At 51.5% G+C, this 44,921-nt stretch carries 36 protein-coding genes (1 of these 36 only partly in view); 14 read left to right on the top strand and 22 right to left on the bottom strand.

Going from position 1 to position 44,921, the window contains the following annotated elements; genetic code table 11:
- From IX84_RS32430 to IX84_RS11075, 7 genes are all read right to left on the bottom strand, one after another.
- A protein-coding gene (locus IX84_RS32430) for an NTP transferase domain-containing protein (protein WP_081968709.1) crosses the window boundary here: on the bottom strand, positions 1-632 show its 5' portion. The gene continues 532 nt to the left of window position 1, outside the view; 632 of the gene's 1,164 nt are visible here — the first part of the coding sequence; its start codon is at positions 630-632; the stop codon falls past the left edge of the window.
- 73 nt (positions 633-705) lie between these two features.
- Positions 706-1,185 carry a cyclic pyranopterin monophosphate synthase MoaC gene (gene moaC, locus IX84_RS11050; RefSeq protein ID WP_044220179.1) on the bottom strand — a complete coding sequence of 160 codons (480 nt, stop codon included), beginning with the start codon at positions 1,183-1,185 and terminating at the stop codon, positions 706-708.
- A gap of 12 nt (positions 1,186-1,197) precedes the next feature.
- A complete protein-coding gene (locus IX84_RS11055; RefSeq protein WP_044220183.1) occupies positions 1,198-2,400 on the bottom strand; it encodes a molybdopterin molybdotransferase MoeA in 1,203 nt (400 codons plus the stop codon).
- Between the two features lie 253 nt (positions 2,401-2,653).
- Positions 2,654-4,057: a dihydrolipoyl dehydrogenase gene (lpdA, locus tag IX84_RS11060; RefSeq protein WP_044220186.1), complete on the bottom strand. Its 1,404-nt coding sequence runs from the start codon at positions 4,055-4,057 to the stop codon at positions 2,654-2,656.
- A 123-nt stretch (positions 4,058-4,180) separates the two neighbouring features.
- Positions 4,181-5,557: a PSP1 domain-containing protein gene (locus IX84_RS11065; protein WP_044220189.1), complete on the bottom strand. Its 1,377-nt coding sequence runs from the start codon at positions 5,555-5,557 to the stop codon at positions 4,181-4,183.
- Between the two features lie 40 nt (positions 5,558-5,597).
- The gene (locus tag IX84_RS11070) at positions 5,598-6,746 is read right to left on the bottom strand and encodes a DNA polymerase III subunit (RefSeq protein ID WP_044220192.1); all 1,149 of its coding nucleotides are present in this window, start codon (positions 6,744-6,746) and stop codon (positions 5,598-5,600) included.
- A gap of 39 nt (positions 6,747-6,785) precedes the next feature.
- Positions 6,786-7,259, bottom strand: coding sequence for a glutathione peroxidase (locus IX84_RS11075; protein WP_044220194.1), 474 nt, complete (start codon positions 7,257-7,259; stop codon positions 6,786-6,788).
- Between the two features lie 168 nt (positions 7,260-7,427).
- On the opposite strand from IX84_RS11075, the gene IX84_RS11085 reads away from it, so the two are divergent.
- Complete coding sequence (locus tag IX84_RS11085; protein WP_044220199.1) at positions 7,428-7,835, top strand: 6-pyruvoyl trahydropterin synthase family protein; 408 nt, start codon at positions 7,428-7,430, stop codon at positions 7,833-7,835.
- Positions 7,836-8,037: 202 nt separating this feature from the next.
- Here the strand turns inward: IX84_RS11085 and IX84_RS11090 are convergent, their stop codons facing one another.
- The 6 genes from IX84_RS11090 to IX84_RS11110 form a co-directional block, all read right to left on the bottom strand.
- Positions 8,038-8,379, bottom strand: a complete 342-nt coding sequence (locus IX84_RS11090) for a DUF5615 family PIN-like protein (protein ID WP_044220201.1) — start codon at positions 8,377-8,379, stop codon at positions 8,038-8,040.
- Between the two features lie 8 nt (positions 8,380-8,387).
- Positions 8,388-8,624 (bottom strand): DUF433 domain-containing protein, encoded by a 237-nt coding sequence (locus tag IX84_RS11095; protein ID WP_044220204.1) that lies wholly within the window; start codon positions 8,622-8,624, stop codon positions 8,388-8,390.
- A 229-nt stretch (positions 8,625-8,853) separates the two neighbouring features.
- Entirely contained in the window at positions 8,854-9,582 is a 729-nt protein-coding gene (locus IX84_RS11100) for a T9SS type A sorting domain-containing protein (protein WP_044220206.1), read from the bottom strand.
- 191 nt (positions 9,583-9,773) lie between these two features.
- The gene (locus IX84_RS11105; protein ID WP_044220209.1) at positions 9,774-11,714 is read right to left on the bottom strand and encodes a T9SS type A sorting domain-containing protein; all 1,941 of its coding nucleotides are present in this window, start codon (positions 11,712-11,714) and stop codon (positions 9,774-9,776) included.
- A gap of 326 nt (positions 11,715-12,040) precedes the next feature.
- Entirely contained in the window at positions 12,041-12,193 is a 153-nt protein-coding gene (locus IX84_RS32875) for an AAA family ATPase (RefSeq protein ID WP_152605001.1), read from the bottom strand.
- 330 nt (positions 12,194-12,523) lie between these two features.
- Complete coding sequence (locus tag IX84_RS11110) at positions 12,524-13,654, bottom strand: glycoside hydrolase family 10 protein (RefSeq protein ID WP_044220281.1); 1,131 nt, start codon at positions 13,652-13,654, stop codon at positions 12,524-12,526.
- Between the two features lie 159 nt (positions 13,655-13,813).
- On the opposite strand from IX84_RS11110, the gene IX84_RS11115 reads away from it, so the two are divergent.
- The 4 genes from IX84_RS11115 (at position 13,814) to IX84_RS11130 (ending at position 18,041) form a co-directional block, all read left to right on the top strand.
- The gene (locus IX84_RS11115; RefSeq protein WP_044220212.1) at positions 13,814-15,157 is read left to right on the top strand and encodes an NAD(P)/FAD-dependent oxidoreductase; all 1,344 of its coding nucleotides are present in this window, start codon (positions 13,814-13,816) and stop codon (positions 15,155-15,157) included.
- 33 nt (positions 15,158-15,190) lie between these two features.
- Complete coding sequence (locus tag IX84_RS33910) at positions 15,191-17,176, top strand: 4Fe-4S binding protein (RefSeq protein WP_052515951.1); 1,986 nt, start codon at positions 15,191-15,193, stop codon at positions 17,174-17,176.
- 164 nt (positions 17,177-17,340) lie between these two features.
- Positions 17,341-17,574, top strand: coding sequence for a hypothetical protein (locus IX84_RS11125; RefSeq protein ID WP_044220215.1), 234 nt, complete (start codon positions 17,341-17,343; stop codon positions 17,572-17,574).
- 14 nt (positions 17,575-17,588) lie between these two features.
- A complete protein-coding gene (locus tag IX84_RS11130) occupies positions 17,589-18,041 on the top strand; it encodes a PIN domain-containing protein (RefSeq protein ID WP_044220218.1) in 453 nt (150 codons plus the stop codon).
- 23 nt (positions 18,042-18,064) lie between these two features.
- Here the strand turns inward: IX84_RS11130 and IX84_RS11135 are convergent, their stop codons facing one another.
- The 4 genes from IX84_RS11135 to IX84_RS11150 all read right to left on the bottom strand — a co-directional run bounded on the left by IX84_RS11135 (position 18,065) and on the right by IX84_RS11150 (position 21,687).
- Entirely contained in the window at positions 18,065-18,346 is a 282-nt protein-coding gene (locus IX84_RS11135; protein WP_044220219.1) for a hypothetical protein, read from the bottom strand.
- A 185-nt stretch (positions 18,347-18,531) separates the two neighbouring features.
- Entirely contained in the window at positions 18,532-19,962 is a 1,431-nt protein-coding gene (locus tag IX84_RS11140) for a tetratricopeptide repeat protein (protein WP_152605002.1), read from the bottom strand.
- Between the two features lie 113 nt (positions 19,963-20,075).
- On the bottom strand, positions 20,076-21,314 hold the full coding sequence (locus tag IX84_RS11145) for a LamG-like jellyroll fold domain-containing protein (protein WP_160213730.1): 1,239 nt from the start codon (positions 21,312-21,314) through the stop codon (positions 20,076-20,078).
- A 55-nt stretch (positions 21,315-21,369) separates the two neighbouring features.
- Positions 21,370-21,687, bottom strand: a complete 318-nt coding sequence (locus tag IX84_RS11150) for a YbaB/EbfC family nucleoid-associated protein (RefSeq protein WP_044220228.1) — start codon at positions 21,685-21,687, stop codon at positions 21,370-21,372.
- 194 nt (positions 21,688-21,881) lie between these two features.
- Here IX84_RS11150 and IX84_RS11155 point away from each other — a divergent pair, with 194 nt between their 5' ends.
- The 8 genes from IX84_RS11155 (at position 21,882) to IX84_RS11190 (ending at position 29,305) form a co-directional block, all read left to right on the top strand.
- Positions 21,882-22,802 (top strand): hypothetical protein, encoded by a 921-nt coding sequence (locus IX84_RS11155; RefSeq protein ID WP_044220232.1) that lies wholly within the window; start codon positions 21,882-21,884, stop codon positions 22,800-22,802.
- A gap of 42 nt (positions 22,803-22,844) precedes the next feature.
- Positions 22,845-24,464 (top strand): VWA domain-containing protein, encoded by a 1,620-nt coding sequence (locus tag IX84_RS11160; protein WP_160213732.1) that lies wholly within the window; start codon positions 22,845-22,847, stop codon positions 24,462-24,464.
- 62 nt (positions 24,465-24,526) lie between these two features.
- Positions 24,527-25,084, top strand: a complete 558-nt coding sequence (locus IX84_RS11165; RefSeq protein ID WP_238578261.1) for an RNA polymerase sigma factor — start codon at positions 24,527-24,529, stop codon at positions 25,082-25,084.
- Entirely contained in the window at positions 25,081-25,569 is a 489-nt protein-coding gene (locus tag IX84_RS11170; RefSeq protein ID WP_044220236.1) for a hypothetical protein, read from the top strand. The genes IX84_RS11165 and IX84_RS11170 overlap by 4 nt, the downstream gene beginning before the upstream one ends.
- A 19-nt stretch (positions 25,570-25,588) precedes the next feature.
- Entirely contained in the window at positions 25,589-26,056 is a 468-nt protein-coding gene (locus IX84_RS11175) for a hypothetical protein (protein WP_152605003.1), read from the top strand.
- 420 nt (positions 26,057-26,476) lie between these two features.
- On the top strand, positions 26,477-27,352 hold the full coding sequence (locus tag IX84_RS11180; RefSeq protein ID WP_160213733.1) for a tetratricopeptide repeat protein: 876 nt from the start codon (positions 26,477-26,479) through the stop codon (positions 27,350-27,352).
- A 24-nt stretch (positions 27,353-27,376) separates the two neighbouring features.
- A complete protein-coding gene (tnpC, locus tag IX84_RS11185; RefSeq protein ID WP_052515688.1) occupies positions 27,377-28,798 on the top strand; it encodes an IS66 family transposase in 1,422 nt (473 codons plus the stop codon).
- A 27-nt stretch (positions 28,799-28,825) separates the two neighbouring features.
- The gene (locus IX84_RS11190) at positions 28,826-29,305 is read left to right on the top strand and encodes a tetratricopeptide repeat protein (protein ID WP_394333431.1); all 480 of its coding nucleotides are present in this window, start codon (positions 28,826-28,828) and stop codon (positions 29,303-29,305) included.
- A 17-nt stretch (positions 29,306-29,322) separates the two neighbouring features.
- Here the strand turns inward: IX84_RS11190 and ppgK are convergent, their stop codons facing one another.
- The 5 genes from ppgK to xerD all read right to left on the bottom strand — a co-directional run bounded on the left by ppgK (position 29,323) and on the right by xerD (position 33,145).
- Positions 29,323-30,078: a polyphosphate--glucose phosphotransferase gene (ppgK, locus tag IX84_RS11195; protein WP_044220245.1), complete on the bottom strand. Its 756-nt coding sequence runs from the start codon at positions 30,076-30,078 to the stop codon at positions 29,323-29,325.
- A gap of 117 nt (positions 30,079-30,195) precedes the next feature.
- The gene (locus IX84_RS11200) at positions 30,196-31,083 is read right to left on the bottom strand and encodes a peptidylprolyl isomerase (protein ID WP_044220248.1); all 888 of its coding nucleotides are present in this window, start codon (positions 31,081-31,083) and stop codon (positions 30,196-30,198) included.
- The gene (locus IX84_RS11205; protein ID WP_044220251.1) at positions 31,083-31,745 is read right to left on the bottom strand and encodes a peptidylprolyl isomerase; all 663 of its coding nucleotides are present in this window, start codon (positions 31,743-31,745) and stop codon (positions 31,083-31,085) included. The genes IX84_RS11200 and IX84_RS11205 overlap by 1 nt, the downstream gene beginning before the upstream one ends.
- Positions 31,746-31,755: 10 nt before the next feature.
- The gene (locus tag IX84_RS11210; protein WP_044220253.1) at positions 31,756-32,127 is read right to left on the bottom strand and encodes a hypothetical protein; all 372 of its coding nucleotides are present in this window, start codon (positions 32,125-32,127) and stop codon (positions 31,756-31,758) included.
- A 91-nt stretch (positions 32,128-32,218) separates the two neighbouring features.
- Positions 32,219-33,145, bottom strand: coding sequence for a site-specific tyrosine recombinase XerD (gene xerD, locus IX84_RS11215; RefSeq protein WP_052515952.1), 927 nt, complete (start codon positions 33,143-33,145; stop codon positions 32,219-32,221).
- A 1,005-nt stretch (positions 33,146-34,150) separates the two neighbouring features.
- Here xerD and IX84_RS11220 point away from each other — a divergent pair.
- Positions 34,151-44,921 (top strand): SdrD B-like domain-containing protein (locus IX84_RS11220; RefSeq protein ID WP_160213735.1); only part of this gene is annotated, 10,771 nt, incomplete at its 3' end.

Consider the following 44,921-nt stretch of genomic DNA (forward strand, 5'->3'; position numbering starts at 1 on the left):
ATGCGCTCGCTTTTACCGCCTGCCAGCACCAGCCCGTACAGGGGCGGGGCAGAGGCATTGAGCTCTTTTTCTACAAAAAGCGGGATACCGGCATGGTCCTCCAGCTTCATTTGAGGGATGTTGCTGAAGCCTTCCAGCGCTTCCCGTAGCCAGGGATAGGGCTCCTTGACGCCCTCTGCCAGCAGCACGAGCCTTACATCAGTCAGCCGGTCGAGCTTGCGCCGGAGCGAATCTTCTTTTCGGGGGTCAATAACCACAATCTGCCGTTTGGCTTTGAAGTGGTTGCCATTGACGATGACCGCATCCTGATCGTTGAAGCGCCACCGGAACTGATGGGTGCCCAGCTCCGCTTTCTGATCAAAGCGGTGATAGTGGATTTTGTCTGTATAATTCAGGCAGGCACCGTGCGCCATCGCCCCGTTGTAGGAGGGCTCATCGTCGCCGTGGGCATGGTCGGCGTCGACATACCCTACGTTGTAAACTTCGCTCAACCGGTCGATAATGGCATAGGCCAGCTGCTGAATGTTGCCACAGGGCGTACCCAGTATAGCCCACTCATTGCGATGGAATTCCCCGATTGCCGGGCGGGCAAGCTTGGTGTGTTTTTGGTGCTTCTTCTCTGAATTGGCCATGACATAGAGGTTTGTAAACTGCCGGTTTCAAAATTCGCAATGCTCAATGTAGTAAAAGCGTGGCAAACCCCAATTACCCGGGGCGCTTAAAATCCCGCTTTCCGCCGGTCTTTTCCATGAGCTTGGTCTCTTTGATGACGATATCATGGGAGAAAGCCTTGCACATGTCATATACCGTGAGGGCGGCTACGGTAGCGCCAGTCAGGGCTTCCATCTCCACGCCTGTCTTGGCCGTGATACGGGCCGTGCAGTCGATGACCACTTCGCGCTGCTCATTCACCTGTATATGGACCTCGCAGTTGTCCAGTCCCAGCGGATGGCAGAGGGGGATAAGCTCGCCGGTTTTTTTGGAGGCCATGATGCCAGCCAGGACAGCGGTCTGGAACACAGGCCCTTTCTTCGTATGCAGTTCCTGTCCCTCCAGCTGATCCATGATCTCATCGCCCAGCACGACTATGGAACGGGCGCGGGCGGTGCGGCGACTGACTTTTTTTGTGCCAACGTCTACCATATTGGGATTGCCTTCGGCATCAAGGTGCGTAAATGTGCTCATTGTGATCTTGGTTTAACGGTAAAAAATCAGTGGAAAGACTTCCCCGGCGGCGTAGTCGTTGCGCCCACGGGGCAATTCCAGGAATGCATTAGCGTCCGCGAGGTTAGCCAGGTCGCCGGAGCCGTGGCCTTCCACGGGCTGAGCCATGAGGCGGCCGGTAGCGGCATCGTAGTGCGTTTTGACCTGCAGGAAATACGTCAGGTCGGGCTTGAAGTGGAAATCCTCGGCCAGCACGGCATGAGCATAACCCATAGGCTCCAGCCCCAGATTGACGCGCAGCCAGGGGCGTACGTAGCGCTGTGTGCACATGAAAGAGGAAACGGGGTTGCCCGGCAGTGCAAAAATGGTGCATTGCCCTTCCACTTCTCCGAACCAGAACGGCTTGCCTGGGCGCTGTTTCACCTTATGGAAATGCTTCTTTGCGCCAAGCGCTTCCAGTGCGGCCGGCACATAATCGTACTTGCCTTTGGAAACGCCACCGCTCAGCAGAATGATGTCGTAATTTTGGATGCAGTTTCCCAGTGCTGTCTTTGTGGCTTCCAGCTCGTCGTCAATGTGGAGACGGTCTGCGGGGACACCCCAGCGGGACAGGGCCATCTGTATGGTGTGGGAGTTGGAGGTCCGGATCTGGTGGGGCTCGGGCCTGCTTGCCACCGGCACGAGCTCATCTCCGGTGGACACAATCACGGCTTTGGGCATGCAGGCGACTTCGAGCTCGGGCAGCCCTACCGTAGCCGCAACGCCAATCTCGGCCGGAGACAGCACGGCACCGGAGGCTACAATAAGATCGCCTGCCTGACGGTCGGTACCCTGCCCGTGCGCATTTTGGTATGCTTTGACTTTGGCCTCCGGTATGATTTGCGCCTGCCCTTCTTCAATTTGAAGGTCTTCATAGCGGATGACTGTGTCTGTGTTTTCTGGTAAGACCGCGCCAGTCATCACTTCCAGGCAACTACCTGCATCCATTAGCCTCAGCTGTGGGCTACCGGCAGCCTGTATGCCCTCCACAGGAAAGCGGCGTTGCCCTTTCTCATACGCTGCCCATTGAATGGCAATACCGTCCATCGTAACCCGGGTGAAGGGAGGGAAGTCGCGGTCGGCACGAATATCCTGTCGAAGCACGCGCCCACTGCATTGCTCGAGGGGCCGCTTTTCTGTCCCAAAATCCCGTTTTCGGCTGAGGACCAGCTGCGTGGCCTCCTGTATATCGATCATGGTCTTATTGATTAGATGACTGTCTAACAGATTAAGTGAGGGTGGGGTTTAGGCATGGGCTAAAGACTGTGCCTGCTGGGGTAGAACTTCCCGCTCTGCTCCAGCTTATCCAAGAGGCAAACAGCAAATACTGCCAGGCTATTCAAAAAGTGCAATTTGTTATGGACGCTCCAGACTTTCAGGCCCTGCCAAAAGAAAAGCGGGAACAGGCACCTTATGCCTGCTCCCGCTCATTGTATCTGACAGGAAGGATTTATACATGCAAGGCCCGGTCAGCCGTAGCTGCCAGTGCCGCTTCCTTAGTCGCTTCGGTGTAAGTGGGGTGGGCGTGGCTCATCCGTGCGATGTCCTCAGCGGAAGCCCGGAATTCCATAGCCGTCACCGCTTCGGCAATCATATCGGCGGTACGTGGGCCGACCATATGCACGCCAAGAACCTCATCGGTCTCCTTGTGGGCCAGGATTTTCACCATGCCCTCGGTGTCGGTGCTTGCCCGTGCCCGTCCCAGTGCCTTGAATGGGAATTTGCCGGACTTGTAGGGGATGCCTGCTTCCTTGAGCTGTTCTTCAGTCTGCCCAACGCTTGCTACCTCCGGCCAGGTATAGACCACACCCGGGATGAGGTTGTAGTCGATGTGCGGCTTTTCACCGGCAATGACTTCGGCGACGAATACGCCTTCCTCTTCAGCTTTGTGGGCAAGCATGGCCCCGCGGATGACATCACCAATGGCGTAGATGTTGTCTATGTTGGTCTTCAGGTGGTCGTCTACCTCGATACGGCCGCGGTCGTCGGTTTGGATACCTGCGTTTTCGAGCCCCAGCTTGTCGGTGTAGGCGTGGCGGCCAATAGCGACCAGGCAGTAGTCTGCGTTGATGGTGAAGGTTTCTTCAGCGTCCCGCTTCTCCACCGTTACGGTTACGCTCTTTTTGTTGACTTTGACATCGCTCACCTTATGCTTGAGGTGGAATTTTACGCCGATTTTCTTCAGCGCGCGCATCAGCTCCTTGCCGCAGTCCTTGTCCATAGTGGGCAGGATGCGGTCCATGAACTCCACGACTTCCACTTCAGTGCCCAGGCGGGCAAAAACAGAGCCCAGCTCCAGCCCGATGACGCCACCGCCTACGAGTACCATGCGCTTAGGCACTTCATCGATATTGAGGGCTTCGGTAGAGGTAATGACCCGCTCTTTGTCATAGTTGAAAGCGGCTGGTACGATGGGCTTGGAGCCCGTTGCGATGATGATCTTGTCCGAGGTGATTTCCTCACTGGAGCCATCTTCTTTCGCAATGCTTACGGTATGCTTATCCACAAAAGAGCCATGCCCGTGGTAAACGTCGATTTTGTTCTTTTTCATCAGAAACTCCACGCCTTTGACCGTTTGGGCAACCACTTCATTTTTGCGGTTGATCATTTGCGGCATATTGACCTTGAGGCTCTTGAGCTCAATGCCGTGCTGCTCAAATTTTTCCCTGGCATTGTGGTAGTGCTCAGAGGAGTCGAGCAGGGCCTTGGAAGGGATACACCCTACATTGAGGCAGGTGCCACCGAGGCTGTTGTAGCGCTCGATGATAGCTGTCTTTTTCCCTAACTGTGCAGCCCGGATGGCTGCCACATAACCGCCCGGCCCGGAGCCGATTACGGTAACATCGTATTTCATGGCGTCGTTTTTTATCAATGAATACCAAAGGTAACCCTGATGGGTTGATCAAAAAAGCGTCAACCCCATCAATGGTTTGTAAAATTTGTAAATGTACGGGCACAAGTTAAGCCTATACCAGCCTTAGGACTTATCACCATCCCCCTTTTTCCCGTTATTGTTGTTATTGCCACGGCCTCGTCCGCCTTTGCGGCGGCGGTTGCGTGAACGGCTCTTGCCATCGCCTTTTTTATTATCCTGGCTGCCTTTATCATCGCCCTTCTTGCCGGAGCTGTTGCTGCCTTTGTCCTGGCTGCTCTTGTTTTGTGCCTGGCTGTTGTTGCTTCCCCTGGAGGTGCTGTTGCCGCCTTTGCCCCGGTTGCCCGGCTTTTTCTTATTCTTTCGGCGCTTTTTGGAACGCTTTTCCTCTGGTAATTCTATTACGCCAGTTACGTCTTCAAAGCCCATATCGACCTCTTCCTCACTATCGGCCTCGAAGATGACCTGCAGGCTGACCAGGTCAGCGGGTTTTTCGCCTTTCCGGTTCATGGCTTTGATGTCCTTCACGCGGCTGGCCTCAAGGGTGTAGAGCTTTCCCCGGCCGGAATCTTTCTGATAGGCATAGTACATGAGCCCTTTGAAGATATCCGTCTTAACGAGTATAGCTGTACCTGCTTCCGTCTGCAGTTTATCAGCGTTTTTGGGGAACTGCTGCAGGGCATCGAGATAGGTATCCAGTTCATAATTGAGGCAGCACTTCAGGCGGCCGCACATGCCGGATAGCTTGGACTGATTGATCGCCAGGTTTTGGTAGCGGGCAGCAGCGGTGGTGACAGATTTAAAATCCGTCAACCAGGTGGAGCAGCATAGTTCCCGCCCGCAGGACCCCAGTCCGCCAATACGGGCAGATTCCTGTCGGGCACCAATCTGCCGCATTTCAATCTTCACCCGGAACTCCTTGGCATAGTGCCGGATGAGCTCCCGGAAATCGACCCGCCCGTCGGCCGTGTAGTAAAAGGTGGCCTTGCGCTTGTCACCCTGATACTCCACATCGCCTATTTTCATATCGAGCTTGAGGTTGCGGGCAATGGCGCGGGCGCGGACCATGGTCGTCATTTCGAGGCTACGGGCTTCTGCCAGGCGCTCCAGGTCCCGCTCATTGGCTTTGCGGATGATCTTGTGGAGGACATCCTTTTCGGAGGTCTTCTTTTTCTTCATCTGTAGGCGCACCAGCTCTCCCGACAGGGTAATCCTGCCGACGTCGAGCCCGGTGCCGGTCTCCACCACCACATCATCGCCGGTAATAGAGCGGGTGTGGTCCTGGTTGCGGTAAAACCCTTTGTGCGCACCGTTTTTGAAGCTGACTTCCACGATATCGAAAGGGTCGGTATCCACGACGTCCATGCTCGAAAGCCAGTCGTAGGTATTGAGTCGGTTACAGCCCCCGGTAGCGCAGCCGCCATTGCTTTTGCAGCCGTTTGGGGTGCCTGTGCCGCATGTCGTACATCCTGTACATCCCATAATGTCAATTGTCAATTTATATGAACGGACGCCTCACAGGCTAATACAGCCGTTGGGCGCTCAGGCCCTTGTAGGTGTCCGGTTGCTTTCGTTTTAGGATATGGTTCATTTGTATAGACGCATCGAGGAAGAGCACTTTGGGATTGGCATTGCGCTCTACCGCAAAGATGCAGTCGCTGAAGAGTTGCATCAGCTGTTCTGCCTGATCGAGGTCCATCACGCCGGCCATCTTTTTGGCCGACTCTAACTCCTGGTTTTGCAGCCGTACCTTCACCCCGGGGCCTGCTGCGATGAGCAGGGTGATTTCCCGGAGGAAGTGCAGGGCGTACTGCAGGAAATGCTTTTGGTTTTCTCTGCCTTGCCCGGCAAAGTCTTCCGACCATTTGACCATTTTAACGGGGTTGCCCTGATAGCCATTGCGCATCCACTGCAAAAATAGCCGGGCGTGGTCGTTTTCGTTATGTTGAGCCAGTTTCAGGGCTTCGTTGTAGTTGCCATTGGCCAGGTAGGCGATACCGGCAGCTTGTGCTTCCGCCACCCCGCTTTGCACCAGCCCCTGCTGAATGGCTTCATCGCTCAGGGCGCGCACATTCACAATCTGGCAGCGGGAGAGGATGGTGTTCAAAATGAGTTCCTGCCGCTCGGCCACCAGTATAAACAGGGTGCGCTCGGGCGGCTCTTCGATGAGCTTGAGCAGGCGGTTGCCTTCCTTGCCCAGGTATTCCGGCAGCCAGAGGATGAGCACTTTGTGGGTGCTTTCAAAGGTCTTCAGGCTGAGCTTGCGGATGATGTTTACGCACTCCTCTTTGGTGATATTGCCCTGTTTGTTCTCCGCACCGATGTGCTGCAACCATTCATTGGCATTGAGGTAGGGGTTTTCGGCTACAGCCGATCGCCACTGCGGCAGAAAGGCTTCACTTGTCATCTTGCTGCCTACCGTAGGGTAGGAAAAGTGGAGGTCAGGGTGGACGAGTTTGCTGGCTTTGATGCAGCTGGGGCATTTCCCGCACGCATCGGATCCGTCGGGATTAGCACAAAGCACATACTGCGCAAAGGCCATCGCCATCGCCAATTTACCCGAACCCTCGGGGCCGAGCAATAGCAGCGCATGGGGCATACGGCCGCCACTGGCCATAAGCCGGAGCCGGTCTTTTACTGCGGGCTGCCCTATGATGTCGCTAAAGCGCATGCCTTATGCTGATTTAGCGCTGAGCAGAAAAGGTGAGGATCAGGAGGTTATCCAGGAAAGTATACGGTCATCAAACGGGCTGACTGAAGAAGGGTAGGCGGCTTGGAGCTGCCCGGTTTCATCAATCAGGAATTTATGAAAGTTCCATTGTACGGCGTGGTCGAGCACGCCATTTTCGGCTTTGTGCTGCAGCCATTGGTAAATGGGGTGGGGCGACTTTTTGATGCCGATTTTGGCGGTCATCGGGAAGGTCACCCCGTAGTTGCGGTCGCAGAAAGCCTGTATGTCGGCTTCGCTGCCCGGCTCCTGCCCTCCAAAATCGTTGCAGGGGAAGCCGATAACGACCAGTTTATCGTTGAATTCGTCGTATAATTCCTGAAGTTGCTGGTACTGCGGGGTGTAGCCGCATTCCGAAGCAACATTAACTACTATGATTTTCTTTCCCGAAAATTCGGAAAAGTCGATCTGTTGTCCACTGATGCTATCCACCTTAAAGGTGTGAAAATGCCTCACGGTATTTGCTGTTCAGCGTATTAATAATGTGGGCTAAATTACGCTTTTTGGGGAGGATTGAAAAGGTTTGCGTGTCTTTTCGCTTGGCATAGCGGAGAACTTCCCGGTCTTTTTCCAACCAAGCCTGCCCTTTTTTGTTGTGGTAGGCGAATCTAATCCAAATCAAGCATGAGAGTAGCTGTTTTCCGTCGCGCCCACTTCAATGCCGCCCACCGGCTGTACAATCCCAACTGGAGCGATGAGAAGAATCAGGAGGTCTTCGGGCTGTGCAATAACCCCAATTACCACGGCCATAATTATGAACTGGAGGTCAAGGTAAGCGGAGAAGTAGACCCCGTGACGGGCTACCTGATCGATCTGAAGGTGCTCAAGGACATCATCAAAGAGCAAATCGAGCGGCGCTTCGACCATAAAAACCTGAATCTGGATACGGAGGAGTTCAAAAACCTCAATCCTACTGCCGAAAATATCTGTTATGTGATCTGGCAAATCCTGCGTGAGCACCTGGATGAGCAATATGATATCGGCGTGCGCCTGTATGAGACGCCGCGGAATTATGTGGAGTATCCGGCGTAATGCTGGTTAGGGTGGTCTTTTACTACGTCCGCCGTAGCCTTGCGAAGGCGGGCAGAACGCCCTAACTTATAAACGTTAAAAATTAGGTGGTTGTGGAAAACACCCACCTAATGGGAGCTAGACAGTTAGGGCAGTCTTTTACTCCGTACGCCATAGCTGTGCGAAGGCGGGCCAAAGCGCTATGGCATACACCTAAAGGGTTTTACCTGATCCCTTCTATCTTGTCTTTATATACATTGACTAATTTGTAATCCTTGTTCATTTCAAGAACTCCACTCCAAACTTCCTTCATTGTTTTGTGGAATTCTTTCATACTCATATTCCCAAATCTGATATGGATCACTTTTGGTGGAGGTTCATTAAACATTATTCGATTTGAGAAATCGCTATCTTTTGTAATGATGGTTAAGTCATGTTTTTTTGCATAACTCCAAACATGCTTATCCTTCATCCCTGCATCAATATCAATTTGATGTATATATTCATGTGTATTCCACAACCCAAAATAATAAGGCAAGTTTACGTCAATTAAATATTTAGTCATATCAAATATCAGGCTGCCACATCTTTTATCCGGTAATTTTTATTCATCATTTCAAGTGCAAATTTCTTGCAGGCCTCAATGTCGGCTTTTTCTAAAATCGGATATTGTTCTAAAATTTCCTCTTCGGTTGTTCCATTAAACAAATACTCCAGTATAGTTTGAGCTGTAATTCTTAATCCCCTTATTGTAGGTTTACCATCACACAGCTCAGCATCTAATGTAATTCTCTCGAATATATATTCCATCTTCTTTTTTTTAGCTATACAATTCTTCAGGGTTGTTAGTTCCCTTAATTAAGCCTGGCAAGATTAAGGCTGTGTTGGGACTTTAGTAATCTAACTCACTTATAATGCTTAGTTTGATTAATTGTCAGGATGAAAATACCAATCATTCATAATAGTTGTGCTATTCATAGAACAAAAAAAGCCCCTGCGGCAATCCACAGAGGCTTTTTAGCTGGTAAGTCTGTAAAATTTACGGACGTACGGAGCTTTTCTTCAGGCGCAAAGTCTTCACGATGCCCTTGTTGTCATCCACCATGCTAGCCAGGTAGAGGCCATTTGGCAGGTCGCCAATGTAGTATCGCTGCCCGGGCGCTACGTTGAAGCTGCGCATCTCTCGGCCCAACACATTGTACAGTACCACCCGGTCTACGCCATTGCCACCGCGGATGTTGAAGTAATCAGCGGTTGGGTTGGGGAAGACGGTGAGTGGGGTTGTGTTGAGGTCGTTGGTGCTGGTGACTACGAGTGCTTCGAAATCATAAGTGCCGGTGGTAATTACCTCGTCCGGGTTATCAGTAGATGTTATTTCTATGGTGACTCTTCCAGTACCAGCTACACCACGTGGCTTAAGATGGACATCCATGTTAGTGGATGCACCTGGCTCTAGTAGTACAGGTACTTCTACTTCGCCAGGGACAAAGTTTGAAAAGACATCTGGCTCATAGCAAAAGTTAACATCACATATTTGCACATCCCATTGGGCTGGCGCATTTTCCGTAACTCTGTTCCATCGAAGTGAAAAAGCTTCATCACTTGTGTTAGTAACTGTAGCGTAGCCTACTAGTTCATACTCATTGTCATTTAGATCAATATAGTCTGATACACTGATCGTATCTGGCTGAAAAGTAAGGGTGATTTGTGCCTCAATACTTAGCGTGAAGATGAGTAGAAAAGAAAAGAGAAGTAAATTTTTTTTCATCAGCTTATGTTGATTTGGCTTAGTTTCGGTAGAAATATACTTTCACACTACAAAAGTACCGAATAAACGGGCATACTCCAAACGCTTAAATCTTAAACATATCTAAAAGTCCTCTGCGCTACAAAATAAAACAGGAGCTGCGGATCATTGTCCACAGCTCCTGAGTGTGCTGTTTCAGATAAGCAAAGGGCTTACTTCACCACAGTAACACGCTTGGTGAGCGCACTATCCGGTGTAGATACGCGAATCAGGTACAAACCAGCCTCCTGAGGAGCCCAGCGCAACTGGTGCGCACCGGAGCCAAGTGCTACGTTTGCAGCAAGCGTGGTGATGGCTTTACCGGAAATGTCAAATACTTCTACAGTAACATCGCTTTTTTCCATGAGGGTGAAGTCGACATAAACCAGATCAGTTGCCGGATTAGGGTAAGTAAAGACTTTGCCTTCCAGTTTGTTGGCTTCATCAGCACTGACAATCGTACCGCTCTCAATAGTAATGTTATCCAGGAAGAGGTTGTTGCCCCAATCTGTTTGAGCAGAAAAGCGAACATTCAGCTCAGCTGTGCCATCATAAGCACTCAGGTCGATAGTGTCCGCTGCCCAGTCACCACTGCCGGCAATGAAGAACGGCTCGGAAGCCGGAGCAGTTGCAAAGCTTGCGCCCCCTTCATTGTAAACGGTAGTCCATGTCGCACCGCAATCCTCGGATACGGAAACAATGAGACGGTCATTGGTCGCAAAGCCTGCATACTGAGCAAATGCATAGTCAAATGTGATGATCGCATCTGTCATTTCCGTCAAGTTAAGCTTGTCAAAAATCAGGTGCGACTGCTCTCCGGCGTTATTCCACTGGTAGAAATTAGCAAAGATTGCCTTACTGGATTCGCCGTAGGCGCCAATCTGACCACCTTGCTGGAAGTAAGTCGCGTTAACAACGCCCATACGGTCAGGTGCACTTGCTTCAATAAGAGTATTGGCCGGTGTCCCGAAGTTAGGTGTCGTCTCAAAGCCTTCTGCATGCTCAGTGGCAAATGGCGTATCAGATAGGGTGAAGACCTCGACACTATTCACAAGCTGGTTCATTTGGTTGTAGTCAGGTAAGCCATTAACAGCCGTTACTTCAAAAGCGACTTCAGTGGCACCCGGATCAACGTTGATCGCTGCAAAGTCAATGGTGGTAGATTCTCCCTGAGCGAGAACACCTTCCCAGGTTTCCGTAGCCATAGGCGTACCATTCACGATCATTTGGACTTCAAGCGTAGTCACCTCATTCTCAGAGGCGTTCTCGATATCTACAGAAGCAGAGACTTCATATTCGCAATAGCTGCTTGGAGTCTGTATGCTCAGGTCCAGCGCTACATCACCATAGCCTGCAGGTACACCAAGGGTTTCACTGATTTCAGACTGGTACACCTCCTGAGAAGAGTTGTTTTGTACGAAACCAATTGCGCCAAGCTGGCTGTAGTCATAAATATAGTCTGGAAGTGCTACTGCAAACTCCAAAACAGTTGAGTCGCCTGCAGCAATAGCGCCAAGAGAAGTGCCGTTTGCATTGGGGAGCATCTTGCGCATCACATTGTAGAAGTCTGCTTCATCAGTAGAACCAGGAGGCTCAGGAAAGATCAGCTCCTGCTCAATAATAGAGATATGGGCAACAGTATTGCCGGGGTTAAACTCTTCGGCAGAAACGTTTTTGATTACAGCAGTGATGAACATAGAGTCCAGGTCAGCAGAAATGCTGTGGCTCATATCCATTGCGATAGGCGTCATCTCAGCGTGGATGTTGTCAATCTGACCAACGGTTGCCTGACCGGCAGTTCCGGCATCAAGCGTACCGCCCATGATGACATTAGGTACACCCGTAACACCATAGTAGTCTACACGGGACTGTACTTCATCGGGGTTTTGCTCATTCATAGGGTCAAAGCCTGGCCAGGAAGTCTGATACTTAATAGTTACCAGCTTTTCCCAGTTGTCAAACAACATGTTGTTGAAAGCTGGGTTTTGTGCCGCACAAGGAGGGCAGGAGGCCTGAGTGAAGTGTTCTACAAGTACACGCTTTTGTACCTGCGCAGTCGTTTCAGTCGCCTGCAGCATAAATAATGCGAGAATAAAGAGTATAGCTGCTCTCATACCTAAAAAAGGATTTAGTTAATATTCTAAAATAAAATCATGGCAACGGGCTTTCCCGCCACCAATTACTAGCGCAGCAAAGCTAAAGTAAAAATTGGATTTTGGGTCAGGGTGGTAGTTACTGTTTTTAAGAATGTACAGTTTGTTTGCCGCTTTTCTATGATTTGTAACCTTTCTGACATTTAAGAACGGGCATAGTCGGGCCCGGAGCACCCCTGCTTTATGGAGATGAGATGGGCATTCAGAAGCCGAAATTATAGCAATGACTCCTGTTGGAATACATACCAAAACCGCTCTGGTAAGGAGAAGGCAAGTGAGATCCTCTCTTAGTACAGCAGCCCAAACATCCAAAGCGGGATGCGCTGTGGTTGAGCGGTGGCAGCAGAATCGACAACTACGTAATGATGAGGGGCAGTGCCGATTTGTTTGGCCTCTTTGTTGGGGCCGCCGATTTCAAACCCGTATTCCTGCCCGGGCAAAGCGAACAGGAAGTCCCCCTTTTTGGGCAGTAACAGCTGAGCCGGTGCAGCGCCCTGATGCGTGAGGGCATGGAGTTGATTGTAGAAAAAGGTTTCCCGCAGTGTTCCGATTGCGGCATCTGATTTTGTTTAGCCGATTAAACAGAAATGCTAAAAAGTGTTCAGTGGATTAAACAAAATTAGCTTCTTTTGCTGGGGTAGAGCTTCCCGCTCTGCTCCAGCTTATCCAGGAGAGGCAAACAGCAAATGCTGCCAGGCTATTCAAAAAGTGCAATTTGTTATGCGCACAATGATAACCTCACTTGCCTAGTCTCCAACGTTACAGTTTCCTTACCGGTAAATCGCCCGCCGCAGCGCCCGCCAGTGCTTTTTCGTCATACGCCCGGGAGTAAACAGGCAGATGCCCGCTGCGCCGTTATCCATAGAGACCTGCACTGCCGCCCCCAACTCCTCCGGGATCAGCCCGTGGTTTTCCGGGTCCGGCTGCCGGGCCTTGCTCTTCGGGTCCGGGCAGATGAACAAACCGCTGATAAGCGAAGCCCGGCCGTCAAGTGCTTCCACACCCTCTGCTGTCATCTCGCCGATCCATTCCACATCTTCCAGGTAAAAATCATTGTAGAGCATGGGGAAGACCTGATCAAGGTCCCATTGGTCCCATTCCTGCCGCACGATGCGCTTGGCTACGGAGTGCGGGCCCGGGAAAACGGCAGCGTTGATGCGCTTGTCTTGAGCGTGTACCTGCTCGGCCAGCCGGTTGACGATACTCGTAATCAGATCGTAACGGTACTGCTTCCAGGCTTGTACCTGTGTGGGGTCTTCCACGGATTTAATATCAATGCCGCTTTGCTCCTCGAAGCCTGAAGTACAGCGGTCGCAGTAGCAGTAATCATACTTGGGGTACTCTTTGTCCATCACCAGGCCGTACTTGTCCCACAGCCCGCGCGCCAGGATGACGTCCGGGAAGCGGATGTAGTCGAGGTGTACCGCAGCTACCTGCTCCACTTCAGCGACGCTCGTATACAACTCCTCCAGAAATTGGTATACACCAGGTTCATTCGGGCACAGAAAAGTATAGTAAGGCACATAAGCAGGCTTGTCATAGGCCGATTCCCCGGCCCGGTTGACAGCGTACCATTCCGGCTTCAGTTCGGGGCGGGGCTTTTGCACCATGGTAGGGATCCAGGCATGCAGCCCTAGGCCGGCGGCTTCCGCCAGTTTCCCAATGCGCGCATAGTCAGCGGGGTCCTGTCCGCCGTTGTACATGAGGGTGTCCACCCCTTTGGCTTTCCAGTCGCTCAGGGTTTGCAGCACTTCATCGTCGGTTTTGTCATTCAGCCCGCCATCCCAGGCGTAGACCGGGATTTTGTTGGCGCTGGAAGTCGGGGAGAGGGAAGAACAGCTTTGCAATAAGCCGATGCTGAGCAACAACAAGCCCAGGAAAAGGGTAGAGGGTAACCGCATGATTTGTTTTTTGCCTGCCAATATAGGGAAAGAAAATTTTCATCGCCGACAATGGAGCTGTGATCTGTCCCCGTAAAGACATCAATCCTGTACAGTCTGCCTTTTTCCCTTCGGTCTGCTTATATTTGAATCCAATGTGTTTTAAATACTGTACCACTTATGCATATCGCCATCCTCGGCAACGGCATTAGCGGCATTACCGCTGCCCGTTTTTTACGGAAGCTGACCGACCATCAGATCACGGTGATCTCAGCAGAAACCGATCACTTTTTTTCCCGAACGGCACTGATGTATGTCTACATGGGGCATATGCGGTACGAAGACATCAAACCCTACGAAGACTGGTTTTGGGAGAAAAACCGCATCGACCTGAAGCGGGGATACGTGGAGCAAATTGATTTTGAGCAAAAGCAGCTGCATTTCCGTAAGGGCGATCAGCTGGGCTACGACAAACTCATCCTTGCCCTGGGCTCTACGCCTAACAAGTTTGGCTGGCCGGGGCAGGACCTGCAGGGCGTGCGGGGGCTGTACAGCTATCAGGATTTGGAATACATGGAAGCGCATAGCGAGGGCTTGGAACGCGCCGTCATCGTGGGCGGCGGGCTAATTGGCATCGAAATGGCAGAGATGTTCCACTCCCGCCACATTCCGGTCACGTTTTTGGTAAGAGAATCGGTCTACTGGAATGCCGTGCTGCCAAAGGAGGAGTCGGAAATGGTGACCCGCCACATCCGGGAGCATGGCATTGACCTCCGCTTGTCCACCGAGCTGAAAGAGATTGTAGACGATGGGCAGGGCAGGGCTTGTGCAGTGGTTACCGGTGCTGGCGAACGGATTGATTGTGGCTACGTGGGCCTTACTGCGGGTGTACATCCCAATATCGGCTGGCTGAAAGACACTGCTTTGGAAACCGATAAAGGCATTTTAGTCGACGAGTACCTGCAGACCAATCTGCCCGATGTCTATGCAATCGGCGACTGCGCACAGATACGCCACCCCAAGCCTGGCCGGCGGCCGATCGAAGCCGTTTGGTACACCGGGCGCATGATGGGCGAGACGGTGGCGCATGCCATCGGTGGGCAGCCGGTGGAATATGATCCGGGGGTCTGGTTCAACTCCGCCAAGTTTATGGATATCGAATACCAGGTATATGGGGATGTCAGCGGCCGAATGCCAGACCACTATGCCTCTGTTTACTGGGAACATGCCGATGGGCGCAAGAGCATCCGCATCGTGTACGACCAAAACACACAGGAGGTAGCCGGCTTCAACCTGATGGGCGTGCGGTACCGCCACGAAGTCTGTGAGCGCTGGCTGGCGCAGAAAGCATCCGTGGAGGCGGTCCTCCAAAACCTGGGGCTGGCCAATTTCGACCCCGAGTATTACCAGCAGTTTGAGCGCGAAGTGGTGGCGCAGTACAATAAGCAGACGGGCAGGCACCTGAAGCTGCGGCAAAAGCGGGGGCTGTCCCGAGCTCTGGCTTTCCTTCGGGGGCGGGCTTAGTACTTTTTATTTCAAACCGATCAATAATCATCCATGCATACTTTACAAAAAATCGGACTGGCACTCTTTGCGGCGGCATTACTTTTGTTTATTGCAACCCTGGGGTTGGAAAAATACGAGCTGTCGGAGGCGCGGCTGACCAATGCTATTGACAATACATATCACGTAGATGCCATCGTTGCGGCCGCTAAAGAGGAAGGCATTCTGGGCAACACCTATGCATCAAGTTTCAGCTTTGTGCCGGTGGTGGAAGATTTATTCCGGGAAGCAGGGGCCAACCTAAAGACTACGCCCCCGGCCAACTTCCCGGAAGATGGCAACCGTGCTGACTACGAGCTGCCTTCCTGGAAAGCCGAAAACTACCTACTGCCGGTGGTGAAAAAAGCCAGTACAGGACCCGTTTCCGATCAGCCGGTACTGTTTTGGTGGCTGACCGTAGGACTGGGGATACTGGGCGGGCTGCTGTACATACTGCCTAAGTTCAATCTCATTCCCGGCATCAAGCACGATCATCTTTACCACCGCAGCCTCACCCGGGGCTTGCGCCTGAGTGTGCGTGGCTTTTTCCTTGGCGCTACTATTTTGGGTGTGCTGGTGTACGGCATTTACTACATGGGCAAAGATTATTTCTGGCCGGGCATCACGTTACTGATCGGGCTGTTGATCACCGGGCTGGTATTTTGGGTGCAGCGTTCTGCCTGGCGCACCCCGGCTAAGTCTGCGGCACCGGACCTTACGGGCTGGCTTGGCGTAGGGGCTGGCTTGTACCTCATCGCTTTTTATGTGCTGCTGTACTGGTCGCCTCGGCACATCACGAGCTGGATGCTTCTGGCAGACCCGCTGAGCTACACTTTGAATGGGGGAGAAGCCAGTCAGTGGTTTCTCTACGGTATGTTGTACACTTTGGTCATCCTGGTCATGGGCGTGCGTATGTTTGCCAAGTACATGCACAACAAATATCAGCAAATCCGTACGGCATCGGTGATGTTTTTTCAGACGGCCTTTGCGTTTCTGATTCCGGAAATATTAGTGCGCCTCAACTATCCGTATTACGACTTTAAGAACATCTGGCCGCTCAACTACACCTTCTTTTTCGACTGGAACCTGGACAACCTCATCAACAGCGGGGGGCTGGGCATTTTTATGCTGGGTTGGGGCATTGCGCTGATTTTACTGGGCGTGCCCATCATCACCTATTTTTACGGTAAGCGCTGGTACTGTTCCTGGGTGTGCGGTTGTGGAGGGCTGGCGGAAACGATGGGCGACCCCTACCGGCAGTTGTCCGACAAAAGCCTGCGCGCCTGGCAATACGAGCGTTGGATTATCCACGCGGTTCTGGTCTTTGCGGTAATCATGACCATGGGTGTCCTGTATTCCTACCTGCCCAAAAACGAGGTATGGTTCAGCCGGGGCAACTTCCTGCTGCTTATGATATTCACTTTAGCCGGTGCTATGGGCTACGCCTGGTACCGCTGGCGGAAAGGAGGCGTGGACATCGGTGCTACGGGCATGTATGTGGGGCTGGGCGTTACCGTCCTGCTCATCGGTATCTCAGGCTACCACTGGGCAACGGAAAGCGAGCAGTTTTTCTTTCTCAGCAGCGGAGAGACCCGTCAGTGGTATGGCTTCCTGATTGGGTCAGCATTTGCAGGCGTGGTGGGCACCGGTTTTTACCCCCTTATGGGCAACCGGGTATGGTGCCGGTTTGGCTGCCCGTTGGCCGCTTATCTGGGGCTGGTGCAGCGGTTCAAATCTCGCTTCCGCATCACCACCAACGGCGGGCAGTGCATCTCCTGCGGCAATTGCTCTACCTACTGTGAAATGGGTATCGATGTGCGCTGGTATGCGCAGCGGGGGCAGGATATTGTACGGTCATCCTGTGTAGGCTGCGGCGTCTGCTCGGCGGTCTGCCCGCGCGGTGTACTCCGGCTGGAGAACAGCAGCGTGGATATTGATGAGCGGGCTACGGAAGTGCGGGCGCTGCACATTTCGGAGGAGCGTGGGGTGGAGTTGTATTAAAGGTTCATGCAGGTTATTATGGTACAGTACTCCCAGTCAGGAGTCTTGTTGGTGCCTACTGCTGATCTCTAAGACAACGATGGCTTATTGGGGTAAGCAATGTTTTGAAAGTAAGAACTAATCCCTCGGGATAAATGTTAAAATGTGGATTAAAACGCTTACTAATGGCAGTAACAATAGAGAGTAATTCAAAGGAGATAACGATCAAATTACCTATAGATTCCAGCTTGGAAGATATCCAACAGATTCTAAAGTACTTTACTTACATTGACTTAGTAGGCAAAAGCAAGGCTAAACAGGAACAAATTGATGAACTGGCAAAGGAGGTGAACAAAGGTTGGTGGGAGCGGAACAAGGATCGCTTTAAAGGCAAGCCAGGATTTGAGGATATCGTATGAATCCCTAGAGAGAAATGAGAAGATCCTTTGTTCTGGATAGCAATATCATATTCTCAGCTCTTCTTAATAGCAAGAGCCCGTTAGGGAAGTTTATTATTACATCAAATATTGACAAGGTTAAGTTTTACGCGCCTGAGTATTTGTCCATTGAGATAGAAAGGCATTTTCCTAAGATCATCCAGATATCAGGTATGGAGGAAGCCGAAATCAGGAGACTGTTACTGGTTCTTTTTGATAAGATTGAGTTTGTATCTGACCAAATAATCCCCTTTGAGTTTTATGCAAAATCCGTGCCTCTGGTAAGAGGGGTCGATATGGATGACTTAGTTTTTGTAGCGCTGAACGAGTATTTGGATTCAACCTTATTGTGGACAGGAGACAAAGAGTTATACTATGCTTTAGAGAACAGAGGGTACAGTAAAGTGGTCAACTTCGAAAAGATAAAAGAGCTGTTTGATATTGATTGAAGTGGGACCTTGTCATTTTTGTTTTATGCTTTAACAGAGGGTACAAACGATCTCCCTAGCCATTGCCTGTACTTCTGAATTACAACATCATGGATGATATGGTTAGCAGGGTCTGCACTTTCGGTAATGGCTTGCTCCAGTTCCGCTTGTTCTGTTTCGCTGAGTTCATCCCAGAAGTCCGTATCTGATTTGACCCGGTTGCCAATGAATTCAGTAACCAGTTTCTTGAGCTCCTCCAGGGATTCGACATCATCAATATTGGCTATCATTTCTAATATTCCACCTTTGATTTCTAAACTGCTCATATATGGACCATTTAAGTGTTTTTTGCTGTACTTAACCTTACAACTTTAAGGAACAAGTTTTCGGATAAATCAGTTTCGAAATACCTTCTTTAAGCAGAAAAGCCAGGCTGCTTTCAAAAATAGACCTTAACCTGAGCACTAAGCCACCAGGAAACGCCATTCCAAAAGCAACCTGCCTTCACCTTTTAATCCGCCGTGCGAATCACCGTAGACCGCTGAATCCAGCAAGGCACAAAAAAGGATTCACCCGCTTTGAGGTTGCGGATGAAGACATCTTCCCGGTTCGGCATATACTGCCGGTAGCGGCCAATGAATTTGTTGGCTTCTTCGCTTACAGAGGGATCTACCTGTTTGGCTTTCTGCCAGGCATCAATAGCCGGCCAGGTGACGATTTGACTGTCCCAGCCCCGTCCAGGGCCACAAAGCGGGCCACTTGAGGCGTACAACCGGCCGATGAGGATATAGGGCTCGCCCCAGTCCCCGCGGATTTCTGCGGCGCGCTCCGCCCACTGCCGGGCCTTGGGGAAGTTGCGCAGATGGACTTCGTAGATTTTGGCATTGTTGAGGGCGTACTTGGCCTGCTTTTCGACGGACTCCTCCTCTTCAATCGCTTTCTCAAAGGCGACGATGGCTTTGGCATACTCCGCTTCCCGCAGATAGATGTAGGCCGAATCGGCCTTGCCAGCTTCCGGTCGGCAGTTTTCATTGCCGATGCGGATCAGTTGTTTCATGCGTTCATCATCGGTGGAGCATTCGGCAAACTTCAGGCGGCTGTATACGGTACGCACCACATCGCAATCGGTGGGGTTGGCCTCAAAGTCGGGATAGTACTTGTCCATGTAGTAGTCGCAGGGGTAAAAGCCTTTGACCGTCTCAAAGTACTCCAGCCGTACCGGTGTATACTCTTCGATGATCTGCCAGCGCTCGCAGGCTGTGCCTTTGCAGTCTTCCAACCCTTTCTCAATCATGGCCCGGAGTATGCCCTGATAGTGATAGGCTTCCTCCTGCTCTATTTGGCCGGCATCGTACAAGTCGACCAGCAAGGATGCCATTGGGTTGACTACAAAGTCCGGCGCGTCCAGGCTATCCTGATCAATAGCCGACTTGAACATGCTGTATATTTCTTCTTTGGAGGCCCGGTCGCGGTATTTGTAAAACAGGTCAAAGGCTTTACGCCCCTGAATATAGCCGCCCTCCGGATAGCAGCGGTCGATCTCATCGTAAATGCTGAAGATCGTGTCCACATAAGCACTTTGTAGCGCCTCATCCTGGGTTTGGCTGATGAAGTATTCGTAGAAACGGATGCCATCGGCATAAACCGTATTGCGCTGCCCATCGGCTGCGGGAGCTACCGCATAGACCTTTTTCCACAATGCAAATGCCTGATCCCAGTCGCCGGCCCGCAAAAAGTCACGGTAAAGCACGTAGTTGGTCTCCGCATCGTCCGGGCTTGGCGCGTCGCGGAATTTAGGGCAGGGGCTGAGGTCCTCCTCCGGTTCCGGCGTGGGTGCAGGAACTTCAGTTGTTGTTTCCGTTACAGGCTCTGTCGTTTTGGGCGTACAGGCAGCAATAAGGAGCAGTGCCGCGAATGCCCACCAGCGTTGATTCATTATCATTATCCCTTTGATTTTTGCTGAAACATACGCAAAAATAAAGAGTTTATCGGGACGGTCTGATGGATGTTGGGGATAGATTTCCCACCTAAGCCATTTTGAATGCTGCCTGCCTTTTACCTTAGAATGGCAATTTCCCCGGTTTGCACCTGCTCTTCTCCCTGACAAACCCATTGCAGCGCATACTGCACCACACCCGCATTCACAACTTCGCCGCGGTAGAAGCCATCCCAGCGTTCAAAAGGGTCCTGCGTAGCAAAAATGCGGTTGCCCCAGCGGTCATAGATTTCAAAGGTTAGCAGCTCCGGTATAGCGTAAGGGTTACTGATGCCGTAGGTGTCGTTCAGCCCATCGTTGTTGGGGGTGAAGGCTGTTGGCAAAAAGATGGTATTGCAATCCAGGTCGTCCGGGTCAATTACATTGAAGACGATGCGGTCGCGGGCGATACAGGAAGTTACCGTATCAGAAATGGTCACTTCATAGCTGAGCTCACCGGCTTCGGTTGGCGTGATGACGGGCTCTGCTGCGAACGGATCAGAAATGCCATCCGTGGGCGACCAGCTGAAGACCGTGCCGCAGGTTTTGCTCAATTCCACATTGAAGTCATCTCCCAGAAAGAGGTTGACGATATTGGCGTCCCGCTCGATACGGTCCGGGGCATCGTACAGTTCGCGGACCTCCAGTTCATTCAGGGCACGGTTGTACACCCGTAGTTCGTCGATCAGGCCATTGAAGGGGAATTCCGTAGCATTTTTGCAATCGCTGTCGCCAATGATGAGGTCCCCATCGTTGTTCACATTGATGCGCTCCAGGGTGCTGAATACATTGATGAGCTCCCCGTTGAGGTGTAAGCGTACCCGCCCGCCCTGCCGTACGATCGTCAGGTGTTGCCAGCAGCCCGTATTGGTGATTTGGTGGGTGGCAATGGTCCTCCGGTCATTGGTTTCGAAGAAAAATGCGCTGATAGTCCGGCTGGAAGGCGTGTAGATGATGTAAAATTCATTGCCGCCGAAGCAGCTGGGGCTGCGCTTGGACAAAAGGTACTGCGTGCCGGCCCCGCCCCGTGGCTTGAAATAAAAGCTGACCGAGACATCCTCATTGTCAAACTCATCGTTGACCGGTCCGCCCAGAATGACGATCTCATCATCCTGCCCGTCGAAGGAAATGGCGTCGTTTTCCGCTCCGCAGGTGTAGTAAGGATTGCCGGTAATGGCCCCGGTGTTGGCTGTATTGCCGGTGGCATCGTTGGTGCTGCCATCAAAGCGGTAGTGCGCTACAAGGCCAGCCGTGGTTTGGGCGGCAAGCTGGGCAGCCAGCACAAAAATAAAGGTAACAGTGATTGGGATCGTCTTCATGTACAGATTACTTTTCATCCAGTATCTAACGGAAATGCCGGTTTGATATTTTGGGCTACCCAAACAGATTGCCCAAATTGCCCATGCCGGGAGGCAGCATGTTCTTCACCATTTCCTGAGTAGCTTCGGCCTCTTTTGCAGCAGCAGCGGACAATGCTTTGTTGGTGGCGTCGAGGACCAGGTCCTGTACCATTTCCACATCCTCCCAGTCCAGCTTTTCGCGGTCAATCTGAATATCTGTAATTTCCCGGTTGGCATTAGCGACCACCTTTACCGCGCCGCCCTGAGCGGTGCCTTCCACCATGATTTCTGCCAGTTTTTGGCGCATCTCTTTTTGGCGTTCTTCCATATCGCCGAGCATGTTTCCAAACATCGTTCTGATCATTTTTAATCCGTGCACAAAGGTAGGTAAATCTGCTGAGGATTAGGTTAGCCTGCCTGCGAATGCTGGTCCCCCCGGCTTTGAGCATATTTGGCTGGCTTTAAGATAAAGGAGCATGAGCATGCTGCAAATGAACATTCTGCAAAGTAATTTCTTTCCTTAGCGTATCAAATTACCGTTGCATCATGAACCCGAGCGCCCGGAAAGCTGCTGAAAAGCTGTTTCGCTTTTTCTTCAACCCCTCCTTCCGGCACCGGTTTGAGCGGGTTATTCTGGGGCTGTCCATTGGCAGTTTTCTCTTACACTTGCTGCTAATCTTTCTGCATGACCTGCAGTGGGTGGACTTCGGACAGTCAGCTGATGAGCTGTTCATTAGCCCGATTACAGCGATTTACACGCCGTTTTCCTTCATTCTCGTATTTGAGGTGTATATGCTGGTGTACCACCTGCCTGATTCCTTTACCATTTCCATCGGCAAGCAGTATGAAATTATTTCCCTGATCGTCGTGCGCCGTATCTTCAAGGATATTTCCAAGCTGGATATTTCAGAAAGCTGGGGCATAAGTTATCGCAACCAACTGCTGGCAGCGGACATGCTCTGTATTTTGGTACTCTTTGGCCTGATTTTCTGGTTTTACAAACTGCGGCAGCAGCGGCCCCGGCTCAAACAGCCTTCTAAAATTGATGAGTTTGTAGTGAAGAAAAAGGGCATCAGTGGCATACTGGCCCCAACGCTCTTCGTACTGGCCATTTACAGCTTCGGCACCTGGATACTTGACTTGCAGCAATTCAATATCGGGCAATTGGAGGAGCTGCCTGATATAAATAAGGTGTTCTACAACGAGTTTTTCACTCTGATGATCCTCTTTGACGTGCTCATCCTGATGATTTCTCTGCAGTATACCGATAATTACAGTCAGCTCATCCGCAACGCCGGCTTTGTGATTTCAACGGTCCTCATCCGCCTGTCTTTTACGGCCGAGGGGCTGTTCAATCCGGTGCTGATCACGATCGGGGTGCTGTTTGGTACGCTCATGCTGGCCCTGTACAACAAAATGGGGCGGCTGGAGGCTGATCGCGCCAATGAATCCCGGGAGCTCACTTAATCAACACAACGCCTTTTTGAGTGTTACGCATAGCGTATGGCAATGACAGAGATACAAGAACAACTGGAGCAGGAGTATCAGCGCTTCGTGGAGTTTGGCAATCTGCTAGACCGCAAAATGCGCCGCTACCTCGTGCACTACCTTCAGAATAAGCTGGAGCCGGGTCGGCATGTTGTCCCGGAACTCAACGATCAGTATTATGCTTATTTTCAGCAGGCACTGGATGAGCTGTTCTCCATACCGGGGCTGCTGGACCTGGCAGAGGGAAATGCCAAAATTACCAAACAGGTGGTGCTGGATATCCTGCGCTGGCTGCGCAAATCCTATGACAAAGCCCGTGCTAAGAATCCCTATGAAGATGAGCTGCAGCGACTGGAAGGCTGGGCTATAACCCCCATGCATGTCTTTGTGCGCCGCTGGCCCAACCTGCCCACTTTTCTGCGCACACAGTACAGCCGGGAAGAGATTGATTCGAACTTCTACCAGCACCGTTTCCAGCAGTTGATCGGAAACAAGGATTTCGATGAGCTCACCGCCGATGAAAAAGCCGGGGCAGAGCGTCTCCTCAAGGATGTGCTCGCCCAATGGGATGCCCGCCTGCACGCCAAAATCCTGGACTTCCAACTCAAAAAGCTGGACGAGGAAAAAGAAGCCTTCACCGCACTGGTGGAAAAAAAAGTGGATGAATACCAGAAGCTCTACGAGCTGGTCTCGCCTTTCTCCGACTACCTGGGCTGGGATATGTCGCGGGAGCTTTGGGAAGAAACTTCCTTTGATATCCTGGAGCAATACAACGAGCTGCTTGAAGATGAGCGCTCCCTGAAGGAACTGGCAGAAATGCTGGGCCGGATGCGGGAGGCGGAAATCGAAATCGAGGAAGAAACCTTCGAGAAAACCATCATCCGGCAGGAATGGAAAGTAGACGAAACGGCAAAGGCCGAGATCGTCGGCGTACACGAAAGCGACGACCTCAACAACCTCCTGAGCGCCGAAGCCAGCTTGCTTGGTGATGAGGACACTGAGCTACTCTTCCTGAAAAAGTACGCCGACAAAAACCTAATGACCTTTCGCTACGAAGACCGCAAACTGGTGCGCAGCGAGGATCAGCTCACTGAAATCAATCAGCGGGTGCGGCAAAAGGAGAAAGGACCTTTCATCGTATGTGTGGATACGAGCGAGAGCATGACCGGCCGGCCAGAGCAGATTGCGAAAGTCCTGTGCATGGGCATTCTCAAAATGGCGATCAATGAGAACCGCAGAGCCTACCTGATCAACTTCTCAAGGGGCATCAAAACCCTGGACCTTTACAATATCGCCGACTCCATCGATGAAATTGCCGCCTTCCTGCGCATGTCCTTTTACGGGGGCACAGATGTCAGCCTGGCGCTGTACGAGACTATCCGGCAGCTCAAGGGCAACGACTATGAAGATGCAGATGTGCTTATCATCTCGGATTTTATCATGTACAAGATTGACGACGATGTGCTAAGGGAGGTCCGGTACTTCCAGCAGAATAAAGGTACGCAGTTCCATAGCCTGACCCTAAGTGAGGAGGCTAACCCGGAAGTCCTGGAATTCTTTGACACCAACTGGGTCTACGACCCCAAACAAAAAGGGGTCATCCGGGAGCTGACCGCAGGACTGCAGGAGATACGGCACTGATAATTTTTGTGCGTCGTTAAACCCTTGTGCGTTTTGAAAGTCTTACCTTCAAAACGCACAACTTGCAAGCCACATTGACAGCAGCAACCGACGAACAGATACTGGTCCTTTTGCAGCAGCCCGACAGCCGGGAGCAGGGGTTCCGCCTGTTGATGTCGGTATACCAGGAGCGGCTGTACTGGCACATCCGCAAGATGGTCGGTACCCACAACGATACCGATGATGTGTTGCAGAACTGCCTGATCAAGGTCTTTCGCAACATCCATCGCTTCGAGGGTAAATCACAGTTGTACACCTGGCTTTACCGCATCGCGACCAACGAGGCACTGACCTTCCTGAAAAAGGCACAACGCCGGGCTACAGACTCCATCGAGGGGCACGCTGCTGTATTTCAGCTGCAGGCGGAAGCTTCGGTAGATGGCGAGAAGCTGTTGCAAAAACTGGATGCGGCAATCGGGGCATTGCCTGAAAAGCAAAAGCTCGTTTTCCGGCTGAGGTATTACGAAGAGATGAGCTACAAGGACATGTCCGTCAGGCTGCAAACTTCAGAGGGCGCACTTAAAGCTTCTTACCACCATGCTGTCCGGAAAGTTGAGGCTGCATTAAAAGAGGGACTATGAAAGAAAAGGAAAGTATACAACAAGAGCTGGATCAGCATGCACCATTGCTTGCGGAGGTCCGAAAGAATTTGGAGCCGGTGCCGGAAGGGTATTTTGAGACCCTGTCCGACCGGGTGCTGGCGGCTGCAAGTGAAAAACAGGTGTCGCCCCTTCAGGTTGTGCATATCAAAAGAGGTCAAAAATGGACCAACAGGCTTAAGGTTGCAGCAGCAGTGGCTGTGTTGGCTTTGGTAGCTGCAGGGCTTTGGCCGTCTCTGGCTTCCGGCTCAGCTGAGACCGTGAGCCTGGCCGATTTAAAACAGGAAGAAGCGGCAGCCTACATTCATTCCAATATCCGCGATTTTGAGCTGAGCCTGATGCAGGAAGCCGACCTGCTGGACGAAGCTGCGGTAAAAAATATGGACGTCTTGCCCCAGCTCGAGGAAGTCCCGCTGGACGAGTACCTGAAAGACCTGGAATACGAGGACATTGAAGCGTTTTTTTAACCCGATCAATCCAAAGCACATGAGAGATAGCAATCGATTATTGTTGTTAAACCTGCTACTACTCGTTGGCACCATAAGTTATGCCCAGCCCGGCCGCCCGTTCGATATGAGGAACGGCCCCCGCAATGAACGGGTGGAGGCTGCCCGAGTGGCCTATATCACTCAGCGATTGGGGTTGACGACTCAGGAATCTTCTGCCTTTTGGGCCCTCAACAATGAATACGAGACTGCACAGAGGGCTATTGAAGAAAAATATAAGCCGGACATTGCACCCGGGCAGATGACAAACGAGCAGGCGAGCAGGCATCTGGAAGACCGCCTAAAGGCAGAAACCGAACTGCTGGATCTTCGCAAAAAATACCATGCCCGCTTCCGGGAGATCCTCCCTGCTCGGAAATTGGTCCTTTTCCAGCAGGCAGACCGGGAATTCCGGCTGGAGCTACTCAAAAAGGTACGGGAAAACCGCCGGCCCGGAGGTCGGTTTTGAGTCTGTTGCAAAGTAAAATCAGCGAGTGCCTGCCCTGAATTTCGGGGGAGGCGCTTTGTGTGTCAGGAGCATGCCTTTGAGCAGGTACATATTCGTTGTTTTTTTGATATCAAAAAACAAATATATGTTGTTTATCATAAATTAAAAGTTTTTTTATCTGAATTGCTTCGGTTTTGTCGTTAAAAATTTGCCACTTCCTTTTCAAAACCTACCGTTCCATTAATCGCCCCGAATACAGGTGTTAAATTCTGGCTTTTCCGCCGAAGAATTCCATATCTTTAAAATAATTGTAATGCACAAATCATTATCTTAAAAGCCTGCACCGAAATAAGCAGTTTGACCATGCATCCTGAAAACGAATTTCATTTCCACAAATCTACGATTCAGCAGTTGCTGCAGCGATACGAAGCGCAATTCAGCATGGATCACCAAGTTTACTTTGAAGAAGCAGCGTACCTGCAAATCATTAGTTACTTTGAGGCGGACCATCAGTATTCCAAAGCATTGGAAGCTTCTGAACGGGGTATGGAACAGCATCCTTTGTCAATAGACCTGCTACTCAAGCATGCCCAGCTTTTGGTTGACAATTTAACGGCTGAAGCTGCTTTTCCCTATCTGGAAAAAGCACGTGCGATATCGCCCGGCGAAATTGAAGTGGAACTCCTGTATGCGGAGGCATTGATTGTGGACGAGCAGACAGAAGAAGGCTTTCGGATACTGAATTTCCTGAGAGAAGAAGCCAATGATGAGGAACTGAGCAGCATTCTTCTGGTGGAGTCTCTGGCATACGAGCAGGAAGAGTCCTACGAACGGATGTTTTATACCCTCCGCGAGGCGCTGCTTATGGACCCCACCAATCAGGCAGCGTTGGAGCGTATTGGGGTCTGCGTGGTGCAAAGTAAGAAGTACGAAGAGAGTATTGCACTGCATGAAGCGCTGCTGGCCGAAGATGCTTATCAGGCGCTGGCGTGGTACAACCTTGCACAGTCCCGCCTGTATGTTGGCAACTATGAGGGGGCTATTGAAGCTTATGATTTAGCCTTTACCATCGATGAGGACTTCCTGCAGGCCTGCCGTGATTGTGCTGATCTCTGCCTGGAACTGCAACAGTTTAACCGGGCGCTAAAATACTACATGGAACTGCTGGAACAGGAAGGGGCTGATGCGGACAGCGACCTGTACATTCAAATCGGGCAATGCAATCTGAGGCTCAACTGTCCGCAGGCTGCAGTAACTTTCTATATCCGCGCAGCTCAACTGGACCCGCGTAACTATTTAGGTCAATTTGCAAAATAGCGAAAAAATAGCGAACTAGCACAGGTGAACAAGGACGAGATCATAGCGCAACAAGCTGAGCAAATAGCAAAGCTGGAATCACTGCTGGAAGCAGCGCTGGCTCGTATTGCAGAGCTGGAAGCACAGCTGAAAGCCAACAGCCGGACTTCGTCGCGGCCTCCGAGCAGCGATGGGCTGAAGAAGGCCCCTGCTTTCCCGCGCAAGAAAGGCGGCAAGAAGGGAGGCCAGTCTGGGCATAAGGGGAAGACGCTTGAGATGGTCGCCCCGTCTGCAGCAGACCGCCTTGTTGTCCACCCGGTAGCTGAGCAAAAATGCAGCTGCGGCCAGAACCTGGAAAGCACTGTGCCAAGCATAAGCTTAGAGCGCCGCCAGGTTTTTGACCTCCCCCCGAAGCTTTTGCAAATAGAAGAGCACCGCCTGGAGGTCAAACATTGCCCTTGCTGTGGCGAGCAGCATACAGGCAGCTTCCCGTCCGGCGTGCCAGCCCCCGTACAATACGGCGACAGGGTACATGCCTTAGTCAGCCTGCTGAATGTGGAGCAAAGCATGCCCGTAGGGCGCATAGGGGAGCTCTTTGCCAGCCTGACAGGGTATGAGCTTAATGAGAATACAGTATCCACTTCCGTACAGCGCATGTACGGGAAGCTGGCCGATGATGAGGCGGTTATCAAAGAGCAGGCATTGTCCAGCCCCGTAGCGCATGCTGACGAAAGCGGTGCCCGGGTGGCAGGCAAACTGCACTGGGCACATAATTTTGTCTGTGGCCTGTTTACTTATCTGTTTGTGCATGAGAAAAGAGGCGCACAGGCGCTGCACAGCGACGAAAGCATAGCTCAAAACTATACAGGCACACTGGTGCACGACTGCTGGGCAAGCTATTTTGGCTTGGAAAACGCCCGCCATGCGCTTTGTGGGGCGCACTTGCTGCGCGAGCTTAGAGGCCTAGCTGAAAACCATGAGCGCCAGTGGGCTGACAAGATGCACAGTTTGTTAATGTACGCTTACGAATTTAGCAGTGGCGGGAGCTCAGTGCTGCCGGCTAAAAAATATAAAACGGTCCTGTCCCGCTACCGGCAAATCTTAAAAGAAGCCAGCCGTGAAGAGCCGCCGCCCGAACTCCGCCCAAAAGGCCGGGCGAAGAAAACAAAAGGGAGGAACCTGCTCGAAAGGCTGGAACGATACGAAGAAGAAGTACTGAGGTTCACGCGGGAGCACGAAGTGCCCTTCACTAATAACCTGGCCGAACGTGATATCCGCCCGTTAAAAACGAAGCTAAAAGTCAGTGGCTGCTTCCGTACCCTACAGGGTGCGCGGCACTATGCAAGGATCAAAAGCTTTTGCAGCACGGCAAAAAAGCACGGCTTGTCTGCCTATGAAGAGTTGCTCAACGCTTGGCGGGGCGAGTCGTTCCTTCGCAGCTACGCTGCCGCAGGAACCCACACCTAAATAGTTACGGACCCGCTTAATGATGAGATCTTCTTCTCAATAGGGGAGTGCTACGCGGCTGAGGGGCAATGGATGAATGCCATTCAGTACTTTGAAAAGGCGATTGAAGTGGAAGGGGAGCAGGAAGAATATTACGCGGCTCTTGGCGAGGCCTATTTCAATATGGGCAATACCGAGATGGCTGTGGAGCACCTCGAGGAAGCGATCGCGCTGAATGAACTCGAAGCCAGGTATTGGATATTACTGGCCACCTTCCTCATGGAAAAGGATCAGGCAGAAGCCGCTATGGATGTACTGGAAGCCGGAATGGAAGCCGTGCCGGGTACAGAGATCCTCTATTGCCGGATTGCCTGCTTATTCGCGATCGGTCAGCGGAATGCAGCACTTTACTGGCTGGGAGAAGCACTTCAGGAAGACTTTGGAATGTACCCTTCCCTTTTTGAGCTGATGCCAGACCTGCAGGCGGATCCTGAGGTCATGGCTATGATCAAAAACTTTGTCCTCTAGAGCTAATCCATTGAGTATTAGCTCCGGGCAATCTGATACGCGTGAACGGCTGCACCAACTGTACCCGCTGCGTTACGTAGTTCAGCTGGCTTAACGGGCACTTTCACGTCAATGACTTCTTCGTATTTACTGAACTTCTTGCTGGCACCGCCGCCCAAAATGATCAGATCGGGGTTGACAACCCGGGCGAGGTAGTGTAGATACTCATTGAATCTTTCCCCCCACTCTGTCCAGCTCAAGTCATTGATCTTCCGGGCTTTGCTCGAAGCATAAGCCTCTGCTATATCGCCGTGAAGCCGCATATGGCCGAATTCGGTATTAGGGACAAGTTTGCCATTGATGAACATCGCGGAGCCCAGTCCGGAGCCTATCGTAATTAAGACAACCACGCCATTTTGCCCCTTGCCAAGGCCAAAGCGCATTTCCGCCAATCCTGCAGCATCTGCATCGTTGAGCACCTCAACAGGGTTGTTGCACGCAAGAGAAAAAGATTCAATCACATTCGTTCCAATCCACTTCTTACTGATATTAGCGGCAGAATGCGCTTCACCTTGTTTAATGATGGCAGGGAATCCGCAACCAATGATGCCTTTGTAGTTGTGCATGCGAACCAGCTCCGCAAACGTCTCAGATACCGCTTCGGGGGTGGCCGGCTGCGGCGTTTCCAGCCGGAGCCGCTCGGTTTGGAGGGCACCTGTATTAACGTCTACTACAGCACCTTTAATGCCGGAGCCGCCTACGTCTACGCCCAAAATAAGATTGCCTGTGTACATATGTTTTTCATTTTTCCTGCATAAAAGCCTTCCGGGGCCTCAAGTTCGAATAAGCAAACCGGAGCCATGGAACTCTTAATCTGGTTCCGGTTTGCCAGTTGTATTGTACCGGCCCGCCTATCGGATGAGCCGAATCTTCATTTTCAGGTCCTCTTTTGGACGATCTCTTGGGTCTGTCGGCACTGCTGCCAGTTTGTCCAGGACTTCAAAGCCCTTCACCACCTGCCCGAATACCGTATAGCCCCGGTCGAGAAATGGCGTGCCTCCGTGCTCCAGGTAAGCTTCCTTTTGGCGGGTCGTATACCTAAAGCCTTTCTGTGCTTCTAATTGGGCAAGGTCTTGTTCGGTTACGCTTCGCCCGTGCACAATATAAAACTGAGAACCCGAAGACCGCTTTTGCGGGTTCACCGCATCACCGGTACGTGCTGCCGCTATAGCGCCCTTGATATGGACCAGGGAGTCTGCAAATTCTGCCGGAATGGTATACCCCGGGCCACCGGACCCCAATGCCTGCCCTGCGGGCGCATCCTTTGAATTAGGGTCCCCTCCTTGTATCATAAAGTTCTCAATGACCCGGTGGAACAGCAGCCCGTCGTAGTAGCCCTCCTGTACCAGTTTGACGAAATTGTCCTGATGCTGAGGGGTCGCATCGTATAGTTCTACGAGCATACTGCCGTGTATGGTTTCAATTTCGACCAGGCAGATTTCCGGTGGGGCAATAGAAACTGCTTGTTCGGTCACCCTCGCCTTGCCTTTTTCATTAATGGCTTTTAAGGAGATGGTATAGTTGCCAGACTGCCGGTAGGTATGGCTGGGCTCTGCCAGTTCGGAGGTGTTGCCGTCTCCGAAATCCCACTCATAGGTCGTAGCATTTTCTGACTGATTGTCAAAAACGATGGGGGAGAGCACTTTCTCTTCACCCTGCAGGCTGAAATTGGCCACCGGCCGCGCACAACTGCCCAGGATGATGGCTAGCATTACATATAATAAAGGTGTCCTTTTCATCAATCAACCAATTTTACAGTCATGCGGACATCTCTGACCGGGCGGTTGGCCTGGCCAGTCGGTACCGCAGCAATTTTATCAATTACGTCCAGCCCTTCCACGACTTCCCCGAAGACCGTATACTCCCCGTCAAGTACAGGAGAACCGCCAACTTCGAGATAGCGCTGCCGTTGCTCCGGCGTGTAGTTCTTGCCAAAATTTTGCTCCAGGTTGTCCATGTTCTCTTCAGTCAGAGGTTTCCCGTCTACGATGTAGAACTGAGAGCCTGAGGACTTGCGTTCCGGATTCTGTCTGTCCCCGAGCCGGGCTGCAGCAAGTGCGCCTTTAAAATGCAGTGCGCCAATTTCAGCAGGTAACGTGTAGCCCGGGCCGCCCTGTCCAAGCATCTGATCAGGGGCTGCGGTTTTGGAGTCCGGGTCGCCGCCCTGAATCATAAAGTCCTGAATAACGCGGTGGAAGAGCAGGTCATCATAGAAGCCTTCCTTTGCCAGCTTGATGAAGTTGTCCCGGTGCTGTGGAGTTGAATTGTACAGCCTGACTTTCATGTCACCGTATTCTGTACTTATGACAGCATAGGTGAAACCATCACCTTTCGGTGTACATTGCAGAAGGCCAGTTGATATGGCCAGCGTAGTTAAGAAAATAAGGAGATAACTTTTCATACGTTTGGTGTTATTCGTCTTCTAATCCGCCATTTTCCAGTTCAAGTTCCCGGAAGTATTGAATGGCATATTCTTTGAGTAGGTTTTCCTGGGCTTCCAGCCCCTGGGCTTCCACGGGGCGCCGTAGCTCGTAGTGGGGCCAGCCATCAGCATCTCTGCCTTTAAAGGCATAATGCCCGCCGTAACTCAGCAGGCGGCACACCGCGATATGCATCAGGTCTTGTTTTTCCTCTTTAGTGAAGGCTTCCTGCCACCGCCCCAGTTCTTGTATGCCTATCAGGAATAGTATGGCATTGAGGTCCGGAAGGTCCGTTCTGTCAAAGGTTTCTTTGACCAGGTGCCTTACGCGTAGCCATTCATAATCCAGCTCCCACTCCTTCATGTCACTTTTTTGAGGCGTAAATATACTTTACACGATTTGGTTTTATGCTACAGAAAACCGGCAATAATTGAATTAGCCAAAGCTTGATGCCTTACCGGCGATAACGGGGGTGGTATTGGAGCAGGGTCTCCCGCAGGTATTCCGTATCCATATGAGTGTAAATTTCTGTAGTGATGATAGATTCATGCCCAAGCATGTCTTGTACTGCTTTAAGATCGGCACCGCCTTCTATGAGGTGGGTCGCAAAGGAGTGCCTGAAAGTATGAGGGCTTATATTTTTCGGCAAGCCGGCATCCCGGGCAGCTGCTTTTACAATATTGAACACCATCACCCGGCTTAGCCCTGCTCCTCTGCGGTTAAGAAACAGGATGTCTTCCTGCCCCCGCCTGATGTTCATCTGCCCCCGCCGGCCTCCTTCCAGGTAGAGCTTTATATATTTGGTGGCGGCCTCGCCTATCGGAACGACTCTTTCCTTATTGCCCTTGCCCACTACCTTTACAAAGCCAATATCAAGGTACAGGTCGGAACGGCGCAGGCCAGTGAGCTCGCTTACGCGCAAACCACAGGCGTAAAGGGTTTCCAGAATAGCCCGGTTACGCTGCCCCAGTGGATGGCTGAGGTCTATCGCCTCCAACAACAGGTTGATCTCTTCGTAAGTGAGTACCGTTGGTATTTTTCGCCCGAGCTTTGGGCCGTCAATATGCTGGGTGGGGTCGGCGCTGGTGAGGTCCTCCAGCACCATATACTTATAAAAGGTCTTTAGGGCAGACAACAGGCGTGCCTGAGAACGTTCTGCAAGGCCCAGCCCCGATAGCCAAACCAAAAAGGCTTCAAGATGGTGCTGTTCCACTGAAGCGGGCCCGCAGTCGTATTCACGAAGTTCCAGGAATCGGACGAGCTTACTTAGATCGCTCAGATAGGCTGATACGGTGTGCTGCGAAAGGGATAACTCGAGCAGCAAGTAGGCTTCGAACCCCTTTTGAAAGCTTTTCCATTTTTGAGCGAGGTTACCGGACAATGCCACAAGTTTTGCTTGGTGAGCCCTAAAATTATTAAATGATGGCCTTAAATATGGATTTTTTAAATTAAATGTGTAAATTTGTAACCACTAAAAATGACAACAGCGCCTTTTCTAAGGCATCGAAGATATCCAAGAATGTGCATATTTGTTTAATGTTGGAGGGTCGAAATCTAGATGATTTCGGCCTTCGCTTTTTTAGTGCCTACCCTTTTTGCAGTTACCACAGACCTTGCCGCCTTTCCCGTAAAGTTGATAAAAGTCAACCGTATTTTTGTTACTTGTGTAAAAGAGTATTTTGATTTAATCAATTGGATTTAAAGTGTTTGTGTATATTTTAAATCAAATAATAAGTTGATTGGAATGTCACAAATGTATTATATTATTCATTTTTATTTTTGTGGTCATCAAAAACTGTCTTACATTTGTATCGAACAGAGAATGTTCCTCCTTACCAATCCTAATGATTCCCCTTTAAAAGTATGGTTTCCCTTTTGCGGGACCTTGAGTCTTTATTGAGCTTGACAGTCCGTCTCTTTTATCCCGTCCAGGATACAAGGACTCAATATTGCTCAGGATTCCCCTCAGAAGAGGAATATTGTTAAAAGCATTTAACGGTACACTAACACAAACACAACACTTAAACCACCAAGAGGTAGGTATAAGTCATTCAGGTGCATCAGAAATCAGGCTTTAAGGTTTCCAAGACTGATGAAGCCAGGCTTTCTTCCTGATTTGACGAATACTTTCAAATTACCTCTTTTCTTTCCAGTTAAATGCTTCATAATGATTCCCCGGGGTGAGCTTAGCTCACCTGTCGGCATTGTGTGTTTTGTCAAAGCCTTTTGGCAGCGGCAGGGCTTGCACTCCATTGCTTGCAACCAAGCATCTGGAAAGGGTCGGTCTATGTACCAATTTCACACAGTGCAAATTAATCAGAACACCTTGTTTGATAAAGGAACGGTAGTAAGTCATTATCGGTCAATCACATTAATTAATTGCACCATGTTATCCATTAACAAACCACTTTGCACACTTAAGAGAACGGAATATGGCACTCAGTCGCCTGTGTCCGGAAATCCACTAACAGTACTTGGGCTGCATGTTTTGCTGCTTTTTTCTTCAATTCAGGTTGCTACGGGGCAGGGGACTGCGATGGGCTCTGCACTCGTTCCGCCTTCCACTGACTGTGAGCAGCCGGTTGTTGTGGCTGTCTCTACCGCACAGGAAACGGCATGCGGAAACCAGGATGGCAAAATCAGCATACAGGTTCAGGATGAGGAGCAGGACGCAACCTATACCGTTATCCTGACTCAGGAGAAAAAACAGGTACAGTATAGCAGCCTTTCGGCTCCCAATGGGATGGTCAAAATCTCCAACCTGGTGCCTGCTGGTTTTACAGGCATTCAGATTGTCCGGGAACAAGACGGTTGTGCTTCGGCTTTTTTCGATGAACCATTTCTGATAAAGCCTGCCTGCCTGCCTGCCAACACCAGGAATACAACCTGTGGCGGGGGCGTATTTCCACATCAGAACTGTGAAGGGCAAACTATTTACATTAATGGCAATAACATCGCACCTCAGACTTTTATCTACCTCGACGATGATTACCTGGGCTGCATAGGTTACGTCAACAGTAACTGCCAGATTGAACAGGAAGAAGGGGTGTACTGTGGTGACCATCAGCTTACGGAGCCGACTCCAAATAACGGGTACGACTACGGAGACGTTGTGTTTACCAAAGAAACCGGACTGGTCAGTAACCTTGGAATTTCTGAACTGGAAGCAGAGCGCATTAATTGGATAATGTGTAACGGCCCCGCCCAGGGCTATTCCAAATCGGATATCAACCAGGCCATCTGGCACTTCTCTAGCGGCTACAGCAATTGTAATGCCCTCTGCCAGGCTGCAGAAGGAGCGGTGAATACCGTACAGGGAGGCATTGACAGCCAAATGGAAGTTTACATGCCTCAAAGCAGCAATATTCAACCATTCATTGTGAATAGCTGTGCTTGTGTAGCGTCGGTCGACGGCTTGTTTGTCAACGATTATAATGGCGATAATAATGTCTTAGAGATCACAAATGGTGCAATGCTCGATCTCAACACACTGCCTGCGAACTTCCGCCTTGAAGCTGACGTAAGCGGTTTTGTAGGCAGTGTTAGGTTCACGATTACCGGTGATGACAATAGCACGAATGTCGAGAACTCAGCACCTTATAATGCTCCGGGAGGGTCCAGTCTATGGAATCCGATAGCGGGGAATTATACGGTAAACGTAAAGGTATATTCCCTGCCAAATGCAGTGGGTGTGCTATGTGCAGAGGAAACTATTTCCTTTTCCATTTTCCCAGGTGGCACTCCTCCGGTACCAACTACTCCGGCGCCTGATACCTGGGCCTATGATTGTGATGATAATGTAACCATCGATTTCTACGGTAGTGGCGCCAATTGTTCTGATAATCCAGATGCGGAAGTGATTATCAACAACACCGCAGGCGTCTTTCAAACGGTGGTCGAAGTGGTATATAAAAACCAATACCCGGGTAGTGAGGTCGTCGTCACAGCAGGCGGGACCAATTATATATTGCCTGAGGTTGATATCAGTGGCACAAGTTCCAGCGTTTATGTCTACCGGGGGCTGATCGCTGCGCCAGTTGGTAGTGTGAGCCATAATACTGAAACGAGCGGTTGTGGTAGCCAAAACGGCCTGCAGTCACTCACTGCCTACGCTTTCAGAAATACAACCATTAAGCGTGCTTCGTCCGGTGAGTTCACGGAGCTGAGCGGATTTTGCGACCTGCAGACTTTTAGCATTGCTATACCAACCGATGATCAGGAACGCGACCTTTCCATATTACTACCTATCTCAGAGCTTACTGATGATGGACGATTCATGACCATACGTGCCAATGCAGGTGGTGTTACCGGGTCCACAACGATCTTCGGCCCGGATGGTGATTGTTGTCAGGCTGCGCCTGTAATCAACCTGCAAAACGTACCAGGTTCTGTCTCATCGGTAACCATTGACGTGGACACCCGCAGTAGCCAAAATCCGAATGGCAGCGGTTGCGGGCAGTCATGGGTTATTGCCGGCCTGACTTATGTGGATGTGGATTGCCCGGAGCCTTTGAGCTCAGACTATGGGGATGCACCAGATTCATACGGCAGCATCTGCTACTACATCGACGATGCTAACCCGACCCGCCTGGGCGCAACGGTAGACAGCGACGACAATTTCCAGAGTAGCGCTAACGCTGATGGCGATGATAACGATGGCAATAATGATGATGACGGCGTGACTTTCGCCAATCCTTCCGGATTGACAGCGGGCGCTTCTGAATCAGTTACCGTCACATGGTCGACTAATGACAATGATTCCTACATCTCTGCCTGGATCGACTTCAACCAAAACGGAACTTTCGATGCCAACGAAAAGGTGATCGACGATTTCGAGCAAGGCGCATTTAATAATACTTCCACAGGGGCTGAATCTTTCACCTTTATGGTACCAGCCGATGCAGTCTGCGGTACAACTTTCGCCCGCTTCATCATCACCAGCGATCCCAACGAAGGGCCGACCGGTGATTTTTGCAATTCCGGCAACACCTCTGATGATGGGGAAGTGGAAGACTATCAGGTGACCATCCTTAGCGGATTGGAAGCTGAAATTACTGGTAGCGATGTTGTTTGCTCCGGGGGAACAACCACACTCACCGCAAGTGGAGGGACTGCCTTCATTTGGAATACAGGTGAGACAACTGCTTCCATTAATGTTGGAGCTGGAAATTACAGTGTAACAGTGACCAACAATAGTGATTGCTCTGACGCAGCCTCTTTTGCTGTTTCGGAAAGTGATTTGCTGGAAGTTGGCGTTTTTAGTACTGATGCAGGCTGCACCATTAATAATGGCACAGTGGCTGCTGATCCTTTTGGTGGCACTGCGCCTTATTCCTATTCTTGGAACAACGGTGCGACCACCAGTAACCTTACCGGATTGTCGGCAGGGATATACACTGTGACCGTCACCGATGCGAATGGGTGTACCGCAACAGGACAGGCAGAAGTTGGTACAGCCACCGGCCCATTGGCGAATATAGAGTGTGTCGACGACCCCGTTGTCCACCGCACTGCGTCCAACAGCAGCAAGACCTGCGGTACACTGGTTTACGGATTCTATACAGGAAATATGCTCAACAACTGGACCAGTGAAAAACACTGGACTATTTCAGATACCGACTTCAAGGAATATTCGAACGGTACCGCTGTGATGAACGCCACAGCCGTAAATAAATCGAATGCCAACCTGATTTTTCATATCAACGTAGTATTCGCGGGCCGCACTTACGCTACTCCATCGGGAAGTCCGAAAGAGAGCACACAGTGCGTAGGCAATTTGGACAACAGCGACTGGTACTACTACACGATCACCAAAGGGAATATGGCTGGTGCCGGCGACTTGGCAGGCGCACAGGTGTCCTTCGATCGTGCTGGTCCTTCTTTCCAGGTCGGTACAGGCGCTAACCTGAATGACGCCGGTAAGTTTGGCGCTTCCGGCTGGCTAAACCTAAACATCAATAGCCAACCTGCAAATGGCCCGGCTCTTATAGGAGGTGCCATGGGTGACTTTAATATCAATCTTTCCGGTGCTACGCTGCCAGAAGAACTGGCAAGCGGCTGTCTTGAAATATGTGTTGGCGAATCTGTAGAACTCTTTGCTAATGCTACCGCAGGTACACCGGGCTATACTTATCAATGGAGCACCGGATCAACAAGTGCGCAGATTACAGTGTCCCCAACTCAGACCGCCACTTATAGCCTGACTGTTACCGATGCGAATGGCTGTACAGATGTAGCAACAGCAACTGTGACCGTCAATGATCCGCCATCAGTTACTGCAAATGGAACAGATGCAACATGCGGTGAATCCAACGGTAGTGCAGAAGTTGTAGCCAGCGGTAACGCGCCTTTCACTTATGACTGGAGCACTGGTGCAACAACGGCTGTTATCAATAATCTGTCGGTCGGCACCTACACGGTTACGGTAACGGATGCGAACGGCTGCCAGGCCACTGCAAGCACAACGATTTCCGATCAGGGCGGTCCCACCCTTGCGATCAGCGCGACTGACGTAGACTGCTTCGGCGCCTCCACAGGGGGCGTAAGCCTGACGGTGAACGGCGGCACGGCCCCATTCAGCTATGAGTGGAGCAACGGCGCAACGACAGAAGACCTGGACAACGTAGCGGCGGGCACCTACAGCGTGACCGTGACGGACAACAACGGCTGCGAAGCTACCGCAAGCACGATGGTCAGCGAGCCGCCTGCATTGAGCCTGAGCATCTCCGGTGAAGACGTGGACTGCTTCGGCAACGCCACCGGCTCAGCCGATCTGAGCGTCAGCGGCGGCACTGCGCCATACACTTATGCATGGAGCAACAACGCCACGACTCAAAATATAGACAACCTGGCAGCAGGTACTTACGAAGTGACGGTGACGGACGCGAACAACTGCGAAGCCACAAAGAGCGTAACCATCAACGAGCCGTCTGCATTGAGCCTGAGCATCTCCGGCGAAGACGTGGACTGCTTCGGCAACGCCACCGGCTCAGCCGATCTGAGCGTCAGCGGCGGCACTGCGCCATACACTTATGCATGGAGCAACAACGCCACGGCTCAAAATATAGACAACCTGACAGCAGGCACTTACGAAGTGACGGTGACGGACGCGAACGGTTGCGAAGCGATAGAGAGCATCACGATCAACGAGCCCACGGAGCTTGAGGCCGGCGCGACAAGCGTATCCTCTACCTGCGGTGCAGCGAACGGCAGCGTTACAGCGACAGCGACAGGCGGCACGATGCCTTACACCTACGTATGGAGCACAGGCGATCAGACAGCGATGGTAAGCGGCCTGATGGCGGGCACCTACACCGTGACGGTGACAGACGCGAACAACTGTACGGCTATAGCTAGCACTACAATCGTAGACGAAAGTGCTCCCGAGCTTGTCATCGTCCCAACGAGCCCTGACTGTTTTGAAAAGCCAACGGGCAGCGTTGATTTGACTGTAAACGGCGGTACCGCTCCATTCACCTTTATGTGGAGTAACAATGCAACGACAGAAGACCTGAACAACGTAGCGGCCGGCAACTACAGCGTGACCGTTACGGACAATAACGGCTGCGAAGCCACCATACAAACCACAGTTACTCAGCCGGAGCAATTGGAGCTTTCTATTGCAGGTCAGGACGTGGATTGTTTCGGCAATGCAACAGGTGCTGCTGATCTGACGGTGACCGGCGGTACTACTCCATACACTTACGCATGGAGCAACAACGCTACTACACAAGATATTACGGATCTCGTTGCGGATACCTACAGTGTAACTGTAACGGATGCGAACGGATGCCAGGCGTTTGATCAGATTCTGATTGAAGAACCGGCGGTACTCGCCCTGACGATTATGGGTGAGGACGTAGACTGCTTCGGCAATGCTACCGGCTCGGCTAACCTGGAAGTAACCGGCGGTACAGCGCCTTATACCTACATTTGGAGTAACGGTGCAATTACCGAGGATATTAACGGGCTCCTGGCCGGTAATTACGAAGTAACCGTAACCGATGCTAATGGATGTGCCGCAGAGGAAACGGTAGTCATCGATCAGCCGGATAACTTAACCGCAATTACAGGCAGCGTAGCTTCCACTTGTGGAGATGCTAATGGGTCGGTATCCGTCGATGCAGCTGGTGGTACAGAACCATACACCTACAATTGGAGCAATGGGGGAACCAAGGCTATGGTCACAGACCTGCTGGCAGGCGATTACTTTGTTACAGTAACGGATGCGAATGGTTGTCAGACCACCTCAAGCACTGCTGTACAGAATATCGGAGGCCCACAGGTCATGGTGAACAGCCCATCTGCATGCCCGGATGAGGAGGTTAGCCTCACGGCAAGCGTTTCAGGCGGTACTACTCCGTTTACTTTTGAGTGGGAAACCTCGGAAACAACAGCAAGCATAACGGTATCTACAGGGACTACCGCTACCTACACCGTGACGGTTACTGATGGCAATGGTTGCGAAGCCGTGGCTACGGGTACCGTAACTATCTTTGAAACTCCGGTAGCTGATGCCGGAGAGGATACGGCAATCTGCCTGGGTGAAAGTCAAGAGCTGATTGCATCAGTCACCAATGGCACTGCTCCGTACACTTACCTTTGGAGCACGAACGAAACAACAGCCGAAATTACAGTTAATCCAACGGTTACCACAACCTACCAGGTTACCGTGACCGATAACAACGGCTGTGAAGATATAGACGAAGTAATGGTCACCGTCAATCCGCTACCCGTAGCTGATGCCGGTGATGACGTAACTGTATGCCTGGGGCAGTCCGTAAGCCTTATGGCTTCCGGCATGAACGGCACCGCACCCTATACTTATACCTGGAGCACCAATGCTACAACCGCAGGTATCACCGTTACGCCAACTGAAACGACAGATTACTTCGTGACCGTAACGGATGCGAATGGTTGTATCGATGTGGATATGGTAACGGTTACCATTGACCCAAATCAGTGTGCAAGCATTGGAGACTTTGTCTGGGAAGACCTCGACCGCGATGGTGTACAAGACAGCGGAGAGCCGGGTATCGAAGGCGTGCCGGTTAGCTTACAAGATGAGAATGGAGTTGAAGTCGGAACTACAGCTACTGATATGAACGGCTTCTACCAGTTCACAGGGCTGATCCCTGGTGATTATCAGGTACAGTTTGGTACGCCAACTGGCTTTAATCCTACATTAGATAATGTTGGAGATGATGCCATGGACAGCGATGCTGTAGGGGGGATCAGCCAGATCGTGACCGTCAATAACGGAGACAATATCACCACGATTGATGCAGGCTTCTACGCCCCGGCTTCCATTGGAGACTTTGTATTCCTGGATGAAAATGGCAATGGTCTGCAGGACAGTGGAGAGCCTGGTGTTTCCGGCGTAACGGTCTCCCTGACAGATGCAGCCGGCAACCCGGTAACGGATGCCGATGGCAACGCCGTGTCCGCTATCACTACAGGGACAGACGGGCTTTACAGCTTTACTAACCTGATCCCCGGTGACTATATCGTTAATTTCAATAACCCTAATGCCACACAGGAGCTGACGGGTGAGAATGTGAACGGCGAAGCCGACGATGAAGGCAGCAATGATAGCGACGCTAACTTTAGCACGGGCAATTCTGACGTCGTAACTCTGACTAGCGGTGAAAATGAGCCCGATATTGATGCAGGCTACTTCCCGCTGCAGGCATCTGTAGATATTGAGAAAGCAACTAACGGACAGGACGCGGACACGCCAGAGCAATCTGTGATCGTTTTCGTCCCAACGGATGACAACCGTCAGCCTACCGGAGAGGCGACCGTAACCTGGACTTACGTAGTGACTAATACAGGTAACACAACTCTGGTCGACCTGGAGGTCGTAGATGATCAGGAAGGCATGGTAGGCACAATTGCCAGCCTTGCGCCTGGTGAGTCTGAAACCTTTATGATTTCAGCAGAAGCTGGTCTGTGGCAATACATGAACCTCGCCACCGTAACAGGACAACCGGTCGGTGCAGATGGAAACCCTGTGCTTACAACAGTGACCGATGAAGATCCATCTCACTACATCGGCCTCGATATCAATATCGAGAAAACTGCCGACAAGACAGAAATTTGTGCCGGCGAGGAAGTCACCTTTACCCTCACTACTCGTTTGATTGGTGGTGCACCGGGTATTGAACTTTGCAATGTAAGTGTGGACGACTCCAACCTGCCTGACGACCTAATGCCTGGCGATGCCTTCTTTATTGGGACTGATGCTGACGGCGATGGATGCGTGGATTTCATGGATGAGGATGGTGATGGCGTAAACGACGAAGAGTTCGTTTGGGTCTATACCGTTGTGTATAATGAAACGACTACCAATATCGCTTCGGATATGGCAGACGTCATCTTCAACGGCGTCAATACCGGTATGACTATCGATGAAACGGACGAAGTGACCATTACCGTAAATCAGGACCTCTGCGCAAGCATTGGGGACTACGTATGGAGTGACCTCGACGCCGATGGTATTCAGGATAGCAATGAACCCGGTATCGAAGGGGCGGAAGTCAAACTCCTGGATGCTGATGACAACGTGCTGGAAACAACATCTACTGACTTTAATGGCTTTTACAGCTTTACTGAGCTGACCCCGGGTGACTATAAGGTGATGTTTACCACACCAACCGGCTTTACTGCCAGCCCTGACAATGAGGGCGTTAATGATGAAGTAGACAGTGATGCTGTCGCAGGTATGACCGGTATCATCTCACTTGAGACAGGAGAAACGGATAATTCAAATGATGCTGGTTTTGTGGCACCACCGGTCATCACACTTGACAAATCGTTTGTTAGTGCGGTGCAGCAGCCGGATGGCAGCTTTGATGTTACCTATCAGGTGACCGTTGAAAACACGGGTGGTATCACAACTTATGACCTGGAAGATACACCGGGCTTTGATGATGACATTACAATCAATAGTGCAAGCTTCACCAGTGATGCTCCTGGCAATACAGGTGGTACGTTGAGTGGCAGTGTGTACAGCCTTGCAGAGGATCAGATCATTGGTAATGGCGTATCTCATGTGTACAATATCCTGGTTAATGTGGGTATCAGCATGACCGATCAGGTAGGCAACAATACTTACACAGGTTGTGGCAGTGCAACTGGTACGCCACAGGCAGGTGAAGGCTTGTTTAACCTTGCCGGACTTGACTTAAATAATGACGGGACACCAGAATTTACAGATCAGGCATGCGGCGATTTGCCAGCTATTGAACTGGAGAAAAACTTTATCAGTGCAGTTCAGCAAAGCAACGGCGTTTATACTGTGACTTATGAAGTATCGGTGGCTAATAGCGGAGGAGCAGCAGGTGCATACGACTTGTTGGATACGCCCGGTTTTGACGATGACATCACAATCACCGGAGCTGCATACACCAGCAATGCAGCCGGCAATACCTCTGGTACGCTGACCGGTAATGGTCCATGGACACTTGCAGATGATCAAAGTATTGCTGCCAATACCACACATCTGTATACGCTCACTGTCAATATAGCCTACAACGTAAGCGATGGGCAGGGGGATGATATTTATACGGCATGTGGAGCCACCACGGGTACACCACAATCTGGAGAAGGCTTATTCAATGAAGCCGAAATCGACCTGAATAACGATGGAACGCCTGAGGATACGGATGAGGATTGCGGAGACCTGCAGTTGATCGACCTTGAGCTGACCAAAGTAGTGGACAACGCTACGCCGAACGTCGGTGAGGAAGTCACCTTCACGGTCACGGTAGAGAACCAGGGCCCAAGCGACGCCACCGGCGTAGCGGTGCGGGACAACCTTCCAAGCGGCTACACCTTCGTGAGCAGCAACGGCGCGTACAACGACGCCACCGGCATCTGGACAATCGGTGGTCTGGCCAACGGCGCGTCCGTAAGCTTAGAGATCACGGCTTCAGTGAACGCCACAGGCGACTACTTCAACGTAGCCGAAGTGAGCGAAGCGAACGAAGACGATATAGACTCTACACCAGACAACGACGACGGCGACCAGTCGGAGGACGACGAGGACAGCGCGGAGACGACTCCGAACCCAATCATCGACCTTGAGCTGACCAAAGTAGTAGACAACGCCACGCCGAACGTCGGTGAGGAAGTGACCTTCACGGTCACAGTAGAGAACCAGGGCCCAAGCGATGCCACCGGCGTAGCGGTTCGGGACAACCTTCCAAGCGGCTACACGTTCGTGAGCAGCAACGGCGCGTACGATGACGCCACGGGTATCTGGACAATCGGCGATCTGGCCAACGGCGCGTCCGTAAGCTTAGAGATTACAGCGAGCGTTAACGCCACAGGCGACTACTTCAACGTAGCCGAAGTGAGCGAAGCGAACGAAGACGACACCGACTCCACGCCAGACAACGACGACGGCGACCAGTCGGAGGACGACGAGGACAGCGCGGAGACGACTCCGAACCCAATCATCGACCTTGAGCTGACGAAAGTAGTGGACAACGCCACGCCGAACGTCGGCGAAGAAGTGACCTTCACGGTCACGGTAGAGAACCAGGGCCCAAGCGACGCCACGGGCGTAGCGGTGCGGGACAACCTGCCGAGCGGCTACACCTTCGTGAGCAGCAACGGCGCGTACAACGACGCAACGGGCATCTGGACAATCGGCGACCTGGCCAACGGCGCGTCCGTAAGCCTTGAGATCACGGCTTCAGTGAACGCCACGGGCGACTACTTCAACGTAGCCGAAGTGAGCGAAGCGAACGAAGACGACACCGACTCCACACCAGACAACGACGACGGCGACCAGTCAGAGGACGACGAGGACAGCGCGGAGACGGATCCAAACCCGATCATCGACCTTGAGCTGACGAAAGTCGTAGACAACGCCACGCCGAACGTCGGCGAAGAAGTGACCTTCACAGTCACGGTAGAGAACCAGGGCCCGAGCGACGCCACGGGCGTAGCAGTGCGGGACAACCTGCCGAGCGGCTACACCTTTGTGAGCAGCAACGGCGCATACGATGACGCTACGGGCATCTGGACAATCGGCGATCTTGCCATGGGCGCGTCCGTAAGCCTTGAGATCACGGCTTCCGTCAACGCCACAGGCGACTACTTCAACGTAGCCGAAGTGAGCGAAGCGACCGAAGACGACACCGACTCGA

Source organism: Phaeodactylibacter xiamenensis (assembly GCF_000759025.1).
GTDB classification, from domain to species: domain Bacteria; phylum Bacteroidota; class Bacteroidia; order Chitinophagales; family Saprospiraceae; genus Phaeodactylibacter; species Phaeodactylibacter xiamenensis.

Bases quoted from the DNA above. Each gene is read 5' to 3' on its own strand.
- IX84_RS11095 (WP_044220204.1), bottom strand. From the start codon at position 8,624: ATGGAATATATATTCGAGAGAATTACATTAGATGCTGAGCTGTGTGAT.
- IX84_RS11070 (WP_044220192.1), bottom strand. From the start codon at position 6,746: ATGCGCTTTAGCGACATCATAGGGCAGCCCGCAGTAAAAGACCGGCTC.
- IX84_RS11140 (WP_152605002.1), bottom strand. From the start codon at position 19,962: ATGATAATGAATCAACGCTGGTGGGCATTCGCGGCACTGCTCCTTATT.
- IX84_RS11100 (WP_044220206.1), bottom strand. From the start codon at position 9,582: ATGAAAAAAAATTTACTTCTCTTTTCTTTTCTACTCATCTTCACGCTA.
- IX84_RS11130 (WP_044220218.1), top strand. From the start codon at position 17,589: ATGAGAAGATCCTTTGTTCTGGATAGCAATATCATATTCTCAGCTCTT.
- IX84_RS11135 (WP_044220219.1), bottom strand. From the start codon at position 18,346: ATGAGCAGTTTAGAAATCAAAGGTGGAATATTAGAAATGATAGCCAAT.
- IX84_RS11175 (WP_152605003.1), top strand. From the start codon at position 25,589: ATGAGAGATAGCAATCGATTATTGTTGTTAAACCTGCTACTACTCGTT.
- ppgK (WP_044220245.1), bottom strand. From the start codon at position 30,078: ATGTACACAGGCAATCTTATTTTGGGCGTAGACGTAGGCGGCTCCGGC.
- IX84_RS11055 (WP_044220183.1), bottom strand. From the start codon at position 2,400: ATGATCGATATACAGGAGGCCACGCAGCTGGTCCTCAGCCGAAAACGG.
- lpdA (WP_044220186.1), bottom strand. From the start codon at position 4,057: ATGAAATACGATGTTACCGTAATCGGCTCCGGGCCGGGCGGTTATGTG.
- IX84_RS11160 (WP_160213732.1), top strand. From the start codon at position 22,845: ATGACAGAGATACAAGAACAACTGGAGCAGGAGTATCAGCGCTTCGTG.
- IX84_RS11085 (WP_044220199.1), top strand. From the start codon at position 7,428: ATGAGAGTAGCTGTTTTCCGTCGCGCCCACTTCAATGCCGCCCACCGG.
- IX84_RS11155 (WP_044220232.1), top strand. From the start codon at position 21,882: ATGAACCCGAGCGCCCGGAAAGCTGCTGAAAAGCTGTTTCGCTTTTTC.
- IX84_RS33910 (WP_052515951.1), top strand. From the start codon at position 15,191: ATGCATACTTTACAAAAAATCGGACTGGCACTCTTTGCGGCGGCATTA.
- IX84_RS11170 (WP_044220236.1), top strand. From the start codon at position 25,081: ATGAAAGAAAAGGAAAGTATACAACAAGAGCTGGATCAGCATGCACCA.
- IX84_RS11150 (WP_044220228.1), bottom strand. From the start codon at position 21,687: ATGTTTGGAAACATGCTCGGCGATATGGAAGAACGCCAAAAAGAGATG.
- IX84_RS11145 (WP_160213730.1), bottom strand. From the start codon at position 21,314: ATGAAGACGATCCCAATCACTGTTACCTTTATTTTTGTGCTGGCTGCC.
- IX84_RS11200 (WP_044220248.1), bottom strand. From the start codon at position 31,083: ATGAAAAGGACACCTTTATTATATGTAATGCTAGCCATCATCCTGGGC.
- IX84_RS11110 (WP_044220281.1), bottom strand. From the start codon at position 13,654: ATGCGGTTACCCTCTACCCTTTTCCTGGGCTTGTTGTTGCTCAGCATC.
- IX84_RS11125 (WP_044220215.1), top strand. From the start codon at position 17,341: ATGGCAGTAACAATAGAGAGTAATTCAAAGGAGATAACGATCAAATTA.
- IX84_RS11105 (WP_044220209.1), bottom strand. From the start codon at position 11,714: ATGAGAGCAGCTATACTCTTTATTCTCGCATTATTTATGCTGCAGGCG.
- IX84_RS11210 (WP_044220253.1), bottom strand. From the start codon at position 32,127: ATGAAGGAGTGGGAGCTGGATTATGAATGGCTACGCGTAAGGCACCTG.
- moaC (WP_044220179.1), bottom strand. From the start codon at position 1,185: ATGAGCACATTTACGCACCTTGATGCCGAAGGCAATCCCAATATGGTA.
- IX84_RS11180 (WP_160213733.1), top strand. From the start codon at position 26,477: ATGGATCACCAAGTTTACTTTGAAGAAGCAGCGTACCTGCAAATCATT.
- IX84_RS11115 (WP_044220212.1), top strand. From the start codon at position 13,814: ATGCATATCGCCATCCTCGGCAACGGCATTAGCGGCATTACCGCTGCC.
- IX84_RS11205 (WP_044220251.1), bottom strand. From the start codon at position 31,745: ATGAAAAGTTATCTCCTTATTTTCTTAACTACGCTGGCCATATCAACT.
- IX84_RS11065 (WP_044220189.1), bottom strand. From the start codon at position 5,557: ATGGGATGTACAGGATGTACGACATGCGGCACAGGCACCCCAAACGGC.
- IX84_RS11090 (WP_044220201.1), bottom strand. From the start codon at position 8,379: ATGACTAAATATTTAATTGACGTAAACTTGCCTTATTATTTTGGGTTG.